This window comes from Rhizobium tropici CIAT 899 (genome assembly GCF_000330885.1).
Classification (GTDB): domain Bacteria; phylum Pseudomonadota; class Alphaproteobacteria; order Rhizobiales; family Rhizobiaceae; genus Rhizobium; species Rhizobium tropici.
The window spans coordinates 1,201,186-1,258,856 of record NC_020062.1; the positions used below are offsets into that span (position 1 = coordinate 1,201,186).

At 57.2% G+C, this 57,671-nt stretch carries 44 protein-coding genes and 3 pseudogenes (2 of these 47 only partly in view); 22 read left to right on the forward strand and 25 right to left on the reverse strand.

Annotated elements, in window-relative coordinates:
• Positions 1–198, reverse strand: partial view of a GNAT family N-acetyltransferase gene (locus RTCIAT899_RS27650; RefSeq protein WP_015343145.1) — the 5' end (the start) only. The gene continues 954 nt to the left of window position 1, outside the view; the window shows 198 of its 1,152 coding nt (coding positions 1–198); the start codon lies at positions 196–198; the stop codon falls past the left edge of the window.
• 327 nt (positions 199–525) lie between these two features.
• On the opposite strand from RTCIAT899_RS27650, the gene RTCIAT899_RS27655 reads away from it, so the two are divergent.
• The 8 genes from RTCIAT899_RS27655 to fhuB all read left to right on the forward strand — a co-directional run bounded on the left by RTCIAT899_RS27655 (position 526) and on the right by fhuB (position 11,618).
• Positions 526–4,503, forward strand: a complete 3,978-nt coding sequence (locus tag RTCIAT899_RS27655) for a non-ribosomal peptide synthetase (protein ID WP_051043404.1) — start codon at positions 526–528, stop codon at positions 4,501–4,503.
• Positions 4,504–4,535: 32 nt separating this feature from the next.
• Complete coding sequence (locus RTCIAT899_RS27660; protein ID WP_015343147.1) at positions 4,536–5,855, forward strand: lysine N(6)-hydroxylase/L-ornithine N(5)-oxygenase family protein; 1,320 nt, start codon at positions 4,536–4,538, stop codon at positions 5,853–5,855.
• A 75-nt stretch (positions 5,856–5,930) separates the two neighbouring features.
• A complete protein-coding gene (locus RTCIAT899_RS34455; protein ID WP_280117194.1) occupies positions 5,931–6,575 on the forward strand; it encodes a 4'-phosphopantetheinyl transferase family protein in 645 nt (214 codons plus the stop codon).
• Positions 6,576–6,739: 164 nt separating this feature from the next.
• On the forward strand, positions 6,740–7,330 hold the full coding sequence (locus RTCIAT899_RS27670; protein ID WP_015343149.1) for a sigma-70 family RNA polymerase sigma factor: 591 nt from the start codon (positions 6,740–6,742) through the stop codon (positions 7,328–7,330).
• A gap of 59 nt (positions 7,331–7,389) precedes the next feature.
• On the forward strand, positions 7,390–7,863 hold the full coding sequence (locus RTCIAT899_RS27675; RefSeq protein WP_015343150.1) for a GNAT family N-acetyltransferase: 474 nt from the start codon (positions 7,390–7,392) through the stop codon (positions 7,861–7,863).
• Positions 7,864–7,922: 59 nt separating this feature from the next.
• Positions 7,923–8,735 carry an ATP-binding cassette domain-containing protein gene (locus RTCIAT899_RS27680; RefSeq protein WP_015343151.1) on the forward strand — a complete coding sequence of 271 codons (813 nt, stop codon included), beginning with the start codon at positions 7,923–7,925 and terminating at the stop codon, positions 8,733–8,735.
• A complete protein-coding gene (locus RTCIAT899_RS27685; RefSeq protein WP_041678208.1) occupies positions 8,725–9,630 on the forward strand; it encodes an iron-siderophore ABC transporter substrate-binding protein in 906 nt (301 codons plus the stop codon). Before RTCIAT899_RS27680 ends, RTCIAT899_RS27685 begins: the two co-directional genes overlap by 11 nt.
• Positions 9,627–11,618 carry a Fe(3+)-hydroxamate ABC transporter permease FhuB gene (gene fhuB, locus RTCIAT899_RS27690; RefSeq protein WP_015343153.1) on the forward strand — a complete coding sequence of 664 codons (1,992 nt, stop codon included), beginning with the start codon at positions 9,627–9,629 and terminating at the stop codon, positions 11,616–11,618. Before RTCIAT899_RS27685 ends, fhuB begins: the two co-directional genes overlap by 4 nt.
• Positions 11,619–11,751: 133 nt before the next feature.
• Here the strand turns inward: fhuB and RTCIAT899_RS27695 are convergent, their stop codons facing one another.
• Entirely contained in the window at positions 11,752–12,333 is a 582-nt protein-coding gene (locus RTCIAT899_RS27695) for a dienelactone hydrolase family protein (RefSeq protein WP_041678209.1), read from the reverse strand.
• A gap of 199 nt (positions 12,334–12,532) precedes the next feature.
• A complete protein-coding gene (locus RTCIAT899_RS27700; RefSeq protein WP_015343155.1) occupies positions 12,533–14,722 on the reverse strand; it encodes a TonB-dependent siderophore receptor in 2,190 nt (729 codons plus the stop codon).
• 300 nt (positions 14,723–15,022) lie between these two features.
• On the opposite strand from RTCIAT899_RS27700, the gene RTCIAT899_RS27705 reads away from it, so the two are divergent.
• The 7 genes from RTCIAT899_RS27705 to RTCIAT899_RS27730 are packed head-to-tail and all read left to right on the forward strand — an operon-like array spanning position 15,023 to position 25,358.
• Positions 15,023–15,931 carry an alpha/beta hydrolase gene (locus tag RTCIAT899_RS27705; RefSeq protein ID WP_015343156.1) on the forward strand — a complete coding sequence of 303 codons (909 nt, stop codon included), beginning with the start codon at positions 15,023–15,025 and terminating at the stop codon, positions 15,929–15,931.
• Between the two features lie 51 nt (positions 15,932–15,982).
• Positions 15,983–16,285 (forward strand): hypothetical protein, encoded by a 303-nt coding sequence (locus tag RTCIAT899_RS33715; protein ID WP_162531107.1) that lies wholly within the window; start codon positions 15,983–15,985, stop codon positions 16,283–16,285.
• Positions 16,176–17,159 (forward strand): cellulose biosynthesis protein BcsN, encoded by a 984-nt coding sequence (gene bcsN / locus RTCIAT899_RS27710; RefSeq protein WP_041678210.1) that lies wholly within the window; start codon positions 16,176–16,178, stop codon positions 17,157–17,159. The genes RTCIAT899_RS33715 and bcsN overlap by 110 nt, the downstream gene beginning before the upstream one ends.
• A gap of 60 nt (positions 17,160–17,219) precedes the next feature.
• The gene (gene bcsA / locus RTCIAT899_RS27715) at positions 17,220–19,406 is read left to right on the forward strand and encodes a UDP-forming cellulose synthase catalytic subunit (protein ID WP_015343158.1); all 2,187 of its coding nucleotides are present in this window, start codon (positions 17,220–17,222) and stop codon (positions 19,404–19,406) included.
• The gene (locus RTCIAT899_RS27720; protein ID WP_015343159.1) at positions 19,406–21,901 is read left to right on the forward strand and encodes a cellulose biosynthesis cyclic di-GMP-binding regulatory protein BcsB; all 2,496 of its coding nucleotides are present in this window, start codon (positions 19,406–19,408) and stop codon (positions 21,899–21,901) included. The genes bcsA and RTCIAT899_RS27720 overlap by 1 nt, the downstream gene beginning before the upstream one ends.
• Positions 21,898–22,947, forward strand: coding sequence for a family 8 glycosyl hydrolase (locus RTCIAT899_RS27725; RefSeq protein WP_015343160.1), 1,050 nt, complete (start codon positions 21,898–21,900; stop codon positions 22,945–22,947). The genes RTCIAT899_RS27720 and RTCIAT899_RS27725 overlap by 4 nt, the downstream gene beginning before the upstream one ends.
• Complete coding sequence (locus RTCIAT899_RS27730) at positions 22,944–25,358, forward strand: cellulose synthase (RefSeq protein WP_041678425.1); 2,415 nt, start codon at positions 22,944–22,946, stop codon at positions 25,356–25,358. The genes RTCIAT899_RS27725 and RTCIAT899_RS27730 overlap by 4 nt, the downstream gene beginning before the upstream one ends.
• 77 nt (positions 25,359–25,435) lie before the next feature.
• Here the strand turns inward: RTCIAT899_RS27730 and RTCIAT899_RS32705 are convergent, their stop codons facing one another.
• The 6 genes from RTCIAT899_RS32705 to RTCIAT899_RS27755 all read right to left on the reverse strand — a co-directional run bounded on the left by RTCIAT899_RS32705 (position 25,436) and on the right by RTCIAT899_RS27755 (position 31,566).
• The gene (locus RTCIAT899_RS32705; protein WP_081598459.1) at positions 25,436–25,870 is read right to left on the reverse strand and encodes a hypothetical protein; all 435 of its coding nucleotides are present in this window, start codon (positions 25,868–25,870) and stop codon (positions 25,436–25,438) included.
• A gap of 266 nt (positions 25,871–26,136) precedes the next feature.
• Positions 26,137–27,054 (reverse strand): SMP-30/gluconolactonase/LRE family protein, encoded by a 918-nt coding sequence (locus tag RTCIAT899_RS27735; protein ID WP_015343162.1) that lies wholly within the window; start codon positions 27,052–27,054, stop codon positions 26,137–26,139.
• 35 nt (positions 27,055–27,089) lie between these two features.
• On the reverse strand, positions 27,090–28,040 hold the full coding sequence (locus RTCIAT899_RS27740) for an ABC transporter permease (RefSeq protein ID WP_015343163.1): 951 nt from the start codon (positions 28,038–28,040) through the stop codon (positions 27,090–27,092).
• Positions 28,037–28,981, reverse strand: a complete 945-nt coding sequence (locus RTCIAT899_RS27745) for an ABC transporter permease (RefSeq protein ID WP_015343164.1) — start codon at positions 28,979–28,981, stop codon at positions 28,037–28,039. Before RTCIAT899_RS27745 ends, RTCIAT899_RS27740 begins: the two co-directional genes overlap by 4 nt.
• Positions 28,978–30,468, reverse strand: coding sequence for an ATP-binding cassette domain-containing protein (locus RTCIAT899_RS27750; protein ID WP_015343165.1), 1,491 nt, complete (start codon positions 30,466–30,468; stop codon positions 28,978–28,980). Before RTCIAT899_RS27750 ends, RTCIAT899_RS27745 begins: the two co-directional genes overlap by 4 nt.
• Positions 30,469–30,549: 81 nt before the next feature.
• Complete coding sequence (locus RTCIAT899_RS27755; RefSeq protein ID WP_041678211.1) at positions 30,550–31,566, reverse strand: ABC transporter substrate-binding protein; 1,017 nt, start codon at positions 31,564–31,566, stop codon at positions 30,550–30,552.
• Positions 31,567–31,863: 297 nt separating this feature from the next.
• Here RTCIAT899_RS27755 and RTCIAT899_RS27760 point away from each other — a divergent pair, with 297 nt between their 5' ends.
• The 3 genes from RTCIAT899_RS27760 (at position 31,864) to RTCIAT899_RS27770 (ending at position 35,461) form a co-directional block, all read left to right on the forward strand.
• Complete coding sequence (locus RTCIAT899_RS27760) at positions 31,864–33,102, forward strand: GAF domain-containing sensor histidine kinase (protein ID WP_041678426.1); 1,239 nt, start codon at positions 31,864–31,866, stop codon at positions 33,100–33,102.
• On the forward strand, positions 33,099–33,830 hold the full coding sequence (locus RTCIAT899_RS27765; RefSeq protein ID WP_015343168.1) for a response regulator transcription factor: 732 nt from the start codon (positions 33,099–33,101) through the stop codon (positions 33,828–33,830). The genes RTCIAT899_RS27760 and RTCIAT899_RS27765 overlap by 4 nt, the downstream gene beginning before the upstream one ends.
• Before the next feature lie 101 nt (positions 33,831–33,931).
• Entirely contained in the window at positions 33,932–35,461 is a 1,530-nt protein-coding gene (locus tag RTCIAT899_RS27770; protein WP_015343169.1) for a UxaA family hydrolase, read from the forward strand.
• Between the two features lie 12 nt (positions 35,462–35,473).
• On the opposite strand, the gene RTCIAT899_RS27775 is transcribed toward RTCIAT899_RS27770, so the two are convergent.
• Positions 35,474–36,469 carry a GntR family transcriptional regulator gene (locus tag RTCIAT899_RS27775; RefSeq protein WP_015343170.1) on the reverse strand — a complete coding sequence of 332 codons (996 nt, stop codon included), beginning with the start codon at positions 36,467–36,469 and terminating at the stop codon, positions 35,474–35,476.
• 236 nt (positions 36,470–36,705) lie between these two features.
• Here RTCIAT899_RS27775 and RTCIAT899_RS27780 point away from each other — a divergent pair, with 236 nt between their 5' ends.
• Positions 36,706–38,262, forward strand: a complete 1,557-nt coding sequence (locus tag RTCIAT899_RS27780; protein WP_015343171.1) for an ISL3 family transposase — start codon at positions 36,706–36,708, stop codon at positions 38,260–38,262.
• Positions 38,263–38,490: 228 nt separating this feature from the next.
• Here the strand turns inward: RTCIAT899_RS27780 and tnpB are convergent, their stop codons facing one another.
• The 12 genes and pseudogenes from tnpB to RTCIAT899_RS32925 all read right to left on the reverse strand — a co-directional run bounded on the left by tnpB (position 38,491) and on the right by RTCIAT899_RS32925 (position 51,494).
• On the reverse strand, positions 38,491–38,844 hold the full coding sequence (gene tnpB, locus RTCIAT899_RS33380) for an IS66 family insertion sequence element accessory protein TnpB (RefSeq protein ID WP_015343172.1): 354 nt from the start codon (positions 38,842–38,844) through the stop codon (positions 38,491–38,493).
• Positions 38,841–39,227: an IS66-like element accessory protein TnpA gene (gene tnpA / locus RTCIAT899_RS33385; protein WP_015343173.1), complete on the reverse strand. Its 387-nt coding sequence runs from the start codon at positions 39,225–39,227 to the stop codon at positions 38,841–38,843. The genes tnpB and tnpA overlap by 4 nt, the downstream gene beginning before the upstream one ends.
• Positions 39,228–39,302: 75 nt before the next feature.
• Positions 39,303–39,398, reverse strand: a pseudogene (locus tag RTCIAT899_RS33390) (IS5/IS1182 family transposase); the annotation flags it as partial.
• 88 nt (positions 39,399–39,486) lie between these two features.
• Positions 39,487–40,430 (reverse strand): IS630 family transposase gene (locus RTCIAT899_RS32715; RefSeq protein ID WP_197923097.1). Its coding sequence is split into 2 segments (ribosomal slippage): positions 39,487–40,094 and positions 40,094–40,430, totalling 945 coding nucleotides; the frame shifts between segments, so codons are not numbered across the junction.
• 142 nt (positions 40,431–40,572) lie between these two features.
• Positions 40,573–41,178: a hypothetical protein gene (locus RTCIAT899_RS27805; protein WP_135488187.1), complete on the reverse strand. Its 606-nt coding sequence runs from the start codon at positions 41,176–41,178 to the stop codon at positions 40,573–40,575.
• Complete coding sequence (locus tag RTCIAT899_RS31790) at positions 41,163–43,838, reverse strand: glycosyltransferase family 2 protein (protein WP_015343177.1); 2,676 nt, start codon at positions 43,836–43,838, stop codon at positions 41,163–41,165. The genes RTCIAT899_RS27805 and RTCIAT899_RS31790 overlap by 16 nt, the downstream gene beginning before the upstream one ends.
• 100 nt (positions 43,839–43,938) lie before the next feature.
• Positions 43,939–45,065: pseudogene (locus RTCIAT899_RS27820) on the reverse strand (IS3 family transposase).
• A 146-nt stretch (positions 45,066–45,211) separates the two neighbouring features.
• Positions 45,212–46,306, reverse strand: coding sequence for a hypothetical protein (locus tag RTCIAT899_RS27830; RefSeq protein ID WP_041678215.1), 1,095 nt, complete (start codon positions 46,304–46,306; stop codon positions 45,212–45,214).
• A gap of 12 nt (positions 46,307–46,318) precedes the next feature.
• Positions 46,319–47,650 (reverse strand): beta-1,6-N-acetylglucosaminyltransferase, encoded by a 1,332-nt coding sequence (locus RTCIAT899_RS27835; protein ID WP_015343178.1) that lies wholly within the window; start codon positions 47,648–47,650, stop codon positions 46,319–46,321.
• 13 nt (positions 47,651–47,663) lie between these two features.
• Positions 47,664–49,001 carry a glycosyltransferase family 2 protein gene (locus RTCIAT899_RS27840; RefSeq protein ID WP_135488303.1) on the reverse strand — a complete coding sequence of 446 codons (1,338 nt, stop codon included), beginning with the start codon at positions 48,999–49,001 and terminating at the stop codon, positions 47,664–47,666.
• Positions 49,002–49,145: 144 nt separating this feature from the next.
• Positions 49,146–49,982 (reverse strand): class I SAM-dependent methyltransferase, encoded by an 837-nt coding sequence (locus tag RTCIAT899_RS27845; protein ID WP_015343180.1) that lies wholly within the window; start codon positions 49,980–49,982, stop codon positions 49,146–49,148.
• Positions 49,983–50,124: 142 nt separating this feature from the next.
• A protein-coding gene (locus RTCIAT899_RS32925; RefSeq protein ID WP_376766910.1) for an IS3 family transposase occupies positions 50,125–51,494 on the reverse strand; the annotation gives its coding sequence in 2 pieces (ribosomal slippage) (positions 50,125–51,017 and positions 51,017–51,494; 1,371 coding nt in all).
• Between the two features lie 221 nt (positions 51,495–51,715).
• Between RTCIAT899_RS32925 and RTCIAT899_RS27860 the strand changes: the two genes are divergently transcribed.
• The 3 genes and pseudogenes from RTCIAT899_RS27860 (at position 51,716) to RTCIAT899_RS27865 (ending at position 53,932) form a co-directional block, all read left to right on the forward strand.
• On the forward strand, positions 51,716–52,528 hold the full coding sequence (locus tag RTCIAT899_RS27860) for an ABC transporter permease (RefSeq protein ID WP_015343181.1): 813 nt from the start codon (positions 51,716–51,718) through the stop codon (positions 52,526–52,528).
• Positions 52,529–52,715: 187 nt separating this feature from the next.
• Positions 52,716–52,806 (forward strand): annotated as a pseudogene (locus tag RTCIAT899_RS34680) (IS5/IS1182 family transposase); the annotation flags it as partial.
• Positions 52,807–52,906: 100 nt separating this feature from the next.
• Complete coding sequence (locus RTCIAT899_RS27865) at positions 52,907–53,932, forward strand: IS110 family RNA-guided transposase (protein WP_015340848.1); 1,026 nt, start codon at positions 52,907–52,909, stop codon at positions 53,930–53,932.
• Between the two features lie 344 nt (positions 53,933–54,276).
• Here the strand turns inward: RTCIAT899_RS27865 and RTCIAT899_RS27870 are convergent.
• From RTCIAT899_RS27870 to RTCIAT899_RS27885, 3 genes are all read right to left on the reverse strand, one after another.
• Positions 54,277–55,379 (reverse strand): IS3 family transposase gene (locus tag RTCIAT899_RS27870; RefSeq protein ID WP_085999180.1). Its coding sequence is split into 2 segments (ribosomal slippage): positions 54,277–55,118 and positions 55,118–55,379, totalling 1,104 coding nucleotides; the frame shifts between segments, so codons are not numbered across the junction.
• An 84-nt stretch (positions 55,380–55,463) separates the two neighbouring features.
• Positions 55,464–57,128, reverse strand: a complete 1,665-nt coding sequence (locus RTCIAT899_RS27880; RefSeq protein ID WP_015343182.1) for a dihydroxyacetone kinase subunit DhaK — start codon at positions 57,126–57,128, stop codon at positions 55,464–55,466.
• A gap of 11 nt (positions 57,129–57,139) precedes the next feature.
• Positions 57,140–57,671 carry the 3' portion of an ABC transporter ATP-binding protein gene (locus tag RTCIAT899_RS27885; protein ID WP_015343183.1) on the reverse strand. 464 nt of this gene lie beyond the right edge of the window, so 532 of the gene's 996 nt are visible here — the last part of the coding sequence; its start codon lies beyond the right edge, outside the window; its stop codon occupies positions 57,140–57,142.

Consider the following 57,671-nt stretch of genomic DNA (forward strand, 5'->3'; position numbering starts at 1 on the left):
GGCCGGCCCCGATAGATGACCTGAGGCCACCTTCACTCCGTAGTGCTCGACACGGAAACTCCCCGGCGCATGCCCTGCCGATATGATGAGCGGCTGGCCGCAGGCAAGCGCGCTGCTCTCGAAGCCCGAAGCCGGCAGGCGCAGATCAAAGGATTTCTCCGCCGTCCCATCGCTCCTGATCGCCAGGGAAGCATCCATCTTTCATCTCCATGTCTTCAGAACCACGCCGGCTGAAATCTGCAGGCCAAACACAGCGCTAATTCTGCGGTGACGAACGACGTCAGCAAAAATTCAAAATATTTTCCAAAAAAATATTTTCCGAAAATCATCTGAATTTTCCAAAACCTCATTCGTTATGCAGCTACGCCAATGTAACTTTCGGAACATCCGAGTTTATTGACGCCATAAGACATGGATATCGATCAATTGAACTTAATATCTCTCATAGATATTGAGATGAATACGTTATTGTATTTCGATCGATTGGATATGCATTTCAATACATTCAAGGAGAGCGGCGAAGAAATGACTATCCACGATCGCAACGCCAAGGCAGCAAACGATACGGATTTTCTCGCCAAATGCTCCCTATCGCCGACACAGTCACGTATCTGGCTCCTGTCCGAGACTGGTAACGAAGTCGTCTACGGGCGACAAATACTAGCCATCGCCTTTCCTCCCGTCCCTCTTGCTGTCGCGCATGAGGGCCTGTCAAAGCTTTCACGGCAACATCCCCTCATTACCTCGGAATTCGAGGCACGGGCAGGCGGCGCCGTCCAGCAGATCCTGAGGAACGACCGTTTCGTCGAGATCATCGAGACGAAGTTGGCTGCAGGCGAAAACCTGGACGACGCGCTGACCGCGGCTGCCACAGCGGAACAGGCCCGCCCGATCGACCTTACCGATGGCAATCCGGCCCGCTTCATCCTCCTGACGCAAGAAGCGCGGGCGGCGGGCGTCCTATTCTCCCTCCATGCCATCCTTGCCGACGCTGCGGCGCTCGACCTGCTTGCGACGGATTTCCTTCACAACATCGACGGTCATGACCCGGCGGATATCGCAGAGACCGTACTGCCCAACGCCGCTTCGTGGATGATTGCCAATGGCGCACCGCGCCATGCGGCACCGGAACTGGTCGACTTCTGGTTCCAGCAGCTGACGGCTCAGGAGAACATTGCGTCACTCCCGCCGCAAACATCGGCGGGAAAAAACACGGTCGACGAGGCATGGTTCGAGCATATGCTTGAAGTGCCAATACAGTCGTCCGCCGACACCTCCGGCGATATGCTTGCAGCCCTGGGGATCGCCCTGCGGCGCCATACCGGATACGGCACTCAAAGGATCGGCCTGGTCACGCGGCCGGAAAGGCAGAAAGTTGCCGCCCGCTGCGAGGACGTGTTGATCCTGACGCCGGAACTCGACGGCACCATGACGCTCAAGGACGTTCGTAACGCGTTCGTCAAGGAAATCGATATGGCTATCAGGCAATCCCTGCCTTTCGAGGCTCTTGCCGATGCGCTGATAAGACGGGACGAATCCTTCGACACCACCGGCCTCGTCAAGACGCTCCTCGATGTGGGTCCGCCCCTGCGTCTCCTGCAAGCAACCTCGAACGAAGTCACGTTGCGCAGCCCCATCGAACCGCCGGCGCGCCGCGATGCCGATCTGGTCGTTACCGTTTCCCCCGCATCCATCGGCAAATTGCGCATCGGCATCGGCTTCGACCCGCAGAAGCATGATCGAAAACAAATCATACGCTTCGCCGACGATCTTGCCTTGGCACTTGCGCAGGTACAGGCCAGCCCGGGCCTTCAGGTCAAACATATTCCCTTCGTGTCACCGGAAGAGCTGGACAGGCTTTCGGCACCCTATCCGGACGCACCGGAGCCGGACGACGGCATTCCGATCCACGAGGTCATCTCCGCACAGGCGAGACGGCGGCCGAATGCGTTTGCCGTCGCACAGGGTGAGAAATCCGTGACACATGGCGAACTCGAAGCTGCCGCCAACCGGCTGGCTCATCGGTTGATCGCGATGGGGATCGGCCCGGAAAAGCGCGTTGCCATCGCCCTTGAAAAATCGATCGACGCAATCATCGCCATTCTTGCTGTGCTGAAGGCTGGCGGCGCATTCACGCCGGTAGAGCCGGATCATCCTGAAGCGCGCAATCGTCACATCCTGACGGCCCCGGGCCTCTCGCTCGTCATTTCCCGCGCAAAGCACATCGCCAACCTGCCGAGCGATATCACCACGCCCTATCTCAATCTCGATGCCATCGACCTATCCGCGGAGAGCGTCGGCGCGCCGGCAACGACCATTGCCCCGCGGCAACTTGCCTATGTGATCTACACGTCGGGCTCGACAGGCGTCCCGAAGGGAGTGGCGGTCGAGCACGGACCACTCGCGCACCATTGCAAGGCGACCCTGCGCATCTACGAAATGAGCGAGGAATCCTGCGAATATCCTGTGCTTCCCTTCACCTCGGACGGTGGCCATGAGCGCTGGATGGTGCCGCTGATGGCCGGCGGCGGTGTGGTGTTGACGCAGGACAAGCTCGCCACACCAGAAGATGCCTTTGCGGCGATGAAGCGACACGGCGTCAACAACGCCAGCCTGCCCACCAGCTATGTCCGCGGCCTTGCCGAGTATGCTGGGGAGAACGGCGAAATCCCGCGGCTGCGGCTCTATTCCTTCGGCGGCGAGGCGCTGTCGCAGGCGGTATTCGACATGATCACCGAGAACCTGAAGGCGCAGCTGCTGATCAACGGCTACGGCCCGACCGAAACGATCATGACGCCGATGATCTGGAAGATTCCGGCTGGCACCCGCTTCGAGGGGACCGTCGCGCCGATCGGGCGCGGCGTGGGCGATCGGCGCATCTATGTGCTCGATGCCGACCTTGCGCCGGTTCCGGTCGGCGTGATCGGCGAAATCTATATCGGCGGCAGCGGCCTGGCACGCGGCTATCTCGGCCAGCCGGAGCTGACGGCGGATCGCTTCATTCCGGATCCCTTCACAGCTGGCGGACGGCTGTACAAGTCGGGCGATCTCGGCCGTTGGCGGGAAGACGGCATCGTCGAATTCGCCGGCCGCGTCGATCACCAGATCAAATTGCGCGGCTTCCGCATCGAGCCGGGTGAAATCGAAGCCGTGCTGCGCTCCGATCAGCGTGTCGCCGAGGCCGTCATCCTGCTGCACAATGACGGCGGCCGCAGTTCTCTGGTCGCCTATGTTGTGCCGCGCGAGGGTGAAAGCCTCAGTGTGACCGAGCTGCGCCGCACTGCCATGACGGCCCTGCCCGACTACATGGTGCCACAGACCATCATGCTGATCGACAAGCTGCCGATGGGGCCGAACAGCAAGCTGGACCGCGCGGCCCTGCCCGCACCGCGCATCGAATGCGAAATGGCGTTACCTGCCAATGACAAGGAAAAAGCGATCCTGGATGTCTGGAAGGATATCCTCGACATCGGCGATATCGGTGTCACGGAGAATTTCTTCGATATTGGCGGACAGTCTCTGATGGCCGTGCGCATCGTCTCGCGCCTGAAGATGCGCCATCCCGAATGGCCGCTGACGATCGCCGATATGTTCAACCATCCGACGGTGCGTGATCTTGCGCTCGCCATCGACGGCAGTCGCGACGAAACCGGCGTCGATGTCGTCTACCTCAGACGCAACGGTGACCGGCCGGTGCTCTACTGCTTCCCGGGCCTCCTCGTCAGCACGCGCGAATATATGCGCCTCGTCGATTATCTCGGCCCGGAACAGCCGGCGACCGGCTTCATTTGCTATTCGCTGACCGAGACCAAGACGCTCAGCACCCGCGTCGAAGATATCACCGCGCGTTACGCCGAAGCCGTACGCAGACAAGCCAAGGGTAGTCCTTGCGCCTTTCTCGGCTGGTCGTGGGGCGGGCTGCTCGCCTATGAGGCCGCCCGGCAGCTCGGCAACGATATCGACCTGCGCATGATCGGCATGGTCGATGTCTGCGATATGGACGAGGAGTTTACCGTCGGTATCATGCCGCGCTTCGAAGACGGTATCCGCGATCGCACCCATGCCGCCGTGCAGAGCTGGCTTGCGACCACGCCGATGCGCGAGGATTGGAAGAGGCTATTCGCCGCCATGAACGAGGAGGTCTACGAACAGTTCCTCCATCATATCGTCAAGCATAACGTCAAACTGCCGACGGACGGTCCCGATATCGGCTCGGAAGAGCATACGTTCTGGATCCTCATCGACAATGCGATGATCTTCCGCAACTACCGCCTGGAGCAATCCGATTTCCGCATCCATGCCTTTGCGGCCGAGGATTCTCTCACGCGTGCCCTCAACGTCATCGACTGGCGGCGATATTCGCCAAGCGCGACGGCATCGGAGATCGTTACCGGCACCAACCATTTGACGATCATCGGCAAGACGCCTTTCCATCAGCGTTTCGCCCGGCGGCTCGATCATGCCTTTGCGCCGGCGTCGCTGTCCAAAGACACCGTCAAGTAACCCCCTCTTCGATATCATTCTGGAGCTGCATCATGACATCGCACGTGCTCGACCTCGCCGGGGCCGGAATCGGTCCCTTCAACCTCAGCCTTGCCGCTCAGCTCGATTCGATACCGCAACTTTCCGTCCGCTTCTTCGAGCGGCGTCCATCCTTCGCTTGGCATCCGGGAATGATGCTGCCGGGTGCGGAAATGCAGACATCCATCCTCAAGGATCTGGTCACCGCCACCAATCCGACAAGCCGCTGGAGCTTTCTCTCCTATCTTGTTGCGAATAAACGCTTTTATCAGTTTCTAAACGCAGAATATGAAGCTGTTCCGCGCAAGGAATTTGCCGACTACCTCGGATGGGTCGCGCGCGGGCTGACGTCGCTCCGCTTCGGCGACAGCGTGCGAGAGGTCCATGCCAATGACGGCTTCTTCTCCATCACCACCGACGATGGCGCGATCAGCGCCCGCAATCTCTCCGTCGGTGTCGGCAAGATTGCGTCTCGTCCGGCCTGGGCCGAGCAACTGCCCAAATCCATGACCTTCCATAGCAGCGAAGCGATGCAGCGCATCGGTGACGTCAAAGCGCCCCGCATTGCCGTCATCGGCGGCGGCCAGAGCGGCGCCGAGATCGTCGATGCGCTCCTGGATCTGACTAGGGTTTCATCCATCCACTGGATCAGCCGCCGGCCGAATTTCGAGCCGCTCGATGCGACGCCATTCACCAACGAGCTCTTCACGCCAGGCTATATGGAACGCTTCCACGGACTTCCCGAGGAGCTGCGGCTCACGCACACGCGCCGGCAGGTGCTGGCCAGCGATGGCGTTTCCGCCTCCACCCTGAAGAAGCTCTATCGCCGGCTCTACGAGCGAAAGCTCGAAACGCGGGGCGCCTCGGATCAAGGCATATCGCTGCGCCCCTTCCGCAACGTCATCGCAGCCGAGCAGGATGGTCCCGAAATCACGCTGACGATGCGCAACGGCTTCGATGACAGCATCGAGACACTGACGGTCGACATGATCGTCTTTGCAACCGGCTATCGCTTCGTGCTTCCGGAGTTTCTGTATTCGCTCGAAAATCGCATCGAGCTCAACTCCATCGGCGAACCGGTGCTGGAAAGCGATTTCTCGCTCAGATGGGATGGGCCGCGTGAGAGCCGCATCTTCGTTCTCAATGCCGGACGCCACAGCCACGGCATTGCCGAGCCGCAGCTCAGCCTTGCCGCATGGCGCAGCGCGGTCATCGCCAACGCGTTGCTCGGCCGCCAGCATTTCGATCTCGATCAACTCGATCCCATCGTGCAGTGGGAAACGCACGGACAGCCCTCGAACCTTCCCTCTCACATGGGGCAGGCAGCGGAATAGGTGAAGGCGGGCCAACCGGAGGAAGAAACGTCGCAGGTGGAACTTCATAGCCTGCACCTGTCTGACGGGCTTCCCGTGCCGGGCTCGATTTTGAGCGAGGCAGAAAAAAGCCGTGCCGCAGCATTCAGATCGTGCACGGCGCGGCGCCTTTTCGTTGCCGGACGGGTCCTATGCCGAAGCATTCTCGCCAATCGGCTTGGCTGCGCCCCGCAAGCACTTTGTCTTGCGATTACCCCTTCCGGCAGACCCTACCTGCGCGATTATCCCGACATCGATTTCAATCTGTCGCACACGAAAGACCGCGTAGCGCTCGCGATCTGCCGCGGCGGCAGCATCGGCATCGATATCGAGCGCCTCGACGCGTTTTCGGAGCAGGAAGCCTCCGAGATCATGCCGATGATCCTTTCCGAACAAGAGCTCAATCAAGTCGATCAATTGGATGAGCGACATCGCCGCGATGTTTTTCTCGCCTATTGGGTCCAGAAAGAAGCCGCGCTGAAATGCTTCGGTCAGGGTTTTCTAGCCAACCCGCAAAGCGTGATACTGACATCCGAAAACGCAACCAATGGAAGCAAAGCCCAGGTATTGGGCGAAGCGATTTTCATCCATTCGGGTCGGATAAGCGACGGAGAAAGCAGAGGTTTTCAGTGGGCTATCGCGACATCAAACGCTACGGCGCGGCCGCAATGGCAGCATCACAAAAGCGGGATTTTCTTCTAGATCGCCAAAAAAATTAAAATAAAATCAGGTGGATAAACCGTGATTTAGGAGATGCTTCACTTTTCGACTCCGCTATCTTGACTACCATTGTCATGTTTTATAGGTTCCCTTTCAAAAAGAGGGGCACACAGAAATGCAACTTTGGATTTCAGCGAGAGCCCGACATGATTGCCAACCATTCGCAGTCGACTTCCAATGAGCAACTCCAAACAGCACTTCACGCCTATCCGAAGCTCCTCTCCGTCGCACGCCGGATCACCGGCTGCATGAGCTTGGCAGAGGATGTGGTGCAAGAGGTTCTCCTGCAGCTGATTTCCAAACCGCTGAAGGCGGATATAGCGGCACCCGCGCCATATGTGATGCGCATGGTGCGCAATCTGGCGACGGATCATATGCGGCGACTGCAATATGAGCGCGGCCTTTTCCTTGAAGAGGAAGTCGGCGGCAATACCTCCGCCTATGGAAGTCCCGAGGAACATCTTCACGAAGCTCAAGCCTACAAGGCCTTCCGCTGCACCGTCGAAGCCATGCCCGCAAGAACCAGAAAGTTCTATGAGGAGCATTACTTCGACGACGTCCCTCAGAAAACCATCGCCAAAGAGGCAGGTGTGTCCTGCGCGCTCGTATGCGGGCTTCTGCGCGAAGCTCATTCGCGTTGCCTCGCCGCAATCTCGCTCGAAGCCGCGCATGACTGCGATGCAGGCGGTACTCACAGGCGAAACCGGCCGACACGCGTGCGGGAGATACGGGCCTGATGGCCGCGCACTCCCCCGGTCTGCAATCAGTGCTCCACAACGAGGAAAGGGAGGAATAGATGCAGGAAACCATCGAGATAACCAAATCCAAAGGCGCCATCTGTCGTGACATCATGTCGGAACTCACCGACTGGTTCGCCGATCCGGATGTCATCGAAGCTTGCGCCGGCGCTGTGGAAAGCCTGCCGATGTTCGGCTGCGTCGAGGCTGATACTGTGGCCGGCTTCGTGTCGCTGCGCGCCCATCCGCCATCTGCGATGGAGATTCTCGTGATCGCAACGCGGCGCCGGCATCACCACAGCGGCGTCGGCAAGCGATTGCTGTCCGCGGCCGAGACCTTCGCCCGCTCTTCCGATTGCAAGCTTCTGACGGTCAAGACGCTCGCGCCGCGCGGCCGGGACGAACCGCAGTATGAAAAGACACGCGCCTTCTACGACAGAAACGGCTTCATCCGTGCCGAGATATTTCCAACCCTCTGGCGCGAAAGCGATCCGTGTCTCTTCTTCGTCAAGCCATTGACCTCGATCAACTAACGCATCGCTCACCGGCGACCGGAATTTTAGGGAGCCGGTGGGCTTCAGCAGGAATGATAATGAAAAACGACAGGATCACCGGAAACGATCAAAGTCACGCAACGGTCTTCGCGACGGAAGGCCTGCGTTTCGAGGTCGACGGCAAAACCATTCTTCACCCGCTCGATATCAGCTTCAAGGCGGGTGAGATTTCCGGTCTGATCGGCCATAACGGCTCCGGCAAATCCACGCTGATCAAGATGCTTGCCAGACAGATTCAGCCGACGGGCGGACGCATCCTGTTCGATGGCGTGGCCGCCGGCTCCTACGATATGCGTGCCTTTGCGCGCGCTGTCGCCTATCTGCCGCAGGACACCTCATCGGCGGCCGGCATGACCGTCGAGGAACTCGTCGCCTGCGGGCGCTATCCCTGGCACGGTGCGCTCGGGCGCTTCACCGATGTCGACCGGGCAAAGGTGGAAACAGCGATGAAGCTGACGCATGTCGATACCTTGGCGGGCCGCATGGTGGATACGCTCTCCGGCGGCGAGCGCCAGCGTGTCTGGATCGCCATGCTGGTCGCGCAGGACAGCCGCTGCCTGCTGCTCGACGAGCCGACATCGGCACTCGACATCGCCCACCAGATGGAAATCCTCGGGCTCGTGCGCGAGCTTTGCCGGACGAAGGATCTGAGCGTCATTCTCGTCCTGCACGATATCAATGTCGCGGCACATTTCTGCGATCATCTGCATGCGCTGAAGCAAGGGCGCCTCATTGCGGCAGGCCTGTCGCCGACCCTCATGAAGGCCGAAACGCTCAATATGATCTACGGCACAAACATGGGCGTCACCGCCCATCCCGTACACGGAACGCCGCTTGCCTATGTCATCTGAAAGCAGCCTCGAGAACCTGATGCTTTCGCGCCGCACGCTGCTTGCCGCCGCGGCGTTTTTTGCCGTTCCGCAAGTGAGAGTAGCTGCAGAAACCATGTCCGGCCCGATCGTTTCCCTCGATTATGGGCTCGCCTCGACACTGCTGGCGCTCGAGGTAGCGCCCGCCGCCATCGCTTCGCTCGCCGATTGGGACACATGGGTCGTCGAACCGAAAATGCCTGCTGGCGTCGTCGATCTCGGTACCACTGGCGAGATCAATCTCGAGGTCCTGGTAAGCGTCAAACCGGCGCTGATCCTGACCACGCCCTATCTCGCGCCTTTGAAGCCGCAGCTGGAGGCGATTTCGCCGGTCCTGGAACTGACGGTTTATGCTGAAGGCGGCGAGGCTTTGTCACGCTCCATCGAGGCGACGCGTCGGCTGGCCGACGCCATCGGCCGGCGGCAACAGGCGGAAGAATTCCTTGCCCGGTCGGAACAATTCTTCGATGACTGCGCAAACCGCGTCAAAAAGCTCAACCCTCCGCCGTTGGCGCTCATTAATTTTGTCGATCCGCGCCATGCTCGCATTTATTGCGGCGCAGGCCTCTACCAGAACGTCATGACCAGGATCGGCCTCAAAAACGCCTGGACCAGGCCTGGCGATTACTGGGGCTTCGAGACGATCGGGCTGGAGCAATTGGCGACGCTCGATCAAAGCTTGCGTCTGATCGCATTCGAACCCCTGCTTCCGCCAAATGTGCTCGACAATCTCCAGGATAGTCCGTTGTGGACCAGCCTTCCCTTTGTCCGAGCCGGGCGCGTCTCCGTGCTGCCGGGCACCTTGATGTTCGGCATGGTGCAGGAAGCGCAGCGTTTCGCGCGCATATTGCTTGACCATCTGGAAACATTCGCATGATCCGCACCGAAGCAAATAACGGCCTTGGTGCTCCAGCCGTGGCCCTGACGCTGTTCGCGCTCGCCAGCCTGCTCGCCTCGCATCAACTGGCGCCTGATGTTTCACGCTTGTTCGGGCAGAAAGCAGGCTACGACCCGCAACGCCTGCTACTCATCTATTCGACGCTGCCGAGGATCGTCACCGCCTTGCTGGCGGGTGCCGCGCTCTCGCTATCCGGAAGCCTGCTGCAGCAGGTACTGCGCAATCCGCTCGCCTCGCCCTCCACGCTCGGCATTTCCGCAGGCGCCAATCTTGCGCTTGTTGCTGTCATGCTTGCCTTTCCCGCTCTTCAGGGTCTCAGCCGCGATGCCGTTGCCCTGTTCGGGAGCGCCGCTGCCGCTGCCGTCGTCTTCCTGATCGGTGCAAGACGCGGCTTTTCGCCGTTGGCGCTGGTGCTTGCCGGCTTGATCGTCGGCGTCTGGAGCGGAGCGCTTGCCGCCATTCTCGTCTTGATGAACGATCGCTATCTCGCCGGCCTCTTCATCTGGGGCGCCGGATCGCTGGCGCAGCAAAGCTGGACCATACCGCTTTCCCTTCTCCCGAAAATCGCCATCCTGTCTTCCGCGGCCTTGCTGATGGCACGGCCGCTCGCACTCATGGAGCTGGGCGATAGCGGCGCGAGCGGACTCGGCCTGTCGGTCAAACGCACGCGCATTGCCGCCGTTTGCATCGCGATTGCGCTTGCCGCGATCGTCACCAGCGCCGTCGGCGTTATCGGCTTCATCGGTCTCATCGCGCCGCGCATCGCCCAGCTTGCCGGCGCTAGACAGATGAAGAGCCAGCTCATCTGGTCACCCCTCATCGGCGCGGGCTTGTTGCTGCTGACCGATGAAGCCCTCGTGCTGCTCTCGGGGGCTTCTTCGACCTTCCTGCCGACGGGCGCTATTACTGCACTGCTAGGCGCACCGTTGCTACTCCTGATGCTGCCGCGTTTGAAGGCCGTGCAGCGCAGCGCGCCCTCTCCCTCTCAGAATGCGAGCCGCGCCTTACATACGCCGCGCGTACTCTTGCTTGCATCAGTTCCGGCGCTCGTCCTTCTCCTGGCCGGTGCGATCTTCTTCGGGCGCGCACCGGATGGGACATGGACGCTGCTTGCCTATCTCCATTGGCCCGACGTGCTGCCCTATCGTCTGCCGCGCATCGCCGGCGCCTTTGCTGCGGGTGCCATGCTTGGCGTCGTCGGCGCGATCCTGCAACGCCTCAGCGGCAATGAGATGGCAAGTCCGGAGGTTCTGGGCATTTCGGCAGGCGCTACCCTCGGCGTCACCGCCGCGCTTTTCCTTCTGCCCGCTCCCGGCATGGTCGCACAACTGGGCTTCGGCGGTATCGGTGCCTTCGCCGTGCTCATCGCCATTTTCCTGTTCGGCATCCGATCCGGTTTCGCGCCGGAACGAGTGCTTCTGACGGGCATCGCGCTGGGCGCCATACTGGATTCCTTCATCAGCGTGTTGGCCGCGAGCGGCGATCCGCGCGCTATGATCGTCATGCAATGGATGAGCGGATCGACTTATCTCGTTGATACACCAAAGGCAATTTCGGCGACGACTGCAGCGACAGCGGGCCTTGGGCTTGCCTTTCTGGCTCATCGCTGGCTCGATCTGTTGCCGCTTGGGGCTCAGGCGGCGCAGGCAATCGGCATTCGCGTCAACTTTGCCCGTGCCTGCCTATTTGCCCTTGCCGCCGCCATGACCGCGGCCGCCACCCTTGTCGTCGGGCCCTTGAGCTTCATCGGCCTCATGGGGCCGCATCTGGCGCGCGAGCTTGGCTTGCGACGTGCGGCTCCTCAGCTTGCAGGTGCAGCACTCGCCGGCGGCAGTCTCATGGTGCTTGCGGACTGGTTCGGCAGGATGATCGCCTTTCCCTATCAGATGCCAGCCGGCCTTGTGTCGGCTCTCGTCGGCGCTCCGCTGCTGTTGATCTTGCTGATGAAACGGCGAAGGGCGGCATAGTCTCACGTAGTGGGCGATCCCGAGCGCGGCATATATGCAAACGGGATACTTGCTAGCCGAAGGCGGGCAGATTGCTTGCGTTGCTGTGCGACCACTTTCGGGAACCAAGTTCAAATCAAAACATTGGCTCCGATCAGACGCGATCCAGGAACTCAAGTACTCGGCTCGTCAGCAGCGCGGTTGCGCCCGCATCATACGACGGAAGCGAACTATCGGCGAAATAGTGCTGATCGCCGGGATAGAGGAAAAGCTTCGCGTCCTCGACCTTTGCCACAATCTCCCGGGCGGCATCGATATCACCCTCGCCTACGAAGATCGGGTCGTTTTCCATCGCGTGAATCTGGACAGGCACGCCATCTGGCCAAGGGCCGAACGCCCATTCGCCACTGATCGGCAGGCAGGAATGGAACAAGAGAGCTCCTCGGGCTCCGGGCCGTGTCTGGGCCAGTTTCTGCGCAGGCAGCACACCGAACGAGAACCCGGCATAGACGAGCGCAGGAGGCAGATCGTCAGCGACGCGAGCGCCGCGCTCCCGCATATCGTCGAATCCAACATCGCCGATATAGGCGAGCCCCTCTTCGATGCTTGGGAAAGTGCGTCCATCGAATAGGTCAGGCGTGTGCACGATGTGACCGACACCCCGCAACTCATCAGCGAATGCTCGCACACCGGGGGTCAATCCCTGTGCGTGGTGGAACAAAAGAACCTCAGCCATACGGAACCTCGCGATGGGATGGTCGGGCACATTTTCTGCCAGCTACAGCCTCATCGCCGCGTCGGCAAGAATGCGGGTATCTTATGCAACAGGCCTAGGCTGCAAAATAGCGTTGCTGACAGTAAGGTCGAGTTCAGCCGACGAAAGGAGGTTATCGGGGTGGAGCGGGCGCCGCACAGAATACGGCGCCCTGATAAGCTTACCAGCGATACTTCAGCGAGGCCGTGACGTTGCGGCCCTGCCCGAGGTAGCAATAGCCTTCGTTGCAAACCGTCAGGCGGCGGTTGGCGATGTTGCGGACATCGACGCTTGCAATCAGGCCCTTATATTTCTGATCGACCGCGCCGAAGTCGTAAGACACGGCCGCATCGAGATAGACGCTTGCATCATTCTTGTCGGCATTGGCCGTGCTGGTGTAGGTCTCGCCGGTATAGCGAATGCCGGCGCCGACGGTCAGCCCCTTTGCAGCCGAATCATCCTGGAACGTGTAGTTCGACCACAGGCTGGCAATGTTTTGGGGCGTTACGGCCGGTGCGTTTCCGGCATTGTCACCACGCGTGATTTCGGAGTGGTTATAGGCATAGGCGGCGACCACATCCCAGCCATCGGTGATGTTTGCCCTGGCTTCCAGTTCGATCCCCTTATTGGTCACTTCACCGAGCGAGGCATAAATGCCCATCAGCGGATCGACGAGAACCGGCTTGTTCTTCTCCACCAGATGATAGGCGACGGCCGAAAGCAGAATGTCGGTGCCTGGCGGCTGGTATTTTACGCCAAGCTCGTACTGTTCGCCCCTGGTCGGATCGAGAATACTGCCGGATGCAGACCGCTGCGTGACCGGATTGAAAGAGGTCGAATAGCTGGTGAAGGGCGCAATGCCATTGTCGAAGAGATAGAGCGCGCCAGCCTGGTAGGAAAATGCATTCTTGTTGAAGCTGTCTTTGGTTGTCGTATCAGTGGAGACAATGGTGGTGTCGGTCGACTGCTTCACCCAGGTCTGACGGCCGCCGAGCGTGAAGCGCCACTTGTCGAGTTCGATCTGATCCATGGCATAGGCGCCGAATTGCTGCAGGCTCGCGTCAACCCGGCTGAAATTATAGGCCGGTGTCGGGCCGGATACGCCATATCTCGGATTGCTGATATCGAAGTCATAGGCGGGGCTGGTCGTCGCATCCATCCCATAGGCGAAGGAATCGCTCATGCGGGTATAATCGAGGCCGAACAGCATGGTATGGGCTGCCGGACCGGTATCGAATTTGGATTCGAGCTGGTTGTCGACCTGGAAGACATTCATCCTGTCGCCGACCGCCGTCGCGCCGCGCTGGGCGACGTCTCCGACCCAGCCGAGGGTACTGAGATAGCGTGACTTCAAATCCAGATGAGAGAAACGGAGGTTCTGGCGGAAGGTAAAGCCGCCGTCGAACTTATGCTCGAACTGATAGCCGACCTGCTGCTGTTTGGTCCTCTGATAATCGTAATCCGGGTCGCTGTCGCGATAATCGAGAACATTGCCATCGGGGCCGATCATTGCGCCGGGATTTGCGTCCGTCTCGGTGGATTGCGCCGAGCCATAGATGGTGATTTTCGTCGTGTCGTCCGGCTTCCAGGTGAAGGACGGCTGGATCAGATAACGATCGTCGGCGATATCGAAATTGGTGTCGCCCTTTCGCGCCAGGCCGACGATGCGATACAGCATGCTGTCATCGTCCTGATTGACCCTGCCCCCAAAATCGAACATCGTCTGGGCACGATCCGACGTTCCATAGAGAACGCCGACCTCCCTGATCGTCTCTTCGGTCGGCAGCTTCGATATTTTATTGACGATCCCGCCCGGCGAACCGGCGCCATAGAGCACGGATACCGGTCCCTTGATGATCTCGACACGGTCGAGCGCATAAGGATCGGTCCGGAACATCGCATAGTTCATGTAGGGCTGCCGCAGCCCGTCGCGATAGTCGCCGTCGGTCGTAACATCATTGCCGCGAATATAGACCTGATCGAAGCGCGGATCGAAGCCATAGGAGCCGGTCTGGACGCCGGCGGAATAGCGCACTGCCTCGACGATATCCTGAGCGCCGCGCTGTTCGAGCTCCTCTTTGGTCACCACTGAAACCGAGCGAGGGGTTTCGACCAGGGGCGTATTGATCTTGGTGGCGCCCTGGCTCTTCTTTGCCGCTACGGTCGTATTGTCGCTTGCGTCACTCGATTGGCCGCTGACGACGATCGGCGCGAGCTGGGTGGCACCTCCATCATTCGCAGTGGCCGCAGCGTCCTGTGCAAAGGCATTTCCACTTAAAGCAAACACTGTCGCAAGTGCGGTGGCGCCGCCTGCAAGCTGGAATCTCTTACGTGTCAAATTACTGATATAGTTATGGGATTTCTGCTTCATAAGCCCTTCGCGCCTGCCCGTCTCGGAAAAAGATGGCGCAAATTAGTTCGCAGGCGCAGCCGGCGTCAAGAATACATGAGTACGAGAGTCATATTTTTTATTCGTTTCCACTCTCATGTTGCAGAATGGCTCCGATGGCCGAACACGGGATTGTGGAAGACACCTGAAGATTACGCTTAGCAAAGCATTTGGCCCGCTTGCCAGATCGCGCCAGCAATAATATGAGATTTTTCATCATCTTTCTGCAAATATCGGCGCTGTTATTCCGGCGCCCCATATGATCGGTCAGCCGGAGAGGCCATGTCTCATACATCATCACACAATGCCGCTTCCATTCTGGCGCCGGCCACCCTTCCCGGCTGCTCATTCATTGACCTGAAGTTTGACAATGCCGATCATCCGCACAGGATCTTTCTTTATCGCCCGGACAAACCGGCACCGCCGGAGGGTTGGCCGATCCTATACCTGACCGACGGCAACGCCTGCTTTGCGACCGCCGTCGACGCGCTGAAGGTGCAGGCGAGCTATCCGAACGGAACCAATGTCGCGGAAGGCGTCATCGTTGCCATCGGCTATCCCACGGACGAGTCATATGACCCGCTTCGCCGGTCCTGGGATTTGAGCCCGCCGCCCGGACGGGTCTATCCGCCGTTCTTTCCCGATACGCCGGATGTAAAGACCGGGGGTGCTGAACGCTTTCTGACGCTGATCGAGGACGAACTCAAACCCTGGATAGAACAGCAGGCTCCGATCGACCGCTCGCGCCAGACGCTTTTCGGCCATTCGTTTGGTGGCCTGTTCACGCTCTACGCGCTGTTTTGCAAACCTGATGCCTTCAGCCGCTGGATTTCCGCAAGCCCGGCGATCTACTGGGAAGATGCCGCCATTCTTTCGATGGAGAGAGAATTCCTCGACAGGCACCAAGAGCCGCTCGACCTGGTACTGCATCTTTCCGCCGGTCAGTATGAAGGCGAGAACCTCGCGCCCTTCCACAAAGGCACCGCCGAGGAGCAAAAACGACAGGAACGTGCGAAGGAAACGCGCACGATAGAACTTGCCCGCGAGATGGCTGAGAGATGGGGCAAACTAGTGTCATCCACAGGAACGATTACCTTTGAGGAATATGCCGCAGAGAACCACATGTCGGTCCTTCCGGTCGCGCTGAACCGGGCCGTCCAGATCGCACTTCGAAGAAAGAAATCATTCTGAAATTCATAGGCTTGCCGCCTAAAGTTGCAGCCCCTTCTTAGGAAAAATATCGTGCTTCGTGCATTCGGCACGATGGAGCGCATTGGCTGCGCATTTCTGGCCTCTTCCGGCACTCCAATGGGCGAAATTAACCATCGGTTAACCATAATCACCTTTATTTGCTATAGTGAATACAAGGGCTTGATTCCAAAGACCGTCGCGCAATTTGCCGATGAACGTGACCAGGATTGCCGCGATCTAAAAGATGCATTTTTCAAAGACGATAGTTTTGATAATGTTGGCCTGTATCGGGGCTGGTTGCACCACAACCGGTCAGGTTCGCCAATCGATCGGCGTGGAAACTGTCACAAGTGACAAGGCGCTGGCATTTTCGCCACCTGGCGGACCGGCGATCATAAACGTGGTCGAGCGCAGGCATGGCAAGGATGTCGAGCAGACGATCGCGCTTTCCACCTCGTCTTCCGTCTCAGGCCAGAACTTCCTCAAGATCCAATTTCAAGGCATAACCGGCCCCAATCCGGGATCTGGGAGCCGGCCGTTCGATACGATCAGCGACCGGGTGATTGCTCGCGAAATGGCGGCAGCAATACCTGGCGTTCGGCTCGCGCGCTCGGCAACCTTCGTCCAGAACAGCTACGGGCCGTTCGGCTATGCTTCCGGCCAGAGCCGGGCGGGCGATACATGTCTTTATGCCTGGCAGCAGGTGAAGGCCGGTTTTGCGCCACAGCAGGAGCAGCGCAATTTCGGCATGGTGCAGGTGCGCATCCGGCTCTGCGATGCCCATGCGAGCGAACGCGAGCTATTGAGCACGGTCTACGGTTATACGATCGCTGGCCATTTTGCCGGCGCCGCGCTCAATCCTTTCGGTGCACCGCGCGGTGCTGATGCTGCTCTCGGCAAGCCCGGCGAACCGGTCTATCCCGACGCGGCACCCTACCGCACTGCGCCGATCAGCATCGGCTACCAGTCCGCCCCCGTCACAATGCGCCCGACAATCAGGCGCCGGCCGGTCGTGATCCAACCTCAGCCGCAGACGGCACCAGCGCTGCCGCCAATGACTGGACCGCGCGTACCGCTGCCGGATGGTGGAAGCGACCCATCTCAAACCAATGGCGGAAGCGGCACGAGTTCGTCAGCTGCACCACCGCCTGCAAATACTGCAAGCAATATGATCGTGCCTTTACCGGACTGTAACAGGGCAACTGGCATATCTCAGGGGTGCCGCTAGTAGGCGGCGCCGCTTGGGGGCGCCAGGATGGCGTCTGGCAATACCTTTGAAGGGACACCGATGCAGACTGCACGCAGCATCTTGATATGGGCCGTGATAGCGCTATGCGGGATTGTGCTGATCACCTTGCCGGTCAACCTTCAAACGCAGCTGATTGCCAGCACGGTGGTCGTTACCCTGATGGCGATCATCAAGATCCTCAAGCGCCAGGGAACCTGGCGGCTGGTGGCCCTCGCCTTCGGCACCGCCATCGTGCTGCGTTATGTCTATTGGCGCACATCCTATACGCTGCCGCCCGTCAATCAGCCGGAAAACTTCATTCCCGGCCTGCTGCTCTACCTCGCCGAAATGTACAATGTCGCGATGCTGATGCTCAGCCTCTTCATCGTCGCCACGCCTCTGCCGCCCCGCACCAAGCGCGCTTCCGAAACCAAGAACTTCCCGAGCGTCGATGTCTTCGTGCCGTCCTATAACGAAGATACCAATCTTCTGGCCAACACGCTCGCCTCCGCCAAGGCTATGGACTATCCGGCCGATAAGCTGAGGGTCTGGCTGCTTGACGATGGCGGCACCTTGCAGAAGCGCAATTCGACGAAGATTTTGGAATCGCAGGCGGCAATCGCCCGCCATGACGAACTCAAGCGGCTCTGCGTCGATCTCGATGTCGAATATCTGACGCGCGACCGCAACGAACATGCCAAGGCGGGCAACCTCAATAACGGGTTGGAGCATTCGAACGGCGAACTGATCGCCGTTTTCGATGCGGACCATGCGCCCGCGCGTGATTTCCTGCGCGAGACCGTCGGCTACTTCGAGGACGACCCGAAGCTCTTTCTGGTTCAAACCCCGCATTTCTTCATCAATCCGGACCCGCTGGAGCGCAACCTGCGCACCTTTGACAGCATGCCGAGCGAGAACGAAATGTTCTACGGCATCATTCAGCGCGGCCTCGATAAATGGAATGCCGCCTTCTTCTGCGGTTCAGCCGCCGTGCTCAGCCGCAAGGCGCTGCAATCGCAAAACGGTTTTAGCGGCATTAGCATCACGGAAGATTGCGAAACCGCGCTTGCGCTTCATGGTGCGGGCTGGAACAGCATCTATGTCGACAAGCCGCTGATTGCCGGCTTGCAGCCGGCGACCTTCGCAAGCTTCATTGGCCAGCGCAGCCGCTGGGCGCAGGGCATGATGCAGATCCTGCGCTTCCGCTTTCCGCTCTTGAAGCGCGGTCTGACGCTGCCGCAGCGGCTCTGCTACATGTCGTCGACGCTGTTCTGGCTGTTTCCGTTTCCGCGCGTCATCTTCCTGTTTGCGCCACTCTTCTATCTCTTCTTCGATCTCGAGATCTTCACCGCATCGGGCAGCGAGTTCCTCGCCTATACGCTTGCCTATATGCTCGTGAACCTGATGATGCAGAACTACCTCTACGGCTCGTTCCGCTGGCCCTGGATTTCCGAGCTCTACGAATATGTCCAGACGGTGCACCTCTTGCCGGCCGTCGTCTCGGTCATGCTCAATCCCCGCAAGCCGACCTTCAAGGTCACGGCCAAGGACGAATCGATTGCCGTCAGCCGACTTTCGGAAATCAGCCGCCCGTTCTTCGTCATCTTTGCTGTGCAGATCATCGCGCTAGCGGTCACCATATACCGCATCTATGCGGAGCCCTATAAGGCGGACGTCACGCTTGTCGTCGGCGGCTGGAACATCATCAACCTCATCCTTTCCGGCTGCGCACTCGGCGTCGTCTCCGAACGCGGGGAGCGCGCCTCTTCACGGCGCGTGCGGGTCGATCGCCGCAGCGAATTCGGGATCGACGGACGGTGGAATTCCGCTTCCATCGAGGATGTCTCGGTCCACGGCGCCAGACTGAACGTCTTCAACAAGGATCTGGAGCCGGTTAAGGTCGGTTCGGAAGCAACCATACGCTTTCAGCCCTATAGCGGCGCCGAAATGGTGACCTTGTCGATTGTCGTCCGCAATATCGAACAGATGGGAGATATCACGGCCATCGGCTGCCAATATATTCCGAAGGGTGCTGCCGACCACCGCCTGATTGCCGATCTCGTCTTTGCCAATTCCGATCAATGGACGAAGTTCCAGCAGGCGCGGCGGCGCAATCCCGGCATCATCCGCGGAACCTTCTGGTTCCTCAGCATGTCGCTTTATCAGACCAGCCGCGGCCTGCTCTATCTGTTCAAAGGTGTGGGCTCCGATCGCACGCAGCGGCAGGATGCGAAGGCGAGAAGCTGATGAACCGCACCTTCCCCATCCTCCTGCTTCTTCTTGGCGCCGTTACAGCACAGGCACAGACGGCGCCGTTTGACATGTCCGGCGAGCGGCCAAAGGGCGAAGCGCCGACAGTACCTCAGATCATTATCCCGCAAACTGCCGCGCCGCAGACGGAGTCCCCCAAAACAGCAGCGCCTCCGGCTAGCGCTCCTCAAACCGTCGCACCTCAAGTCGCTCCGCCTCTGGTCATGACTCCGCCGGCCGTTGCGCCGCAAACTCCGGCGCCACAAGCCGTCCCGCCTGTTGCTCCCGCGCAGACAACGCCACAAGCGGCAGGGAAGACGAAGCAGGCGACCGCTGGCAACGATGCGTCGGCATTCCGGCGCTATGTCGTTCCCTTCGCAAAGCTGCGATTGGAGGGGGAGGCCGATCGCAAGTCCTGGTCGATCTATCTGACGCCTGAGCAGGCGGCAGCCCCGGCGAAACTCACATTTGCCTATCAGAATGCAGTTGTCGTCGCCCCGGAGGTATCCCAGATCACCGTTCTGGTGAATGACCGCGCCGTTCATCAGCAGCAGATCGGCTCCTCGGACAACGAGTCCGATATCAGCTTCGACATCCCGCGCGGGCTCCTTCAGCCCGGCGCCAATCTATTGACCCTCGAGGCGACGCAGAGACACCGCGTCGACTGCGACATTGCCTCGACGTATGAGCTCTGGACCGATATCGATCCCGCCAGAACCTATCTCAGCTTTGCCGGCCGCGACGCAGAAAAACTGTCGACGACCGACGCCATCCGCGCGATCGGTGTCGACGGCACCGGGAAGACGCAATTCAATCTCGTCGTACCGGGCCTGGCTCAACCAGAGACGACCAAGCCGATCCTGCATCTGGCACAGGGATTGGCGCTTCTGAGCGGAATGCCGAACCAGACCTTTTCGTTTGGCACGGATGCCCTAACCGCACCTGGCCCCGGCAAAATGACCGTGCTTATCGGCACGCCGGCGGAGCTGCAGTCCGTCTTTGCCGTTCCGGCCGCGGCGCAAAACGGCGCACTGGCGACCTTCGCGACAGACCCGCGCAGCGGTCAGCAGCTTCTTCTTCTCAGCGGTCCTTCCTGGCAGGCGATCTCGTCTGCGGTCGACATGGTGGTGTCGCCGACCGAACGCGCGCCCGGCACTCGCCGAGATCTGCTGGTAACACAGCGATGGTCCGCACCCGACGCGCCATTGATCTATTCCGGCACCAGCCTTTCCTTCGAACAGCTAGGCGTCAAGACCACAGAATTCTCCGGCCGGCGTTTCCATACCAGCTTCAACGTGGCGATCCCCTCCGATTTCTATGCGAATGCCTATGGCGAGGCGACCATCCTGCTGGATGCAGCCTATGCCAAGGATGTGCGGCCGGGCAGCCATATCGACGTCTACGTCAATGGAAGCATCGCCACGACCAAGCCGATCACAGCGACCGGGGGCGGCATTTTCCGGCAATTGCCCATCCGCATCACCATGCGCCATTTCAAGCCTGGCCTGAACACGATCACGCTTGAAGCCATGTTGCTGGCCGATGAGGATACCGCCTGCGCGCCAGCCGCGACATCGAGCACGACGCCGCGATTTGCACTATTCGACACGAGCCAGTTCACGGTGCCGGACTTCGCGAGGGTCGCACAGCGCCCGAATCTGGCGGCGCTCGCCGGCACAGGCTACCCCTACAGCCGCGAGACCGAGCCCGCCGCGCTCTTCATCGACCGCCCGGATGCTGACACCTTGTCTGCGACCGCAACACTCCTAGGCCAGATGGCTCTCACCGCCGGTCACCCGATCCCTTTCGAACCGACCGCCTCGCCGAATACCGTCGGCACCCGTAGTGCGCTGTTCATAGGATCCGTTTCGCAGCTGCCGTCGACAATCCTTGCGCAAATGAACATCTCCGCTGCGAGCCAGGTCGCCTGGCGTCCGCCCGCCCCTGGCCAGGGCAATATACCGGAAGCGTCCGTGACGATTGCCGATTGGCGCTCGCGCATCAATGGCGGGATATTGCAGGGACAGATGCAGAGCTTTCAGCAATGGATGCATCGCAATTTCGACATTACTCTGAGCTCGTTGCGCTTCATTCCCAGCTCCGAGCAGATGTTCACACCATCGAATGCAAACAGCTTCCTGATTGCCCAGGAGGCAAATCCCACCAATGACGCGACCTGGACCGTCGTCACCGCGCCCAGTGCCGGAGACCTGCGGGCAGGCGCCGAGGCGATGAGCGCGCAACATACCTGGTCGCAGATCGGCGGTCGCATTACGGTGTATTCGGGCAAGACGGGGAAAATCGATACGGTGCCCGTGAGCCGATTCAGCTTTGTCGTCTCCCAGCCCTGGTCGCTGACAAACTATCGGCTGATCGCCGCAAACTGGCTTTCCAGCAACATATTGTCCTACGCCTTGCTGTTCGTGATCGGCTCCTTCCTGCTCGGCGTGAGCACGGCAAGCGTTCTTTCCAAGATCGGCAGGCGCGAATGAAGCTTTGGCGCCTTGTTCTTGCTATCTGCAGCGTGGCCATATTGACGACAGCGCAACCGGCTGCCGCTCAACGAGCGGCAATCGATCCGCAGGCCTGGGCTGCCTACAAGGCGAAATTCCTCGATGTGAATGGTCGCATCATCGACAACGGCAATGGCGGCATCAGCCATAGCGAGGGGCAAGGATACGGCATGCTGCTTGCTTATCTTGCCAATAGTCCGGCCGATTTCGAACAGATCTGGTATTTTACCCGCACGGAGCTGCTGCTACGCGATGACGGTCTTGCCGTCTGGAAATGGGACCCGGCCGTCATCCCGCACGTAGCGGACACGAACAATGCTTCGGATGGCGATCTGCTGATTGCTTACGCGCTAGCCCTGGCGGGATCGGCCTGGAACAACAGAGATTATCTACAGACGGCCGCAAGCATGGCGAGATCCATCCTTGCTCATCTTGTCATCACGTCCGCAGGGACGACGCTGCTTATTCCAGGCGCCGAAGGTTACCGGCCACCGGGGCGCAAGGATGGGCCGGTCATCAATCCATCCTATTGGGTCTTCGAAGCGATCCCCGTCATGGCGCTGCTGGTGCCTTCCGATCGCTGGAAGAAGCTCAGCAACGACGGCCTTGCCCTGCTGCGCTCCCTGCAATTTGGCCCGCGTAGACTTCCCGCCGATTGGGTCAGCCTCAAGGCGAAACCGGAACCCGCGGACGGCTTCGAAGCGGAATTCGGCTATAATAGCGTCAGGATCCCGCTTTACTTGGCGCGCGCCGGGATCGACGACAAGGCGTTGCTTTCACGCCTCCAGCAGGGAATGACCGTCACGGAGGATGAGCCTGCCACGATCGATCTGGCGACCGGCAAGCCGAAGGACCTCCTTCCCGACGTGGGTTATAGAATTGTTAACGATGTTGTGGCGTGTGTGGTGAGCGGTACGAAACTGCCTGCTTCGGTCCGGCGGTTCACCCCATCGCTTTACTATCCGGCCACCTTGCAGCTGTTGAGCCTGGCTTTCGTCACGGAGAAGCATCCGGAGTGTTTATAAAGTCCACCTTGATCATGGCTTTCACGGCCGTCGCCGTGGCGGGGTTCACGCTCGCGACGAAGGATCACGATTCGCCGGAAGACAAGATCAAGCTGGCAAAGTCGGCACGTATCGAGCCACAGGCGATGCTTGCCGCCGATAACAGCTCGGCCGGCGGCAGCTCTGGACAACCCGCCGACTTGCAGGCGCTTGCCGACCATATACAGGCGGCTGCCCCGTCGGCTGTTCTCTCCGACACTCCCGCGAAGCCGGCAAATACGACCGCCGCGGATTCCGTCGCGCAAGCCTCGCCGGAGCAGGCACAGCCGCAAGCTACGCAGCCAACATCACCTCAGCAGTCCAACCCGGCACAAGCTGCCGATAATCAGCCGAAGGTCGACGAAAGCGCATTGCGCTATTTTGCAAGCCGCGGCGACAAGGCGCGACTGCAGGCCGAAATCTCCCGGCTGCAGGCGCTCTACCCCAATTGGAGGCCACCTGCCGATCCGCTGGCCATTCCGCAAAATAGCGACAAGCAGCTCGAGGCCATGTGGCAGCTCTATTCGGAGGGCCGCTACGCCGAAGTGCGCAAGGCCCTCGCCGACCGGCAGACTAGCGAACCCGGCTGGCAGCCACCCGCCGATCTGCTGGAGCGGCTCGATATCGCGGAAGCCCGCACCCGGCTCGTCAATGCCTCCGATCTGAAGCAATATCAGACCGTGATCGACATCGGCGCGAGAACGCCGAGCCTGCTGACCTGCAGCGATATCGATGTTCTCTGGCGGGTTGCCGAAGCCTTCATCCGTACCGATCGCGCTGCCCGCGGCCAAGATGCCTACAAATATATTCTGAAAACCTGCACCAATCCGCAGGAAAGGCTTGCGACCATCCAGAAGGCAGCGGCTCTGCTGCCCTATCAGCCGATGCAGGATCTTTTGGCTCTCGAAAGGCCTGATGGCAATGGCGGGCGGGAATTCGACAGCATCAGGACCGATCTGGCCCGTCGTTTCGTCGCCCAGGGCAATGACGATCCGAAGCTGGTGGTATCGCAGGATTATCTCTCGCAAGTCGAGCGTGTCGCCCGCAGCCAGGGTCTTGCATCCGACGATGCGCTCCTCGGCTGGTATTATTTGCGCCGCAGCAATTATCCCGACGCCGAGCAGTGGTTCAAGGCCGCCCATGAGAAGGAAGATTCGGCAACGATCTCACAGGGTTTGGCACTGGTGCTGATCGCCGATCGCAAGCCGCAGGAAGCCGAAGACGCCATGTATAAGTGGCGCAATGAATCCAAGGATGCGATGGCAACCTACCTTGCGGCCACCGCCAATCTGATGGCGCTGCAACCGCCGGCCAATCTCAGCGAAGATGCCCTCGGCCGCATCGCCGCGGAGGTCGTGAAGCAGAAATATGTCCCGACAGCCCAGCAGTTCGGGTGGTTTGCCCGCTCGATGAACCAGCCGCAGGCCGCAGCCCGCTGGTTCGAGACCGCTTTGCGCTGGAAACCGGACGACGAACCCTCCGCCTACGGCTTAGCCATTACCCGCAATCAGTTGAACGATCGTGTGGGCGTCGCTGAAGTCCAGAGACTGTGGGCCGGTCGCTCCCAACGCATCGCGGTGCTCGGCGAGCCCGCGCCGCGCACGCCGACCTCGGAGCCGCTGCCGTCGCCCAACCAAGCCGGACAGTCCGCACCACAGGCTCTGCCTCAAACATCGATGCAGCAAGGCGCAGCGCAGAATGTGCCCCCCGCAATCTCCCAGGCAGCACCTCAACCTCCGGTGACACGGCCCTATGTCAATGCGCAGATGCCCGAGCAGCCGATCGCGCCCACCCGCAGTGCACCATCCCAGGATTATGCTGAACCACAGGCCCGCGCCCGGGTCGCCACCCGCTCGCCACGCAAGACGGCAGGATGCAAAACCACCGTGAACGCGCAAGCGCTGACGCCTGGTAACGCTCTTTCCCGAGGCTGGTGCCTGATGAACCTCAATCGGCCCATGGAAGCAGTGGAAGCCTTTGGCGTCGCCTTGGACAGTGCGGATCCGAAGTCGCGCGAAGAGGCAGCCTATGGGCAGAGCCTGGCCTATTTGAGAGCTGGCCTTGCCAACGATGCGTCCGTTGCCGCCACCAAGGCGCCGATGAACCATCAGCGCGCCGCCGAACTACAGGTCGCCATCCTGGCCGACCGCGCCCTCTCGGCCTTCGAGGGCAAGCGCTATCACGAGGCTTTGCTCTATCTCGACCAGCGAGCGCAACTGCAGCAGGAACGCGTCGACCTGATGGTGCTGCGCGGATATTGCTACCTCAATCTGAAAATGTACGACGACGCCGAACGCATCTTCACCGCCGTCGCCGCAACCGGCAGCCGAGACGGCAGCCGTGGCTTGCGGGATTTGCAACTCACGCTACATCCGCCGCGGGGGGAATATTGAGTTTGGCGTGCCATGGTCGCAAGATAGCCGGGGTCGATGGATCGTTTGGGCGGGCCGCTCAAATTACCTGACATTAATCAGAGCAATATCCAACATTCTCCGTCACAGCAGAGGTAGGGCACATCATCGAATGTAAGGACTTCGCAAGCCTGCCGGGCACGATTCTTACTGGATGTTACCGTTCGGGTTGCGGGCGCATTCGCTCTGGCCTGAGCGAATAGCTGCATGAAAAGAACAGCCGAGACATCCTCTTTGTTGGGCTCAGCAAGTGTAATCTTTGCAAGCGGATGTTGGTGATCTTTGCATTTCACGTTGCGAACATGTGCAACAGACGAGATCAAAGAAACAGGGATTGATATCCACTGCTCACACGACAACGAAGATGAAAAACACAGAACAGAGCTGTCGTTTTCATCAACCTTAACCAATCCATATAGTGTTAAATCAACGGGTTCAATAAGCTGATTGGCAGCCAACTGTGAAATAAACTCAGATGGTTCGTAAGTGCGCATGCAGAATAACCCTCCAGTTTTATGTTGCTTGGCTTGAGTATGTTAATTTAACATAACACAATAAAGGAGAGTGCGAATACTCTTCGCCCGAACGACATTGCCTCCGGCGGAATTTCCAGCAAGATCGTCATACAGATTCTATCCGTCGGCGACGATGGACTTGGAAATAAGGCGCCTGGAATCTTCGAAACTCAAACGCCACAACCCGCGCATTGACGCCATCATGGCGTATGCTCGCCAACGACGGTGGTGCTTGGAACACCCACTTAAGGCATCTGCACCCCAGTGGCGGTCGTAAAGACACGATACAGCGAGCGCGTTGCAGCAACGAAAAGCTGGTTCCGCTTCGAGCCGCCGAACGTGAGATTGGCGACCGTCTGCGGTATCTTGATCTTGCCGATCAAAGCCCCATCAGCCGCAAAACAATGAATGCCGTCGCCGGCGCTTGTCCAGATATTGCCGTCGATGTCGGCTCGGAAGCCGTCCGGGATGCCGGTGTCGATGTTGCAGAAGACCTGGGCGTTCGCGAGTTTCTTGCCATCCACAACATCGAAGACACGAATGTGGCGGGGGGCGCTGACGTCGTGGCTTGCGGCGGAGTCGGCAACATAGAGCTTCGTCTCGTCCGGGGAAAAGGCCAAGCCGTTCGGCTGGCGGAAATCGTCCGCTACCACATCCAACTCGCCGGTGGCCGGATCGAGGCGGTAGACGTTGCGGGTCGGCTGCTCCGGCTCCGCCTTGTAACCCTCGTAATTGGAGAGAATGCCGTAGGTCGGGTCGGTAAACCAGATCGTTCCGTCCGAGCGGACGATCACGTCGTTGGGTGAATTCAGGCGCTTGCCCTTATAACTGTCGGCAAGAACAGTGATGGAGCCGTCGATCTCCGTGCGTGTGACACGGCGGCCGCCATGTTCGCAGGATATCAACCGCCCTTGGCGATCGCGCGTATTGCCGTTGGCAAAGTTCGAGGGCGCGCGAAAGATCGAGACATTCCCGCCCGGCACCCAGCGCAGCATGCGCTCGTTGGGAATGTCGCTCCAGATCAGGCATCCGGCATCGGCAAACCAGACCGGCCCCTCGGCCCAACGGCAATCCGAGTAAAGCTCCTCCAGGCCGGCGCTCGGGACGATCAGATTGCGGAAGCGCGTGTCGTAGATTTCGTAAATGGAGGCGTCGGTCGGCATCGCAGTTTTCCTGTAGGGGTCTTGGGAGAAAAGTGTCAGCGCCCGCCAGCGGGGCGACCGCCGGCAACGAGAATGACGGCAATAATGATCAGGCCGGTCAGAACAAGCCTTGGGCCTGCGCCGAAACCGTAAGTGTTCAGCATGGAGACGACCAGAAACATGAACAGCGAGGCGCCCCAGATGCCCGGTACGTTCGAGTCGCCGCCGGCAACCGCCGTGCCGCCGATGATGACGACGGCAATCGACATCAGCAAATATTCCGCGCCCATGTTGAGGGCTGCGCCGCCGGAGAAGCTCGCGAGCAGATAGCCACAGATCGAGGCGAGGATGGCGCAGAGCACATAAGTCGCAAGACGCGTTCCGTCGACGGGAATGCCGGCCATTCGCGCCGCGAACATGCTCTGGCCGATCGCCGAGATCCAGCGCCCATAGATCGTTTTTTCCAGGAGAATCCAGGCAAGCGCCGATAGCAGCAGGGCGACGATGGCGACATTCGGTATGCCGAACACCCCCGATGTCGTGAACTCGGCCAGATATTCTGGCGGCTTGATCCGCAGGCCGCGATTGCTCCAGATGGCAGTCGACTGAATGATGAAGCTCATAGAGAGTGTCGCAATGATCGGCGGAATGCGCAGCAGCTTGATCAGGGCATAATTGCCGAGACCAATGCCAAGGCCGATGACGACCGACACCAGCAGGCCTGGCACGATCATGCCGTCTTCGACATTCATGAGTTTCAGCGCGATCGTACCGGCGAGCGTCATGGTGGCCGGTACGGAAAGATCGATATTGCCCGGTCCGAGCGTGATGACGAACATCTGCCCGATGCCGACAATGACCGAGAATGCCGCAAAGGTGAGTGCCGCCTGCGACAGGCCGATGGAACTGGCGCCGCCGGTGAAGAGAACGGTGATGATCCACACCGCGATTGCCGCGATGAACGACCAGATCCAGGGTTTGCGGCGAAACGTGGCAAGCGCGATCATGATTGTTTCTCCCGCTTTTCGACGCGATTGAGCAAGAGCCGGAGGGCAAGCACGATGATCAGGATCGCGCCCTGCGCGCCGATCTGCCAGTCGGGCGATATCCGCAGAAACGACAGGAAGGAGCCCGCCAGGGTGAGTGTCAGCGCACCGATGACGGCACCCACCGGCGAGACGCGGCCGCCGGTAAACTCTCCACCACCGAGGATAACGCCGGCGATCGACAGCAACGTATAGCGCAGCGCGATATTCGCATCCGCCGAAGTGGTGAGCCCAACCAGGGCAATGCCGGCCAATACGGCGAAGAGGCCCGCCAGCGCATAGGCCGCGGCACGCAGGCGGACGACGGACCAGCCAGCCCGCTGCAACGACCGCTGATTGCCGCCGACGCCGCGGATCAGCACCCCGAAGGAGGAGCGCATGACGATCAGATGGGCAAACAGCGCGATGAGGATGCTGGCTATGATCGCAATGGGGACAAGCGGCGGCTTCGAAGTCATCAGCCAGCGCGCCCAATCGGGCGCAGTGCCGCCCGGCGCCGGCAGCAGCAGGACAGCCAGGCCACCCCAAACGAAGCTCATGCCGAGCGTCACCACGATCGACGGCAGATCCCTGATATAGATGACGATGCCGATTGCAGCATAGACTGCAATCGCAGCCGCCAGAATAAGGATACCGATGAGCGGGGCAGATTGCAGATAGGTCGCCGCCACACAGGCCGTGAAGCTGACGAAGGTCCCCATCGAAAGGTCAAGATCGTTGACCGACATGATCATCATCTGCGCAATCGTCGCCAAAGCAATCGGTACGGCGAGATTGAAAAGCAGATTGAGGCCGACATAGCTCATGGCGCGCGGCTGCAGATAAAAGACCGCAGCGAGCAGGACAGCAAGCGATAGCGCCGGGATAAGCAGGCGCAGGGTAGCGGAGGACGGACGGCTCATGCGCCCTCCCCGGCAAAGGAAGCCGCCAGCACATTTTCCTCCGTGATGTCCTCTCCAACCAGCTCGGCGACGATGGCGCCGTCGCGAAAGACATAGGCGCGGTCGCAGAGCCGGATCTCGTCCATTTCCGTCGAATACCAGATAAATGTCCGGCTGGACGAAGCCTCGTCACTCAAGATCCTGTAGACCTCCTGTTTGGTACCGATATCGACACCGCGCATGGGATCGTCCATCAGCACGATCGGCGCGGTCGTCGCCAAGGCGCGGGCGAACAGCACCTTCTGCTGATTGCCGCCGGACAGGGACAAGATGCCGTTCGCCATCGTCGGCGTACGGATTTCGATACGGCCCTTCCAGTCGGCACCGAGGCGATCCTCGCGCCCGCGATCGACGACCGACAGACGCGAAAAATCGCTGAGCGAGGCAATGCTGAGGTTTTTCAGGATGCTCCAAAGCGGGAAGGTGCCGTTCAAGCTGCGGTCGCCCGCGACGAAGGCGATATTGCCTTGCCTGCCCGGCAGCCAGTTGTGCGAAAGCGAGCGATGAAGATCGAGCAGCATGTCGGTCTGGCCATGGCCGGCGAGCCCGGCAAGCCCTATCACTTCGCCCTTGCGGGCATTGAAGCCAAGGCCCCTTCCCCCTCGCGCCGGCAGTGCAAGCAGAGGAGACGATGCGGCGCCTTCCCCGCCCCTGCGCGAGCGGTCCTGCTCCTTGACGACACTGCCCATTGCCAGGACCAGGCTATGAACGGTGAAGTCCTGAGCGATGCGATCGGCGACGACTCGGCCATCCTTCATGACCAGAATTCGGCTTGCGGTCGAAAGGATCTCGCCAAGAATATGCGAGATCAGCATGACCGCACCGCCTGCTTGCACGAAGCTGCGCACATAGGCCATCAACTGGGCGGCAAGTCCAGCATCGAGGGATGAGGTCGGCTCATCGAGGATGACTAGCTTCGGCGTCTCGCCGACGGCACAAAAGGTGATCGCGATCTCTACCATCTGCCGCTCGGCGATCGAGAGTTCGCCGACGGTCCGCATGACGTCGATCCTGTGACCGGCGAAAATTTCGTCGAGCTTGGCGCGAACAATTGCCGCCGCCTGCCGCCGCCAGTTCCAGCCGGCAAGACCGCGATGGACCACCCGCATGTTCTCGACGACGGTGAGATTCGGCGCGAGCGACAATTCCTGAAAGACGCAGCGTATCCCGTGGGCGCGCGCTGCGTTGATGCCGTGCACGCTGTCGTCTCCCTCATAGGTGACGCTGCCCTCGTGCGGGCTGAGGCCGCCGTTGATGACGTTGACGATCGTCGACTTGCCGGCACCATTATGGCCAACAAGCCCGATGCACTCGCCTGCCAGAACCGTCAGATCGGCGCCGTCGAGCGCCTTTACGGCACCGAAATGCACCTTGATGCCACGGGCGGAGACGACGGCCTGCGGGCCGGCATCCTGTCTCTTCAAAGTATTGTCTTTGGCTGCAATCATGGATCGTCCGGGTCGGGCGTTGCATCGGCGGGCGCCGCCTCTTTAGCGGCGGCGCCCGTCTTAACGGCTTACAGATATCGGTTATTTCGCCGCGGCGATCACCTTCTTGGCGTCGTCGAGCGTATATTCGACATTCGCGACACCGCCGGCCTGCGTGTTGGCAAGGTTGGTTTCGAGATTGTCCTGATCGATGCGCAGGAATGGAACGACCAGGTCCTTCTTCACCTCTTTGCCGTCCAGAATCTGCTGGGCGACCCAGAAGGCGAGCGTGGAGACGCCGGGTGCGATCGAGACCGACATGGTCTCGTAGCCGCCGGCATCCTTCTCCTTCTTCCACCAGGCAAGTTCATCCTGGCGGTTGCCCATGACGATCGTCGGCATGGGGCGCTTGGCGGCGGCAAAAGCCTGTGCCGCACCATAGCCGTCACCGCCCTGGGTCACGACCGCGGCAATATCGGGAAGGCTCGGCAGAATGCCGGCGACGGCGCGCTGGGCGACATCCTGAGCCCAGTCGCCGTGAACCGAACCGACAATCTTGAACTGCGGATATTTGGCGGCAGCCGCATGGATACCGGCTGAGATCTCGTCATCGACGGAGACGCCGGCAAGCCCGCGGATTTCGAGCACGTTGCCGCCCTTAGGCATCTTCTTGGCAAGATATTCGATCTGGCTGGCACCCATGCCCTTGAAATCGACGGCGATGCGCCAGGCGCAGGGTTCGGTGACGATGCCGTCGAAGGAAACGACGACGATCTTGGCATCGCAGGCTTCCTTGATCGCGCCGTTCAGCGCCGTCGGCGAGGCAGCATCGATGACGATCGCATCATAGCCCTGCAGGATCATGTTCTGAATCTGGGCGGCCTGCTCGGTTGCCTGGTTTTCAGCCGTCGTGAACGGATCGGCCGCGGCAACGACACCGGCCTTGACCGCTTCGCCCGTTACCTTCTGCCAACTCGTCAACATGGCCTGGCGCCAGGAGTTGCCGGCATAATTGTTCGACAAGGCAATTTTCTTGGATGACGTATCTGCAAGGGCAGCACCCGGCGCGGCAACGCAAGCGATGACGGCGGATGCCATAAGCATCTTGGCAATATTCATTTTTTCCTCCCAAAGCGCCTGTACTTCATCTTCCAGGCCAAGATTTCCGAGCGCGCTCCTCAACGAACGATCGAAAATAATATTTGCACTGAAGGTTACCCTGTCAGTAGAAACAGGATGTCCGAGATTGTGACGCTTGTACAGGCGCTTAAAGGGCGAGACCTTGCGGGATCCCGCAGAAAAGATGCGCAAGTCCGCAAGACGGATCGCTCGGATCGGCGCTTAATAGCGTCGGAAATTTGCATGCTGCGCGGCCGGAGGAGCAGAGGTCGGCGCTTTGCCTGGGAGGGCTTGTCCTTGCGCGATCTGGCGCCGCAATCGGTCTTCGACCACTATCTCAACATATCGAGGCTTCTTGCGGGTCAGCTCGATTTTCACTCGGTCATCCAGGCCGTCGCTGCCGAAATCAGCCATGTTATCCCGCATGACCATCTCGACGTCTGCATCATCCTGATGGACGAGCAATTTCATACAGCCTACGAGAGCGGCCTGGAAACGGATTGGGGTCGCCGCTTTCCCGCACCCGTCAGCAACAGCCCCATCCGCACGCTTCTCTGGGGCGAGACCGATTACCTCTTAACCGGCGATGCCTGGAGCGATCCCCAATTCCATTTTCAGGGTTCTTTCTCGCACCCGATCTTTCATCAATCGCTGCATAGCCGTCTGCACGTGCCCCTTAAAGTTCAGGGTCATATCATCGGCGCCCTGTCCTGCTCCAGTCACCAGACCGGCCTCTACACCATGCAGGATATCGAAAGTGCCCGCGTGATTGCCGATCTCCTCGCACCTCACTTCTTTGCAATCCGCGCCGCCGACCAGGCCAAACGGTCGGCGATCGTCGAGGCCGAGGCTCGGGCCCGCGAAGAGGGCCTTCGCCTTGGCGCCCTGAAACTGACCGAGGCGCTGGAGGCGGAACGCCAGCGCATTGGCATGGACCTGCACGACCAGATTCTCGCCGATCTGACCCGTCTCTCCCGACGGCTGGAACGGCTTGCCCGCCAGCCCGATGTCACCGGTGAAGCGCTGGAGCCGCTCTTTCGCGGTTTGCAGCACAGCATGCACGATCTTCGCCAGATCATCGAGGAGGCCAAGCCCTCGGTCCTTCAACTATTCGGCTTCGCGCAGGCGATCGAGAACCATCTCGAACGGTCGATCCAGGAAAGTGGCGCGACTTTGTCCTGGACATTGAACGACGAGACCGGCGGCGCGATCGACTGCCTTGAACAATCGGTGTCGATTGCCCTGTTCCGCATCGCGCAGGAGGCCATCAACAACGCCATTCGCCATGCCCAGGCTGAGAGCATCGCGGTTCATCTGAAAGCGGCCGAGGGTGCGGTCACCATTGATGTCGTCGATGACGGTGTCGGACTTGGAAATACCCGCAGATTATCGGGCGGCGGTATCGAAAACATGCGCACGCGAGCACGGCTGATTTCAGCGCGCTTCACGATCAAGGCGGCAGCTGCCTCCGGTGGAACGATCGTCAGTGTCAGCCTGCCTGCCATCGCGCAAACGGCCGGAGGAGCTGCCGCATGAAGGTTCTGATCATCGAGGACGATCCGCTCCATCGCTCCTATCTCAATGAAGCGATCCGCGCCGCACTCCCCGAATGCGATGGCGTGCTGGAGGCGGAAAATGGCAATACGGGCGAACGGTTGGCGCGGGATTTGAGATCCTCTCATATCGTCATGGATCTGCAGATGAGCCAGCGCAATGGCATCGAGGCGGCCCGCACGATCTGGAAGGAGCGACCGGAGACGCGCATCCTTTTCTGGTCGAACTATTCGGACGAGGCCTATGTTCGCGGCGTTTCGCGCATCGTGCCCGCCGGGGCCGTCTATGGCTATGTCCTGAAATCGGCCTCGGACGACCGCCTGAAGCTGGCGCTTCGCAGCATCTTCATCGAAAGCCAGTGCGTGATCGACCGCGAAGTGCGCGGCATGCAGCAAAAGAGCCTCGGCAATGTCAACGGGTTCACCGAGGCCGAATATGAGATTCTGATCGATATCGCTCTTGGATTGACCGATCGCGCGATCGCCCAGAGGCGCAATCTCTCGGTCCGCAGCGTCCAGAACCGATTGCAGCAGCTCTATGTGAAACTCGGCGTCTATCAGCCGCTCGGCGGTCAGGATGATGATGGCCGTTTCAATCTGAGAGCGCGCGCGGTTGCCGTGGCCTTCTTAAGAAAACTGCTCAACCACAGCGCGCTCGAACGTGCGGAAGCCGATCTTTCCGCTTGGGTGGCGCGCCAACCACGCGACTGAAAACAAGCCTCACCCACCGACGTCGATCTTACTTGACGTCGTCCATCGAATAATTGTCTATTGCTAGCAATAGACATTAATCCAACCATACGGAACTTCCCATGCCCGCCGTTTCGCCTGTCATCCTGCTCAACCCTATTGACGATGTTGCGGTCGCTCGCGTGATGATCCGCGCCGGCAGCCCGACCGGCATCGACGGCTTGATTACCGCAGACCAGATCCCGCGGGGCCACAAGGTGGCCGTTCGCGACATTCAGGCAGGCCAGGAGATCCGCAAATTCGGCCAGCCGATCGGCGTCGCGACACAGTTCATTCCGGCCGGGGGCCACGTCCATCTGCAGAACCTGGCCGTGATCGAATCCGACCATCCCTATCAGTTCAGTGTCGATATCGAAGAGACCGGCATGCTGCCGCGCGAGGACTGCCGGACCTTCATGGGCTTTGACCGCGGCGCCGGCGGCGTCGGAACGCGTAATTTCATCGGCATCATCACGACGGTCAATTGCTCGGCAACCGTCTCGAAATATATCGCCGAACATTTCAATCGCACCGGCGGGCTCGAGGGCTTCGACAATGTCGATGGCGTCGTGGCACTGACCCACGGCGGCGGCTGTGCCGTCAGCACGCAGTCGGAGGGCTACCGCTATCTGGCCCGTACCCTCCAGGGCTATGCGCGGCATCCGAATTTCGGCGGTATCCTCATGATCGGGCTTGGCTGCGAAACCAATCAGATCGCGCCCATTCTGGAGCATTACAAGCTGGAAGAAGGAAACCGGTTGCGCACCATGACGATCCAGGATCTCGGCGGCACCCGCAAGACGATCGCCGCCGCATCCGAAATGATCAAGGACATGCTGCCGGAGGTCAATTCCGCCACCCGCACCGTCCAGCCGCTTTCCGGCATCAAGCTCGCCCTGGAATGCGGAGGCTCCGATGGATATTCAGGCATTTCGGCCAATCCGGCGCTCGGCTATGCCTCCGATCTCCTCGTGCGCAATGGCGGCACCTCGGTTCTGGCGGAAACGCCGGAGATCTATGGTGCGGAACATCTGCTGACGCGCAGAGCGGTTACGCCCGCGGTCGCCGAAAAGCTGCTCTCCAGAATCGACTGGTGGCGCGATTATACCCGCCGCAACGGAGCGGAACTCAACAACAATCCGTCCTATGGCAATAAGCTCGGCGGATTGACGACGATCCTCGAAAAGTCGCTCGGGGCCGTCGCCAAGGGCGGCTCCATGCCGCTCAAAGCCGTCTATGAATATTCTGAGATCGTCGACGAACCCGGTTTTGTCTTCATGGACACGCCGGGCTACGATCCTGTCGCCGTCACCGGCCAGGTTGCCGGCGGCTGCAATGTGATCTGCTTCACGACGGGCCGAGGCTCCGTCTCCGGTTTCAAGCCAGCGCCTTGCGTCAAGATCGCCACCAATACAGAAATGTACAACCATATGCGCGAGGATATGGACATCAATTGCGGTGACATCGTCAGCGGTGACGATACGATCGAGGCGGCGGGCGAGCGGATTTTCGAGGAGATCATCGCTGTCGCCTCCGGCAAGAAGACCCTGAGCGAGACCTTCGACTACGGCGACAATGAATTCGTTCCCTGGCAGGTCGGCGCCATCACCTGATGGTGCCGCGCATCAGACGATGAATGGGTATTCGTCCGGCTGGTATTGCTCGCGGATATAGGCGGCGCGTGCCTGTACGCTCGGTTGCGAGTTGCGAATATGATCTCGCATGGCTTTGCGCAGCCCCTCCTCGTCTCGGTTTTGCACCATTTTGAAGACACCGACGTGCTCCGACAGGAAGGGCTCGTATTCCGGCCTCTTGATGCGACTGCCGACGATATGCTTGCTGAGCGTAAGGATGCAGTGCGTCCGCTTCAGGATGCTCAGGAACTCCTTGTTCGGGCAAGCCTGAAGGCTGCGCAGATGAAGATCGAGCTCCAGCTCGTACATGGTCGAGGCCGAGACATCGGGATAATCCGCAAGCGCCTGCGACAGCCGCGCGAGCATTGTGTCGACGTGGTCTCTGGAAAGCCCGCCCAAGGCGCTTGCGAGCGCCACAGGCTCGATCTGTTCGCGCACCTCATAGAGGTCACGAATACGCTGGCTGTCGAGCGGGACGATCGACCAGCGAAAATTGTCGTCCTTTTCGGTGATGCCAAGCGTCTCGAGCCTTAACAGCACATCGCGCGCTACGGCGCGCCCGACCCCGAAATGCCGTGCCAACTCGTTTTCGTTGATGCGATAACGGCCGAAAAAGGAGCGATGGACGACGATGCGTTCGACATCCTCGTAAAGCGCCTGCCATGCGAATACCGGCCTATCGCCATCTTCGTCGAACAATTTGCCGAGATAATCGCCGAGCTTGATCCGCTTCGGCGGTGTCCCCGCCCTGCCAACGATAAAGCCCCGCCCTTCGAGACGCGCGATCAGGCCGCCATCGAACAACATCTGCAATGCCTGACGAACCGGCGCGCGGCTGCTGCCGACCAGATCGACAAGGGCGGCCTCGGTCAAGACAACACCTTCAGGCACCGCTCCGGCGAGAATCTCTGCCCTCAATCGCTCGTGAAGCTGCTCATAGAGCTTGGTCTTGCGCAGGCCGCTGCTTTGCAAAACCGAAAGTTTCATTTCATGACAAATTTCATCATGGTATCTCCCTAAGCACGTTACCACGTTAGCTCAAAATCTTCTTTCCTGCATTGCCGTAAAATCGTCCTTGCGATCGGCTCCATCTGCGGGCGACAGAGTCACCATCGAAATCGCCGGATGAAAAATCCGCTCCTTGGCAGCGAAAATTGGATCTGACTCATATTTGATGATTTCGCAGTCGAAACTGGTGCGGTTATGAGAAAGGAATCAGCACCATGGCGACCAAATTTCGTCTGTCATCCCTGATCCCGGCCGGATTGATTGTTGAGCGTTCCGACGAGAGCGACGGGGTTATCATTGTTTCCGCGCGGGCTGCCGCCGATCGACGTTCCTGCCCTTTATGCAGCCGACTGTCGGATCGTGTTCATAGCCGCTACGTTCGGATAATTGCCGATTTGCCTTGTGCTGGCGTCAGGGTCCAACTGCGGTTGTCGGCACGGCGCTTTGTCTGTGAGGTGACATTCTGCCGTCGTCGAATTTTCGTCGAGAGGTTTGGAGAGCTTGTCGTTCCGGAGCGCAGCCGTCGAACTGCTCGGCTTGATACTGTTGTGCATCATCTCGGGTTGGCTCTGGGAGGGAGGCCTGCAGCAGCCTTTGCCAAACGCTTGATGATCCCAGTTAGCAATGACACGCTGATCCGCGCGGTAAGAAGAAAATCCGCGGCGCCGCGTGATGCGCTCAGCGTCGTCGGCGTTGACGATTGGGCTTTCCGCCGCAATCACCGCTATGGCACCGTCGTATGTGATCTTGAGAAGCGACGGATTATCAAACTTCTGCCCGATCGGGAGATCGCGACAGTTTCGACCTTCCTTGCTCAACACCCCGAAATTGCGATCGTTTCCCGCGACCGAGGCGGCGGCTATCGTGAAGCTGCCACTAAGGCTTTACCGCATGCCATTCAGGTCGCAGATCGTTGGCATTTGATGGAGAACGCCAGCGCAGCATTCCTCGACGTCGTGCGCAAATCCATGCGAGCAATCCGTGCCGCAATTGGTGCTACGACGATCAATCCTGAGCTGCTCACGTGTGCTGAACGACTGCAATATGACAGCTATCTGCGGCGGGAGGATGCGAATTTGACGATCAGGAAGCTCTCCTCCGATGGTGTCCCAATAAAGGAAATCGTTCGACAAACCGGCTATAGCCGCGGAACAGTTCGCCAGATCGTCCGCGGTCACAGGACCGATGTGTTCCGTGTCAGACAAAGTTCCCTTGAGGCCTATCTGCCGCTGTTAGATGAACTCTGGAGATCCGGGCAGCACAACGGCGCTGAACTCTGGCGGCAGTTAAAATGCAAAGGCTTTCGTGGTTGTTCTCGTGTCGTCGGGGAGTGGGCGGCAAGGCGACGGCGGTCTGAGCGGGTCTGCGATCAGCAACTTCAAAAGGTGCCATCCGCCAGAACGATTGCCCGGTTGATGACAACTGCTCGCGATCAACTCAGCAAAGCCGACACAATCACCATCGCGGCCATAGAAGCCGGCGTTCCCGCCTTGATCGAAGCCCGCAATCTAATTGATCGCTTCCAGACGATGATCCGACGGAAGGCCAAGACAGAACTCGATCAATGGATCGCTGATGCACGCGACAGTCTGTTCGCCCCCTTCGCCAACGGAATACTGAAAGACAAGGCAGCGGTGTCAGCGGCCATCACCGAACCCTGGTCGAACGGCCAAGTCGAAGGACAGATCAACAAACTGAAGCTTGTCAAAAGGCAAATGTACGGCCGTGCCAAGCTGGACCTGCTTGAGGCACGGTTGATCGGCGCAATATGAAAGAAATCCTCATCAAAAATGCGTCAGACCCAATGTTCCCTGCTGATTGACACTCCAGCCTTTCGATCCGCTCGTCTTTGCGGACTTCACGCGCTTGCGCCGCGATCAGCATCGCCTTCAAAGCAGCAATATCGTCGGGAAGATCGGTGGCGTCCAACATGGTGGAAGCTTACCAAAACCAGCGTCGCTTCGCCGTTGGAATTTGCCGCCCGAGTCATCGTGCCGCAGCTATTCGACAGCGTCTGGCGCTTTCGCTTCCACGGCGCGGACCCGACGCCAGTCGGGCCCGGCAAACAGCGCCTCGAATTGTGCATGACCCAGCGTCATCAGGCCATCCCTGGCGCCTGGCCAGGTGAAGGTGTGTTCCTCAAGCCGCTTGTAGGCCATCACCAATCCGGTGCCATCCCAATAGATCAGCTTCAGCCGGTCTGCTTTCCGTGACCGGAACACGAAGACCGTCCCTGTAAAAGGGTCCTTGTGCAGCTCGTTCTTGACCAGCGCGGCAAGGCCATCGTGGCCCTTGCGGAAATCGACGGGCTTTGTCGCCACCATGATCCGGACGCGGTTCGATGGAAAGATCATGTCGGAACCGTGCAGGCACGCGCGACAGCGGCGATGCGGGCGGCAGATGCGCCTTCTTCCAGACGGATGGTGACGGACCCGACGATGATCTCGGGACGGCTGGCCTTTTTGATCGGCGGTTCCGAAACAGGTGGTTCGACGATTACCGCTGCGAACTCCACCGCATCCTCAGGCGCAGGCAGAACCAGCTTGCCTTGCCGCGCCATCGTCCGCCAGGTGGAGAGGTGGTTCGGCTTCAAACCATGTCGTTCTGCCACTTCATTGACCATCGCGCCGGGTCTCAAGCTCTCCGAAACGATCTGCGCCTTGACCTCGTCGGGCCAATGCCGGTGAACCTCACGTCCAGACTTCCTGGTCGTGAGAACCTCCAATCTACTCTCCATGGAGAAACTCCCGTTGCTCGTCCATGGAAAGCCGATCACAAATTAGGGCGGCGAAAACAACGTGGGAGCGGAACACCGGTTACCATCAACGCGCGCCTTGCCACGAACCTTGGTCGGCAGGAGAGGCTCAATTACCGACCATTCGAAATCCGTCAAATCAAAGCGCGCCATCACTACCTCCAGCCATCAGAGACAGTGAATCACAAACTATTCAAATCTAAAACTATTTTATGGGTATGTGAGCTAGAGCAAATCCTGTTCAATCCGGGTCATATCCAGCGGCCCTGAAGTAGTTGGCGCATTCTGCGGGAGTGAATCGGGGTATCAAAGCGCCGACTGCGTCCCACAGGGCATCAATCTTTCGCTCCGCCCTGCCTCGCAGCATGGCTTTCAATTTGGAGAATGCGTTCTCGATAGGGTTGAAGTCCGGACTATAGGGCGGGAGGAACATGAGCTTGGCGCCAGCACCTTCGATGGCATCGCGAACACCTGCTGTTTTGTGCGCCGGCAGGTTATCCATGATGACCACGTCGCCAGTTCCGAGAGTTGGCACCAGCACCTGCTCTACATAAGCCAAGAAGACGTTCCCGTTTATCGCGCCATCGTAGACAAACGGTGCGGTCATTCCGCCGAGGCGCAGCGCGCCAGTGAAAGTCGTTGTCTTCCAATGTCCGTGGGGCACGCCGGCTCGGCATCGCTCGCCTCTAAGCGCACGGCCGCGTAGGCGTGCCATCTTCGTGGATAAACCGGTTTCATCGATGAAGATCAGCTTCTCCGGATCGAGGTCCAGTTGACCATCGAACCAGGCACGTCGACGCTTCAGGACATCCGGTCGATCTTGCTCCAGCGCATGTGCGGTCTTTTTTTAAAGGTCCATCCGCGGCCTCGCAACCACGCACCCAGTGCGCTCCGGCTGATGTTCAACTGCCGTTCGGCCGACAAGCGCTCGACCATTTCATCGAGGGTCATATCCTTGTGCTCTTCGATCAGTGCGACAACGAATTCTTCGTGTGCATCCACGGCCGATGGTCGCCTCCAGCCCTGCGGTCGGGAGGTCAGTTCGCCCTCTTTTGCTCTTGCGATCCAGCGGATCGCTGTCGAAATCCCAACGCCGAATCGAGCTGCAGCCTGCCGAGCTGACATACCCACTGCAGAGGCTTTCAGAACCCGTATTCGAAGATCGTCACTCAGTGCTTGTCCCATCATCCACCTCTTCGCCATGGATGTTGAATCAGCTTCGGCGTGCGTCGTCACATCACAATCGATTCATCGATCGCAGGACATGCTCTAGTTTGAAGGGTTCAGATCCGTTCAGATCACCGCCTCCGCGTTCATCAAAAATGCTCTAACTGCGCAGAAGTTTGTCACAATGGCAATTATATGCGAATGCATGCATCATCTTCTGCTCGTATTTCCAGGGGTGAAGCGGCCATCCTTTATGAGTAAATCCGAATAACTCTACAGTATCATTGGCCGATATTTTCTTCTTTATCCAGTGAAATGCTATATATCCAGTGCTTGGCATATAGTATGCAGAGCATCCATTTGCGGCCAGATCCCTCTCTATTTCCCACCCACATTCTTCTGAGGCTAATTCCATTGGGAAGTACGGATCAATTCTCTCCAATGTCTCAGGATAGGTCACGTAATACTCAGAGATAGATCGATTTAAATTCCATAAAAACCGTCTCTTTACCTCATATAGAGATGGGTTACGCGCGACCACAATAGTTGGCTTGAGCTTATTGCTCGAGAACCCGGTAAGGTACTCTGAGAAATCATAAGGATAGCCACTATTTGTAATAAATATAAATTTAGTTTTGGAAGCCGACACCTCATCCAAGTATATGCAGCTGTTAATCTGGATTACAATATCCGCGTCTGCTATTGCGGCTCGCGGGTCCAGCCCCGGAGCATTGCCTAAAATTAGGTATTTCATGATCTGAACCAAGGAAGTAAGGCATCCTTTGGTTGTTTATAGCCGAATTGGATAGCGCAATCTGTCAAAACAGGTGTATAGAGGTACCTGGACAATCTTCGAGTGCAATTTATCAGTAGCCGCCTCACTTTCGTTGGAACGATGCTCTCTGCCTTGTCAGCATCACCCAAGAAGATCCAAGATTCGTCTCTTGTACGGACATTAATCCAACTGACACACTCGTTTCGATACATCAATGGACTTCGGTGATAATTAGTAATCTTGTCGATGTGGCCAATTAACTTCTTCGAGCGATCGTCCAGGTTAGCGCGAATATCGACATTTGAAGAGCTGCCGAATTTAACCAGAGGCCATCTTCGGACAAAAGATCGGCGTCGGCGCACTAGTGCGGCAAATCCCACTTCGGCATCGCATAAGTATAAATTGGCGACGTCTATTCGGGAGCATCGAACAAAAGAGATTACTTGATACAAATTCTTTCCAACGCGAAAGCGATCCGGCAGCCAACGGCCGCCGTCCAAAACTGCCCAGCCTTCCAGAAGTAGGTAGTCATCTAGTCCGCTGCGCGGGCCGGGGCCATATGCGTCCAAGCGATCCACATGAGGATATTCATACAGTCGCAGACCATAAGACGGCTTTGCTAACTCAAGCTCGCTGAGCACTTTAACCGCGTCAAAGGAGTTCGGCTCCATGTCACCAAGAGCTCGAAAATATTCTATGTTTAGGCCTGCCGGTAACAACCGGGAAAGGCGAGCTAGAAAATTTTCTTTCTTTCTATTTTGATCGGCATAACGGAGTAGGTCTGATAAATCTGTGACGACATTGTGATTGAGCAGCGAATAAATTCGCTCATGATCGGCAGCCAGATTCCCATGGTTTCTCATTCCTTCGTCACTTATTCGATAATTAAACAGTGGTTCCGGAACAACACCCATGCGAACGTCGGCAAGCCAGGCCCGAATAAGAAACTCCCAATCCTCCCGACCAACGTCCCTAAGCTCGGTAAAGCCCCCCAAACGAAAGAAAGTGTCGCGCAATATGAAAAAGTTCGCGTCACCAAAACTATTCTTGAAAAATGAGAATACTCCCCCAATACCTATCGGAAAAATCTCTATCTTTCTCGCAGCTAAGTCTGGTGAGAGACCATCATCATACGATGTAAAGAATAGACTGGTTAATAACTCTGAATTTGAGTTAAGTGCTGCTTTGACAAATAGCTCAAGTTCAGAAGGTTCCGCAAAATTATCATCGTCATGAAACAGAAGATATTCGCCCTGCGCCTGCGATGCCGCGAGGTTTCTCGCTGCACCCAGATATCGGTTTTCAGAACGTATAATCCTCAACGAAAACGGATAGCTCCGTCGCTCTATTAAGGACAATTCTTTGTGTGTTACTGAACTTGGGCTCCCATCGTCGACGACTATGACTTCGAAATTCAGGTAGCTTTGCCTGGCAAGATAGGTGAGCGCTCTATCCAGAAGCCGCGTTCGTTCGTAGTGGGTCAAGCACACAGATATAAAAGGTTGTCCGGCCCTACTGACTGCCGGTTGGGGCATGAGGTTCTCTTCAAATGCGAAGAAATATGAAAGCTGCCCAACCTGTGCGCTTCTAGATTCCAAGGTTTTTATTGCACGATACAATGCAGGTGGATTGCCCTCTGCAATTTGACAACACCGTTCACCCTTTAAGATCTCTTCTGCTCCGTTACCGACGACGGAAACAACTGAAAATGATCTACGAAGGCATTCCAGTACCAGATAGGGATTGACAAAGTACTTTGAAGGGAACACGAAAACCGTGGAAAGGGTCTCAGAATCCAAGAAGCTCCACAAATCATCAAAGCGAAGACTATCTGTGAATATAATAGAGCCTGCGTAACTCCTTAAATTACGCAGGATAAATCCCGCACTGTTTTCAGAATTAAATGTCGATATGCTGGAAAGGAAGATAATGTCTGGCGAAAAATCTGCAGGAAAAACATCTAGCGTATCCAAAAACAATTGGATTCCACCCCAATTGTCAAGAGATCCGGCGTATACTATGCGAGATATACTTCTATTTTTGTCGATCTCCTCTTCATCTTCATTTCGTGTGGGGCGGCGCAATGACAGAATCTTGCAAGAAACATCATGACTCTTTTGTTGCAGCTGATAAAGGTTTGCAATATGTTTCGTTGGCGCAACTATAATGTCTGAGTTAAGTAGCTGCTGATGCGCCATTGTCTCTTCTTCGAGGGTGTTTATCTCGGGCGCATTCATAGTAACGCTCCTGCGAAGCCTTGTCGGCTCGCAGATATACGTTATAATTTCCGTGTTTATTAAATTCTGCTTCTTTGCTAAAGACAGATAGAATGCAATTCCCGCCTGATCTGTAGAATGTACCTGCTCAAAACCTCGCTCTTTAACAAATAAATAAACGCAATATGCCTTTGATGCATGATCGACAGGAGGGTAAACACAGTCTTTTGCTGCTGCGAAATCTGACAGAAACTCAACTCGGCAGCCGTGCGTATCTCCAGTATAGTGACCAAAGCTGCCTCTTGAAAGATCAGTAACAAGGACGGTGATGTCGGCATCATCTGATCTGAGCGACCTGATGATGCAGCCAAAAAAGCTCACCTCAAACCCAATTAGAACATCGTGGAACTGCTCCACAATAACGCAAATTTTCATGGTCCTGTTCGTTGCTCTGTAGTGACACCTGTTTTCAGCAATCTTGATAGCTTATAGTATCGGCCTTTGAATAGCCCCGAGTTTCCTAGACGCCCTCGGGTTAGATTTTCTGCTGCTTTTCGAACTCGACGGGCGACAGCATCCCGTTCCTGACGTGTTTGCGTTTCGGGTTGTAGAACATTTCGATGTAGTCGAACACGTCCTGGCGAGCTTCATCGCGTGAACGGTAGACCCTGCGACGTATCCGTTCTCGCTTGAGAAGATTGAAGAAGCTCTCGGCCACCGCGTTATCATGGCAGTTGCCGCGTCGGCTCATGGAATGAACCAGATTGTGATGCCTGAGGAACGCGGCCCAGTCCATGCTGGTGAACTGCGAGCCCTGGTCCGAGTGGATCAGCACCTTTTCCTTCGGCTTGCGTCGCCACACGGCCATAAGCAGAGCCTGTAGAACGACATCGGTGGTTTGGCGGCTCTGCATTGCCCAACCGATCACACGACGCGAATAAAGATCGATGACGACGGCAAGATAGGCGAAGCCCTCGCAGGTTCGGATGTAGGTGATGTCCGTCACCCAGGTAGTGTCTGGAGCCGTCACGTCGAATTGCCGGTCGAGCGTGTTGTCGATGACGACCGAAGGCCTGCCGCCGTGGATGCCGGGACGGCGTTTGTAGCCAATCTGCGCCTTGATCCCGGCAAGGCGGGTCAGACGCGCAACCCGGTTCGGGCAACATGTCTCTCCCTAATCGAGAAGGTCGTCGTGCAGCTTGCGATAACCGTAGACCTTGCCGCTCTCTTCCCATGCCTTCAGGAGCAGGTCGGTCTGTCGCTTGTCCTCGCTGGCTCGCCTGCTCAGCGGGTTCTTCAGCCAGGCATAAAACCCACTGGGATGAACCCGCAGAAGGCGGCACATCGTCCGCACCGAAAACTGCAAGCAATGCAGAGCAATGAACGCGTACTTCACTTTGCATCCCTGGCGAAATACGCGGCCGCTTTTTTTAGGATATCTCGCTCCTCGGTGACGCGAGCCAGTTCCTTCTTCAGCCGCCTGATCTCCTCGGCCTCGTCGTTGCCCTTGGTGTTCGACGCAGCAAACTTCTTTTTCCATTCGTAGAGCGAATGCTGGCTGACGCCGAGGCGCTGCGAGACCTCCGCAACCGGATAGCCTCGCTCCGTGATCTGGCGCACCGCGTCACGCTTAAACTCTTCGCTGAAATTCGATTTGCTCATGATGCTCTTCTTGCCTCAAAATTAGGAAAGAAGGCGTCTACAAATCTCGGGGCTATTCAGTTTCTTTGAGCAAAGGAAATTCATAAAAACTTCTGTCTGCGGGTGTAGTCTTGGGCATGTACCCCACCTTGAGCTATCTACACAATTCAATAGATGCCGGTGCGTCTCGTGGCCGGTTGTCGTCCCAGGTTAACTTGCGAATTCTCGCTCGCGCTCCCCCTAACAGTATCATGGAAAATTCTCAAATGCGCCTTTCGGGAGTCCGCATCTTCTATAAGCTGAGACATTAGCTCAATGTCGTGTGGGGTCATTCCTGCATAGGGATCGCCCATCTCGTTGGCCCATTGATATATCAAATCGACCGAAACTTGCCGATTTCCGAGTGCACCGCTGAATATATCGGTCAACTGAGCAAGCCACCCTTCAGTCAATAGATCAATCCGTGCCGCAGGATGATGCATTTCCGATCTTCCATTGGCTATCACCTCCAGGAACTTGGCATTTGAGCCAAGCAACCTTTTTACGCATCTGCGCTCAAAAGCACTAGAACCGCTTTCATGAAAAACGGTCACCCCCCGAAAGACATTACCGTGCACGATGACAACGCGAGTGCGATCTGCCCAAAATGCTAAGTTCTCCAGATGCTTCGGTATCTCACCTGAGACTTTGAAGAAACCCTTAATACCACGAGCACCACCTAAGTCGAACGCCTGGCCGAGAATTTCTGCCACTCTCGCTGCCGACTTGGGGCACACCGAGTTAAATTCCCTGTCGGCAACACGGGCAATCACTTTAGCAACAAATTCAACTTCAGCCTTGGACGCTCCAACCACAATCACGGGATCTTTCGAGAACCTCTCAAATCGGAGATTCGCATATTCACGGAGCTCCTTAACTGGCTTCGCAGCTTGCATTTGAAGCCAAAATGCCTCTGGCAACTGTTCGCAGCTGTGTTCAATTATATTTCGTTTGTTTTGAGCCAACTCAACTGCTCTAGGTAAGTTACTTGACACATATCCGACCACCTCGCTCTCATAAAACTCGCTAGATAAATCGATCTCAATGAAACTTGACCGTGATTCACGCAGGTTGGCTATCAACAGCTCGAAGTAATCCTCATATTTTTGTTTGAAACTCGCAAAGCTACTCCAGCCGTTAAGCTCAACAGCCTCGGGCTTTGCGTCAGTTTCAGTTAGCAGTACACCTTCACTAAGCTCCTGCTCGATGTATGCTGAAAACACTACCGCGTACTACTAGTGTACAACTGTGTGACGTGACCATTTCATACGTTCACCGATCTCACCATCGGTATGCCATGGCAAGATAAACGCGGTATAGGCTCCTACTTTTTCTCCTTCCTTGATCGCATCGTAGAGGAAAGTTAAGCGTCGATCATCTCGTAGAGCAATATCATCGTCGCGATAGCCGCCATAAATCGTGAGGTCATCTACGAATTCAATTCTTCGTCGGTCAAACAACGCTCCATGAACCCTAATATCCGGAAAATTGCGTACAACATTGGCTACTGATCGAAGCTCACTTCGGGACACACCACATATTATAAAGACCGGTTGATGGAGATAAAGTAAATCGCCCCACCAACTATCTGCAACATGTCCAATAAGACGGAAATGCTTATTCGGCATACCCCAGTAATCGACATAACGAGTATATTCATCAGTTCTCGTTCCTACGGCACGTTCTTCGAAAACAGCTCCTCGTTGTGAACCGTCGATATACGCATCTAATAGATCTCTTACATTCTTTGCATGCGGAGAGATTTTCCGCGCAAAGAAAAATGGTTGCCGATTAAGATATTCGGCATGATCATCACCATAAACTATTGGAACTCCACTGTCGGAAAATTGATAAAGCGTAAGTATCGGAGAGCGAGCCTTCGGCTCCGTCGCAGAGGCAACAATAGTCTGAATAAACATTTCATCAGGTATCCAGACAGTTTTGAAGAAGGAAGCCAGCTCGCCATTTCTTCCCGCGGCAAGAACCAGCTTGATCGTCGACCACGTCAGTGTCCACCATTGGGAGCCCATGTGAGGTTGATGTCCGCTGGGGAAGCCTCTCTCAAGTCCTAGCCTCTGTTGCAGTTGCCAACTTTGGTCAAATAGAAAACCGTGCTTCTTCCAGTTAAAAAAGTGCCGATACCGATAACGCTCGTGAACCAACCCCCCCTTAACCCATTGTTCACTGCGTAAGTCTACGCACTCTATGAACTCACGCCCGCGATTTTGCCGCAAATAATCTGTAAACTCTTCTATCGGACGAACTGGATAGTCTGCGCCACTCATCAGGTGAACGTAGTCGAAGTTTGAATCCGACCCGCTGATGGCCTCTAGTGCGTTAAGGGTCGCATTGACAATTGACCACTCCCCCCATGCAACTCTTACGCGACGGGGCCAAAGCACCCGATCTGCGAGACTCCCAAGTTCTCGCTTCAGCGCCAAGAAACTCGCTTCGGACGAGTTTAAATCGTAATGGACGCAAACTGTATGATTTTGCGCCAGAACTCTCGCCAATCTGGCAACTTTGTCTGGATTGTCGTGGGCAAGTATAACAAAGGCGAGCTTCATATCGTAACTCAATTTAAAACCAACGTCCAAAACTTAGGTAACCAAGCTCTGCTAGCTGCTGCGGCCCAGTATATTTTAAGGAATTTTCATAAAACAGAAAATCTTCACCGGCGCTGATTACATTGTGATATTTTTCATACTCGATTGAATCCTCATAATGTTCCTTCCGCTCTATTTCTTCTGACGCCTTCTCCGCCATCACAGAAAGAAATTTGAAATGGAGCAAACAGCCCGTAACAGAAAGGAAGTGTCGTGGATGAGGCCAGTTCAATTTAGCTGGTGAAAGCACGTGGGTAGACGACAGATAGCAGAATTCAGGTCGCCACTTGACGAGAGGCGTCTTATTCATTGCGGGAGACTTCTCAGGCTGGTCTTTGAAGAATACTCTTCTTCGCGGCCCCCCCTGGACGAAAGTCTCCCCATACGAGGCATTAGCCTGCTGGGTATAACCTGTTCCGTCAAAATATGGAGCTACTTCTAGAGGATCCTGACCAATGGCGCTTATTGTCTCGCTCACCCGGCCTGCGGAGTACATGTCCAGCAACAAGCAGAACATGTGATCTTGCCCCTCGGAATCCAAAAAATCCAGTAACTCTCGCAGTCCTCGCGTCTTACAGTACGGGAATACAAAAAACTCGTCCGGATCCAACGTAAGGCACCAATGGCCTACCCCAAACTTTTTTAAAAGGGAGTTCGTCCAATGGACACCGAAATTTGCTTCTTTGTAGCTTGTTTTGGTGGTCCAAAGTGAACAATCTTCTTGAGATGCAAGGAAACCTCGCGCTTCATCTGTAGAGTCGTTGTCGACAAAAATAAAATGATTAACGCCCATCGCCCGGTAATATTGCAGGAAATAGGGGAGCCTGACGTATTCATTTCTAATTGTTGTAAAAATTAGAATGTCATGTTTTTTTATCTTCGGTGTCTTATCGGAAACAACGATCAGATCTTTTCCGTACTTTTCAGCCAACTGAGAAGGCAAGGTAACATATCTATAGTGCTCGTCTTTTGAGCTCTCATTTACATTTGCGTTCCCTATTAGTTTAGCCTTCAAATCGCCGAATCGAAGCAGGGTGCGCTTGGTTCTTTTCCACCTAAAAGCTTGTGGTACAGTGGCGTTTCTTGCCGACCATAAAAGCTTACCATTGGCCTCAATCCTTAGTCCTCTAAAGAACCTATTTAGCTCTGCAGGTCCTTCGGGAACTACGTGTTTGAGGGAAATGAAGAAGCCCGAATTCAAAGCCCTTTCACCATAGATGTCCTGCAAGTCGACCCTTGTTATCGATACAACTTTCGCCTTCAACTGTACATTTCCTACAAATACAGCGATGACCGGGCTATCGCCGCTCATGCAAAACGCCCACCCAAATACTCCCATGGAGTCGACTCTGTCGATGTGCCCTAATATCATAGCTAAGTACGCACCCTTTTCCTTGCTATCATCTTTGGGAAGATGATAAACTACAAGAAAGACACTTTGATCTATTGCCAAATTCTAAATATTGAGATCCCAGGTATTTTGCGCATTCGGATGACGCTCAAGTGCAACGATGTGCTGCCACATCGCTTCACGCTGGCGAGCGTACGGAAACTGGTCATGCGCCTGCTGGAGGAGCCTAAAAACAACCTGAATGTCTCTGGTATTATAGATTGCGCGCTCGACAATTTCGGGCGAGAGAGACCGCGTACATAGGAAAATTGCACTATTTTCCTCAGTATAACTCACCAGCCTCAGGTAATCTTTAAGGTATTGCGTCGTGGCAACAACCCATGGCTGCTGAAAATGCTGAAAATCCTGATGTATTACTAGGCTTTCGTTTGGAAGAAGAGACGGATAAAATTGCCTCATAACATGCCTTGTGGCTTCCCAACTTTTACAAATATCGACAAAAAGGATCTCTATAGGGCCTTCAGTCCACTCAGCGTCTTCAATTTGACCTCGATGAGTAACGACATCGCCAAACTTTTCAACGAATTGCTTGAAGAGAGCAAGCATGTCGTTTCCAATCAATTCTGGATACCCGCGGTCGTATAGAAACGCCTGTTTCCACTCATCTCCTATGGTGAACTGGTCAAAAGCGTGAACTATCCGCCCGGGCTGAGATCGATTAAGCCCGTACGCAAGATGAGCGGTTGATCCGCCCAAAAATGAACCGAGATCAATCACGGCACCAATGCCCGATGACCAATTTTCAGATACCCACGCCAACATACGAGTCTCCTCAACCGTAAGCATAGTTGGAACTCGAGAAAGTTCCTCAGGCATCGAAAACGATCGAAGATTCCAGTACCGTTGTGAAATTTTCTCTGCGATATTTAGCTTCTCGGCCATTAGTGGGGTGTACTCCTTGAGTCGGGGCCTGCGAAATATATCCGAGCGATACTCCGCAGCGCAATGAGTCAATGAGCCGCCTCAGGTAAATTAAGTTGTATAGAGGCGGAATTTCTGAACTGACCCCGTAAAGTTGGACGGTTTATTGGCTTGGCTGATTTAAGGGCTGGGTCCTGTATTGAACAGGGCTCAGCCCTTTAAGCTTTAGCCTGATGCGATCGTTGTTGTAATATCGGATATAGTCCTCGACACCATCACGCAGGCTTTCGATGCTGTCGAAGTGGTTGGGATAAAAGAACTCGGATTTGAGGGTGGCGAAGAAGCTCTCCATGGCGGCATTGTCGAGGCAGTTGCCTTTGCGTGACATGCTTTGGGCAATGTTGCGGCTTTCAAGCATTTGGCCCCAGGCCGGCATCTGATATTGCCATCCCTGATCGGAATGCAGGATCGGCCTCTCGGCATTGCAGAGTTGGTCCAGGGCCTTGTCCAGCATGTTCTTGACCAACGAGAAGACAGGCCGCCTAGCCGTCTCGAAGGCAACGATCTCGCCGTTGTGGAGGTCCATGACCGGCGAGAGGAAGAGTTTTTGGCCGGCGATGTTGAACTCGGTGACGTCCGTCACCCATTTCTGATGCATACGCTCGGCGGTGAACTGCCGCTGAAGGAGGTCCGGGGCCACGCGTCCCGTCTGCCCCTTGTAGGAGCGATACTTCTTCGGCCGGACCAGGGACTTCAATCCCATCTCGATCATCAGACGCTGGACGGTCTTGTGATTGACCGTCTGCCCGAGGGTGCGGATCGCAGCCGTGACCCGACGATAGCCATAGCGCCCCTTATGGGCTTCGAAGATCGCTTTGATCCTGGTCTTCAGCGCTACATGCCGATCGGCCGGGGACGAGACCTTCTGCTGATAATAGAACGTGCTGCGGGCCAGGCCCGCAAGCTTCAGCAGACCGTCGAATGGATAGAGCGGCCTTAACGCCTGGACGGCTTGCGTCTTGTCGGCGCTTGTCGTGCCTGCGTTAAGGCTTCCAGTTTTTTTAGATAGGCATTCTCCATACGCAGATAGGCCAGCTCCGCCAGGAGTTCCTCGCGGCTCTTGGCCTCATCGCTCTGCGGGGCATCCGTCTTGTCGGACAGCACAGGTGGCTCGGGCATCGATCGGGGCCTTCCTCGACGACGTGGCATCAGGGCGTCAATACCACCGGCCTTATAGCGGCGCTCCCAATCCGGCAGGCAACTCTTATTGCGCAGGTTGAACAACGCCGCCGTCCGACGGTAAGAGAGCCCATCCTCCCACATCCGGCGCAGAACCGATAGCTTGAACTCAGCAGTGTAGTGGCCGAACTTCCTGACCAGACCGTCAACTCCATGCGCCGCGTGCATCGCAACCCATGTGCGCACCGTCGAATGCTCGATCCCAAAATACGCACTCACCTCCTGCAGGCTGCGCGCGCCGCCGCCATAAAACGCCACAACACTCTGCTTGAACGACGTGCTGTATTTCGACATGCAAAACCCCCGATGTTGGTGGTCCAACTTTCGGGGGTCAGTTCAGGTTTCACCACCCTTTTCGATCAGTCTCTAATGAGAAAATTCGAAGTAGAAAATAGACCACATGCTAGATATTCGCTATAGGACATATTCGATCGAACGTTCGCAACGCATTAAAAGCAAAATAAGGCCATCGAGTTGAAGCAAGCGGAAAACTCACGTTTTCTAAGGAGCCCTAGATGAAAGTCGTTCGCAGATTGAGACGTTGGGACTCGTTCATCGATGCGTTGAAGCAAAAGCAGCACGTGATGGCGGCTGTGATTTTACGCGATATGCGATCCAGATTCTTTAACCACGGCCTTGGCTTTATCGTGCAGTCACTTTGGCCATTCATGCATATATTGATCATCCTGATCATCAATACATTTTCTGGTCGGGTCGCCCCCTATGGTGATAATCCTCTGATTTTTTTCGGTGTTGGAGTTATTCCAACTCTTACATTTACCTACATTTCGCGGTTTATGTCACTATCGGTTGCTATTAACAAGAACATGCTTTCTTTCCCCATTGTGAAAGTAACTGATATACTTTTTGCAAGAGCTTTTTTGGAGATTGTTGCAGGCAGTATAACTCTTCTTTTTATGTGGCTAATGTATATGTCACTTGGGTTAAGCCCCTATCCTGCGGACCCAACTCAAGCCGTTTTCGCATATCTGGCAACGATTCTATTAGCGATAGGGATCGGCACAATCGCCGGCGTCATAACCGCATTCATCCCGATGTTCGCGACAGGATATGCTCTGATGGGCCTTGTCTTTTACCTGACCTCAGGGTGTCTATTTGTAACCCCCAATCTTCCGGACCAGATCGCAATCCCACTCTCGTACAATCCTGTCGTGCAATGTGTTGAATGGATGCGCGTTGCATATTTCGAGAGCTACAGTGACAGACTGCTTAGCAAGGAATATTTGCTAGCGCTCGGAATGGCATCTCTCCTTATTGGACTGGTGGCCGAAAGGCTTCTTAGAAGGACCCTGATGGACGAAGGGTGAGGCCTCGAAGTACTCGGTTTATATTCGTGTTGCGGTAAACTTACAAAAATTGCTTGGCGTTTATCACCTGCCGTGATTCAATATTTCTGAATACACGCGCCTCTATGGAGAGTCGTCGTGATGAACTGACCGAGCAAGAATGATCAATCATATCACCGTTGTTGCCTAACAAGCCCGCGGCGACTGCATCTTCATTATCAACTCGACCTGTGTCCGCATTCACCAGCATGCGGCCACGGGAAAAGGGGGAGAGAGACGATGATGGCATGGGACGTTCCGTGGCATTAACATGACCTGATGTGGTGGACGGTCTCCGCTCCCGGCATCGCAGTGTGCCAAAGTGTGGCTGTCGAAAGTCCACATGAGGGAGAGCCGTCCATGGAACAGGTTAGCACAATCGGATTGGATATCGCCAAGCACGTCTTTCAGGTGCATGGCGTAGACGCGGTGGGCGCGGTAGTGGTCCGGCGAAAGCTGCGACGTGAGGATGTCGCCGCTTTCTTCAGGAAATTGCCGCCGTGCCTGATCGGAATCGAGGCGTGTGCGACCGGGCACCACTGGGCTCGGGTCCTCCTGGCGCTGGGTCACGAGGTTCGGCTAATGCCGGCGTCTTACGTCAAGCCATACGTGAAGCGGCAAAAGAATGACGCGACGGATGCCGAAGCGATCTGCGAGGCGGTGGCGCGACCGACGATGCGCTTCGTCCCGGTGAAGAGCGAGGAGCAACAGAGTGTCCTGATGCTGCATCGCGTCCGTGAACTTTTGATCCGGCAGCGGACAATGCTGGTGAACGCCTTGCGCGGCCACCTGGCGGAGTTCGGCATCGTAACGCGTCAGGGCATTGTCGGCGTCGGAATGCTGATCGCATTGGTAGAAGACGATGGCCAGAATCTCATCCCTCCGCTTGCGCGTTCCGCGCTTCTTTCGCTGATCGGGCAGTTGCGGGAGGTGCACGAGAGGGTCGGCGAGATGGATTGCCAAATTCATGCTTGGCATCGCTCCAACGAGCTGAGCCGTCGCCTTGAGACAATACCTGGAATTGGCCCGATCACTGCCAGCGCAATCGCCGCGACCGTGACAGACGCGTCGCTCTTCAAATCCGGCCGACAACTGGCGGCATGGATAGGCTTGGTACCTCGGCAGAATTCATCGGGTGGCAAAGACCGGCTCGGGAGGATAAGCAAACAAGGCGATCCCTATCTCCGTAGGCTTCTTGTCGTTGGGGCGCATGCGGTACTTCGCTTCAGCCGCAAGGCCAGAGTTCCACCGACGCAGTGGGCGGCCGAGCTTTTGGCGAAGAAGCCGTACAACGTCGTCGCTGTTGCTCTGGCCAACAAGATGGCGCGGATCGTCTGGGCGTTGATGACGACAGGCAGGCGATTTGAGGCCGCCGCCAATCTTTGACAAGTCACGAGGCTGCTGGAATTGGTGAGGTGCAAATGGTGTGATGGCGAACGGTCGAGCCGGGATCGGACAAACCCGATCAGTGGGTGCCGCTTGAAAGCGCGTTGACCTGTCTGGGATCCGATCAGCGGACTACATCAGGGCCAGCGGCATGAACAAGCCGCAATCAAAGGCCGAATACATGCCTGCACCCGACCAATCTGCCGGAAACAGTAAATTGCCCCTTGCCACGCGGAGGCCGTCCATACATGCCGGAAGTTTGATCCGGCTACGATTAGAGCCTCGGCTTCATTGAACCGCCCCAGGTTTCTGGACCAGCGGAGGCTGGAGTTTTCCGGCTTCATTCAAGGAGGCGGGCTGGTTGCGCCTCCCGAATTCATCAGCGAGATCGGGACCTTGTTGCCGATCGCACCATGAGGCCGTTCCTCATTATAGTATCGACGCCAATCCTCCATCTTTTCGCGGGCATCCGCAAGGGTCAGGAACCAATGCTGGTTCAGGCACTCCGCCCGGAAGCGGCCATTGAAAGCTTCAATAAAGGCGTTGTCCGTGGGCTTGCCTGGGCGAGAGAAGTCCAACGTCACGCCTTTGGCATAGGCCCAAAGGTCGAGGTCGCGTGACACAAATTCAGTGCCCTGATCCACCCTGATCGTCTTCGGATAGCCAACTTTCCGGCATACTCGTTCCAGGGTTTGCACGACATCTTCACCGCGATAGCTGTGACGTGGATCAAGCACCGGTACATAACGCGAGTAGGTATCGACCACCGTCAAGACGCGCAGCTTCTTCCCAGTCGCGAGTTGGTCGTGAACAAAGTCCATGGCCCGAACATCGTTCGGACCGACTGCCATTTGACGATCCTCCCGCAGCTTGGCTTTGACCCGGCGCTTCGGCGTCTTGTTGCGCAGTTGAAGACCCAAGTCCTTGTAAATGCGATAGGTTCGCTTGATGCTTGTGCCCCAACCCTCGCGTTCCAACAGCACATGCACACGACGATAGCCGTAACGGACACGGGTCTCGCAGATCTCTCGAATACGACGTTCCAAGCCGGCCTGATCGGCACGGCGAGAGGTGTAGTGGTAGGTCGAACGATCGAAGTTCAGCGCCCCGCAGGCGCGCCGGATCGAGATTGCCCAGTCCCGGCACATACCCTTCACCACCTCTCGCTTGCGAGCAGGCCTTAGAGCTTTCGCCGAATAACATCCTGCAACATCTCACGGTCCAGCGTCAGATCCGCGACGATCTTCTTCAGTCGCGCATTCTCGTCCTCGAGTTGCTTCAGCTTCTTCATCTCCGGCGGCAACATGCCGGCGTACTTTTTCTTCCAGTTGAAATAGGTCGCCTGGCTAATTCCCGCCTTCCGACAGATCTCCGCAACCGGCACACCTTCATCACCCTGCTTCAAAATGAACGCCTTTTGCGCGTCCGAAAACTGCGATGCCTTCATCGTCTTCCGTTCCTTTCCCAGCCAGGAAAATGCACCGGAAAACTCTAACCAAAACTGGTCCAGTTTGAAGGGTTCAGATCAGGTTCAGATCAATCGCTTGTCCAGTGAGGGCTGTCCTGAGAGATCGCTGCGACCTGCCAGATATTCGAACAACCGTGCGACGGCTTCCGCGCCGGGATCGATGTGGCCCTCAAGTTGCTTGGCATTGATGTAGGCGGCGCGTCCGGCCTTGGCATGGACGAGCGTGGCAGTCATGTCTGCGCCGGCGCGAGCTGCATGCGCCGCTGCTGCCAAACCGCCGTTGAGCGCATCCAGGGCCGGCAAGAGAGCATCGACCATGGTTCGGTCTCCCAGACGAGCACCGCCGATCTCCTGCATGCGGTAAAGCCCGGCCTGCAACGCCTCGCGAATGGCGAGCCCACTCGACGCTCCATCGCCGGCAGCTGCAAAGAAGATCGCTAGAAGCACCCCCGACGATCCGCCCATGGTCTGACTGAGTTCCTGCCCCATGGCCCGGAAGAGTTGCGTATAGTCTGAAAGAGGAAGGCGGTCGAGCGCGTCGATGAGCGCGCGTGCCGCGCCGGCCAGGGTCGATCCCGTATCACCGTCTCCCGACTTCGCGTCAAGCGCGTTCAGATCCATCTCTGAGAGAATGAGAAGATTGCAGCAATCCGTCAAAAACTGGCGGGTAGGCTCGTGCTTCGATGCGAGAGGAGCAATCGGCGTCAGCCCATCCGGGAGTGCAAGCGCCGCGACCGGTTTGATCGCTGCCAGGCCTGGCCAAGCCGGTAGCGCGACCGGCTTGGCCAACAGTGCCAGCTCTTTCTTGTCGGCAGGAAAGACCGAGATGGAGAAGCCGTGCATGTCAAGCGACGTCATCATCGCAGCAGGTCCGATCACGTGCGAGATCTTTCCTGAGATAGCCGATCGGGCAATTTCGTGGACAATGACCGACATTTCCAGCATCGATGCACCGCCTAGATTATTCACGAGCACGACATGGGGCCTGTCATCCATGGTTGCCGCAAGACGCTCAACCATGGCGGCAACGGCAGTTCGGACGCCGGTATACTCTACCAGCTCGACACCGGCCTCGCCGTGGATGCCGAGCCCGAGTTCGGCGCGGCCTTCCGGAATCCTATGTTCCTTCGGCGAGCCAGGCACGGTGCATGTGTCGAGCGACATTCCGATCGACCGCGTGCCCGCAATGACATGGCGCGCGGCTTCAGTGATAGTCTCCAGATCAGCTTCGTTCTCCGACAAGGCTCCCGCGATCTTGTGAACAAAGAGCGTGCCCGCCACACCGCGAGATTGCGGGAGATGCGGTAACGCGATGTCATCATCCACAATGACCATGCTGACATTCAAGCCAAAGGCGCGAGCCCGCTCCGCCGCCAATCCGAAGTTGAGGCGATCGCCAGTATAGTTCTTGACGATCAGGAGGCAGCCGGCCGGCCCTGTGACGGACAGGATACCGGCGAGGATTGCATCGACGCTGGGAGATGCAAAAATATCTCCGCAGACGGCTGCGGTGAGCATCCCCTTGCCGACGAAGCCCGCGTGAGCCGGCTCATGGCCCGATCCGCCTCCAGAGACGATCGCGACCTTGCTTTTGTCCCAATCCGAACGCACGACGACACGGATATGCGGAAAACCATCGAGGCGGCTCAGGGCGCCCCCCGATGCAACGAGAAGACCCTCGATTGCTTCGGTGACCGCCTTTTCCCTGCTGTTGAGGAACTGTGACATTCTCGCCTCCCTTAAACCAAGCGCATGCCGGCCGCGTCGAAATAGAGCGGGTTGTTCGGCTGGATCTTAATGATCTCGCTACCTCTGAGGGCCGTATGAGCCTCGGTGACGGTGATCAAATCGTGTTTCTTGAACGAAAGATGCAGGCGCGTCTGATCGCCCAGATGCTCGACACGGGTAACAGTCGCTTCCTGGCCATCACCTTGAGCGATATGCTCCGGACGCAGGCCTATCGATTTGGCGTTTGCCGGAGCACCGGGGAAAAGCTCGGCAGGCAGCACGTTGATGCGCGGCTGTCCGAGGCGAGTGGCGGCGTAGACGCTCACCGGCTGTTCATAAATTTCGCGCGGAGAACCGAACTGGGCGAGCCTACCCTCGTGAAGGACGCCGACATGTGTCGCCATCGTCATCGCCTCGACCTGATCGTGGGTGACGTAAAGCAAGGTTGCACCCGATTTGGCCTGAATGCTCTTGAGCTCGATACGCAGATCGGCGCGCAGCTTGGCGTCAAGCGAGCTCAGCGGTTCATCCATGAGATAGATC

What these genes read in the sequence shown, in the direction of transcription:
- RTCIAT899_RS27755 (WP_041678211.1), bottom strand. Translation starts at nt 31,566, where the DNA reads ATGAATATTGCCAAGATGCTTATGGCATCCGCCGTCATCGCTTGCGTT.
- RTCIAT899_RS27680 (WP_015343151.1), top strand. Translation starts at nt 7,923, where the DNA reads ATGAAAAACGACAGGATCACCGGAAACGATCAAAGTCACGCAACGGTC.
- bcsN (WP_041678210.1), top strand. Translation starts at nt 16,176, where the DNA reads ATGCATTTTTCAAAGACGATAGTTTTGATAATGTTGGCCTGTATCGGG.
- bcsA (WP_015343158.1), top strand. Translation starts at nt 17,220, where the DNA reads ATGCAGACTGCACGCAGCATCTTGATATGGGCCGTGATAGCGCTATGC.
- RTCIAT899_RS27660 (WP_015343147.1), top strand. Translation starts at nt 4,536, where the DNA reads ATGACATCGCACGTGCTCGACCTCGCCGGGGCCGGAATCGGTCCCTTC.
- RTCIAT899_RS27770 (WP_015343169.1), top strand. Translation starts at nt 33,932, where the DNA reads ATGCCCGCCGTTTCGCCTGTCATCCTGCTCAACCCTATTGACGATGTT.
- RTCIAT899_RS27750 (WP_015343165.1), bottom strand. Translation starts at nt 30,468, where the DNA reads ATGATTGCAGCCAAAGACAATACTTTGAAGAGACAGGATGCCGGCCCG.
- RTCIAT899_RS27720 (WP_015343159.1), top strand. Translation starts at nt 19,406, where the DNA reads ATGAACCGCACCTTCCCCATCCTCCTGCTTCTTCTTGGCGCCGTTACA.
- RTCIAT899_RS27695 (WP_041678209.1), bottom strand. Translation starts at nt 12,333, where the DNA reads ATGGCTGAGGTTCTTTTGTTCCACCACGCACAGGGATTGACCCCCGGT.
- RTCIAT899_RS27835 (WP_015343178.1), bottom strand. Translation starts at nt 47,650, where the DNA reads ATGAAGCTCGCCTTTGTTATACTTGCCCACGACAATCCAGACAAAGTT.
- RTCIAT899_RS27670 (WP_015343149.1), top strand. Translation starts at nt 6,740, where the DNA reads ATGATTGCCAACCATTCGCAGTCGACTTCCAATGAGCAACTCCAAACA.
- RTCIAT899_RS32705 (WP_081598459.1), bottom strand. Translation starts at nt 25,870, where the DNA reads ATGCGCACTTACGAACCATCTGAGTTTATTTCACAGTTGGCTGCCAAT.
- RTCIAT899_RS27775 (WP_015343170.1), bottom strand. Translation starts at nt 36,469, where the DNA reads ATGAAACTTTCGGTTTTGCAAAGCAGCGGCCTGCGCAAGACCAAGCTC.
- RTCIAT899_RS27735 (WP_015343162.1), bottom strand. Translation starts at nt 27,054, where the DNA reads ATGCCGACCGACGCCTCCATTTACGAAATCTACGACACGCGCTTCCGC.
- RTCIAT899_RS31790 (WP_015343177.1), bottom strand. Translation starts at nt 43,838, where the DNA reads ATGAAAATTTGCGTTATTGTGGAGCAGTTCCACGATGTTCTAATTGGG.
- RTCIAT899_RS27880 (WP_015343182.1), bottom strand. Translation starts at nt 57,128, where the DNA reads ATGTCACAGTTCCTCAACAGCAGGGAAAAGGCGGTCACCGAAGCAATC.
- tnpA (WP_015343173.1), bottom strand. Translation starts at nt 39,227, where the DNA reads ATGGAGAGTAGATTGGAGGTTCTCACGACCAGGAAGTCTGGACGTGAG.
- RTCIAT899_RS27745 (WP_015343164.1), bottom strand. Translation starts at nt 28,981, where the DNA reads ATGAGCCGTCCGTCCTCCGCTACCCTGCGCCTGCTTATCCCGGCGCTA.
- RTCIAT899_RS27675 (WP_015343150.1), top strand. Translation starts at nt 7,390, where the DNA reads ATGCAGGAAACCATCGAGATAACCAAATCCAAAGGCGCCATCTGTCGT.
- RTCIAT899_RS27845 (WP_015343180.1), bottom strand. Translation starts at nt 49,982, where the DNA reads ATGGCCGAGAAGCTAAATATCGCAGAGAAAATTTCACAACGGTACTGG.
- RTCIAT899_RS27860 (WP_015343181.1), top strand. Translation starts at nt 51,716, where the DNA reads ATGAAAGTCGTTCGCAGATTGAGACGTTGGGACTCGTTCATCGATGCG.
- tnpB (WP_015343172.1), bottom strand. Translation starts at nt 38,844, where the DNA reads ATGATCTTTCCATCGAACCGCGTCCGGATCATGGTGGCGACAAAGCCC.
- RTCIAT899_RS27840 (WP_135488303.1), bottom strand. Translation starts at nt 49,001, where the DNA reads ATGAGCGGCGATAGCCCGGTCATCGCTGTATTTGTAGGAAATGTACAG.
- RTCIAT899_RS27765 (WP_015343168.1), top strand. Translation starts at nt 33,099, where the DNA reads ATGAAGGTTCTGATCATCGAGGACGATCCGCTCCATCGCTCCTATCTC.
- RTCIAT899_RS27725 (WP_015343160.1), top strand. Translation starts at nt 21,898, where the DNA reads ATGAAGCTTTGGCGCCTTGTTCTTGCTATCTGCAGCGTGGCCATATTG.
- RTCIAT899_RS27740 (WP_015343163.1), bottom strand. Translation starts at nt 28,040, where the DNA reads ATGATCGCGCTTGCCACGTTTCGCCGCAAACCCTGGATCTGGTCGTTC.
- RTCIAT899_RS27780 (WP_015343171.1), top strand. Translation starts at nt 36,706, where the DNA reads ATGGCGACCAAATTTCGTCTGTCATCCCTGATCCCGGCCGGATTGATT.
- RTCIAT899_RS27865 (WP_015340848.1), top strand. Translation starts at nt 52,907, where the DNA reads ATGGAACAGGTTAGCACAATCGGATTGGATATCGCCAAGCACGTCTTT.
- RTCIAT899_RS27700 (WP_015343155.1), bottom strand. Translation starts at nt 14,722, where the DNA reads ATGAAGCAGAAATCCCATAACTATATCAGTAATTTGACACGTAAGAGA.
- RTCIAT899_RS27705 (WP_015343156.1), top strand. Translation starts at nt 15,023, where the DNA reads ATGTCTCATACATCATCACACAATGCCGCTTCCATTCTGGCGCCGGCC.
- RTCIAT899_RS27685 (WP_041678208.1), top strand. Translation starts at nt 8,725, where the DNA reads ATGTCATCTGAAAGCAGCCTCGAGAACCTGATGCTTTCGCGCCGCACG.
- fhuB (WP_015343153.1), top strand. Translation starts at nt 9,627, where the DNA reads ATGATCCGCACCGAAGCAAATAACGGCCTTGGTGCTCCAGCCGTGGCC.
- RTCIAT899_RS27655 (WP_051043404.1), top strand. Translation starts at nt 526, where the DNA reads ATGACTATCCACGATCGCAACGCCAAGGCAGCAAACGATACGGATTTT.